The organism is Pirellulales bacterium (assembly GCA_036267355.1).
Classification (GTDB): Bacteria; Planctomycetota; Planctomycetia; order Pirellulales; family DATAWG01; genus DATAWG01.
The window spans coordinates 1-57,671 of record DATAWG010000036.1 but is presented as its reverse complement, the minus strand read 5'-3'; the positions used below and the strand labels follow the sequence as shown (position 1 = coordinate 57,671).

General features: G+C 61.2%; 42 protein-coding genes and 2 tRNA genes (1 of these 44 running past the window's edge). 24 read left to right on the top strand and 20 right to left on the bottom strand.

Annotated elements, in window-relative coordinates; genetic code table 11:
- On the bottom strand, positions 1-201 hold the start of the coding sequence (locus VHX65_05995) for a ThuA domain-containing protein (protein ID HEX3998083.1). Its footprint begins 708 nt before the window's first position; only the first 201 of its 909 coding nucleotides appear in the window; the start codon lies at positions 199-201; the stop codon falls past the left edge of the window.
- Between the two features lie 395 nt (positions 202-596).
- Between VHX65_05995 and VHX65_05990 the strand changes: the two genes are divergently transcribed.
- Together VHX65_05990 and VHX65_05985 are read left to right on the top strand one after the other, a co-directional pair.
- Complete coding sequence (locus VHX65_05990; GenBank protein HEX3998082.1) at positions 597-1,664, top strand: glycosyltransferase family 2 protein; 1,068 nt, start codon at positions 597-599, stop codon at positions 1,662-1,664.
- A gap of 616 nt (positions 1,665-2,280) precedes the next feature.
- Complete coding sequence (locus VHX65_05985; protein ID HEX3998081.1) at positions 2,281-3,843, top strand: hypothetical protein; 1,563 nt, start codon at positions 2,281-2,283, stop codon at positions 3,841-3,843.
- A 196-nt stretch (positions 3,844-4,039) separates the two neighbouring features.
- Here VHX65_05985 and VHX65_05980 read toward each other — a convergent pair whose 3' ends face one another.
- Complete coding sequence (locus VHX65_05980) at positions 4,040-5,734, bottom strand: tetratricopeptide repeat protein (protein HEX3998080.1); 1,695 nt, start codon at positions 5,732-5,734, stop codon at positions 4,040-4,042.
- Between the two features lie 746 nt (positions 5,735-6,480).
- Here VHX65_05980 and VHX65_05975 point away from each other — a divergent pair.
- The 11 genes from VHX65_05975 to VHX65_05925 all read left to right on the top strand — a co-directional run bounded on the left by VHX65_05975 (position 6,481) and on the right by VHX65_05925 (position 26,723).
- Positions 6,481-7,371, top strand: a complete 891-nt coding sequence (locus tag VHX65_05975) for a deoxyribonuclease IV (GenBank protein ID HEX3998079.1) — start codon at positions 6,481-6,483, stop codon at positions 7,369-7,371.
- 463 nt (positions 7,372-7,834) lie between these two features.
- Positions 7,835-15,058, top strand: a complete 7,224-nt coding sequence (locus VHX65_05970; protein HEX3998078.1) for a choice-of-anchor D domain-containing protein — start codon at positions 7,835-7,837, stop codon at positions 15,056-15,058.
- Positions 15,059-15,228: 170 nt separating this feature from the next.
- Complete coding sequence (locus VHX65_05965; protein HEX3998077.1) at positions 15,229-16,158, top strand: thiamine-phosphate kinase; 930 nt, start codon at positions 15,229-15,231, stop codon at positions 16,156-16,158.
- Positions 16,159-16,511: 353 nt separating this feature from the next.
- Positions 16,512-17,483, top strand: a complete 972-nt coding sequence (locus VHX65_05960; GenBank protein ID HEX3998076.1) for an AAA family ATPase — start codon at positions 16,512-16,514, stop codon at positions 17,481-17,483.
- A 155-nt stretch (positions 17,484-17,638) separates the two neighbouring features.
- The gene (locus tag VHX65_05955) at positions 17,639-20,047 is read left to right on the top strand and encodes a UvrD-helicase domain-containing protein (protein ID HEX3998075.1); all 2,409 of its coding nucleotides are present in this window, start codon (positions 17,639-17,641) and stop codon (positions 20,045-20,047) included.
- A 304-nt stretch (positions 20,048-20,351) separates the two neighbouring features.
- Positions 20,352-21,152 carry a hypothetical protein gene (locus VHX65_05950; protein ID HEX3998074.1) on the top strand — a complete coding sequence of 267 codons (801 nt, stop codon included), beginning with the start codon at positions 20,352-20,354 and terminating at the stop codon, positions 21,150-21,152.
- 11 nt (positions 21,153-21,163) lie between these two features.
- Positions 21,164-21,571: a hypothetical protein gene (locus VHX65_05945; protein HEX3998073.1), complete on the top strand. Its 408-nt coding sequence runs from the start codon at positions 21,164-21,166 to the stop codon at positions 21,569-21,571.
- Positions 21,568-21,873 carry a PEP-CTERM sorting domain-containing protein gene (locus tag VHX65_05940; GenBank protein HEX3998072.1) on the top strand — a complete coding sequence of 102 codons (306 nt, stop codon included), beginning with the start codon at positions 21,568-21,570 and terminating at the stop codon, positions 21,871-21,873. The genes VHX65_05945 and VHX65_05940 overlap by 4 nt, the downstream gene beginning before the upstream one ends.
- A 726-nt stretch (positions 21,874-22,599) precedes the next feature.
- Entirely contained in the window at positions 22,600-23,589 is a 990-nt protein-coding gene (locus VHX65_05935; protein HEX3998071.1) for a diacylglycerol kinase family protein, read from the top strand.
- A 310-nt stretch (positions 23,590-23,899) separates the two neighbouring features.
- Positions 23,900-24,733 carry a 3-deoxy-8-phosphooctulonate synthase gene (gene kdsA, locus VHX65_05930; protein ID HEX3998070.1) on the top strand — a complete coding sequence of 278 codons (834 nt, stop codon included), beginning with the start codon at positions 23,900-23,902 and terminating at the stop codon, positions 24,731-24,733.
- Positions 24,734-24,758: 25 nt separating this feature from the next.
- On the top strand, positions 24,759-26,723 hold the full coding sequence (locus VHX65_05925) for a hypothetical protein (protein ID HEX3998069.1): 1,965 nt from the start codon (positions 24,759-24,761) through the stop codon (positions 26,721-26,723).
- 80 nt (positions 26,724-26,803) lie between these two features.
- Here the strand turns inward: VHX65_05925 and VHX65_05920 are convergent, their stop codons facing one another.
- The 5 genes from VHX65_05920 to VHX65_05900 form a co-directional block, all read right to left on the bottom strand.
- Positions 26,804-26,926 (bottom strand): hypothetical protein, encoded by a 123-nt coding sequence (locus VHX65_05920; GenBank protein HEX3998068.1) that lies wholly within the window; start codon positions 26,924-26,926, stop codon positions 26,804-26,806.
- Positions 26,927-26,993: 67 nt separating this feature from the next.
- Positions 26,994-27,176: a CsbD family protein gene (locus VHX65_05915; GenBank protein HEX3998067.1), complete on the bottom strand. Its 183-nt coding sequence runs from the start codon at positions 27,174-27,176 to the stop codon at positions 26,994-26,996.
- Positions 27,177-27,920: 744 nt separating this feature from the next.
- Positions 27,921-28,631: a methyltransferase domain-containing protein gene (locus VHX65_05910; protein ID HEX3998066.1), complete on the bottom strand. Its 711-nt coding sequence runs from the start codon at positions 28,629-28,631 to the stop codon at positions 27,921-27,923.
- A complete protein-coding gene (locus tag VHX65_05905) occupies positions 28,628-29,395 on the bottom strand; it encodes an SDR family oxidoreductase (GenBank protein ID HEX3998065.1) in 768 nt (255 codons plus the stop codon). Before VHX65_05905 ends, VHX65_05910 begins: the two co-directional genes overlap by 4 nt.
- A gap of 105 nt (positions 29,396-29,500) precedes the next feature.
- Positions 29,501-29,941 (bottom strand): SprT-like domain-containing protein, encoded by a 441-nt coding sequence (locus tag VHX65_05900; protein HEX3998064.1) that lies wholly within the window; start codon positions 29,939-29,941, stop codon positions 29,501-29,503.
- Between the two features lie 411 nt (positions 29,942-30,352).
- Here VHX65_05900 and VHX65_05895 point away from each other — a divergent pair, with 411 nt between their 5' ends.
- Together VHX65_05895 and VHX65_05890 are read left to right on the top strand one after the other, a co-directional pair.
- Complete coding sequence (locus VHX65_05895) at positions 30,353-31,072, top strand: Bax inhibitor-1 family protein (protein HEX3998063.1); 720 nt, start codon at positions 30,353-30,355, stop codon at positions 31,070-31,072.
- Positions 31,073-31,108: 36 nt separating this feature from the next.
- Positions 31,109-32,428, top strand: coding sequence for a DUF6807 family protein (locus tag VHX65_05890; protein ID HEX3998062.1), 1,320 nt, complete (start codon positions 31,109-31,111; stop codon positions 32,426-32,428).
- Between the two features lie 106 nt (positions 32,429-32,534).
- Here the strand turns inward: VHX65_05890 and purN are convergent, their stop codons facing one another.
- Entirely contained in the window at positions 32,535-33,179 is a 645-nt protein-coding gene (gene purN, locus VHX65_05885) for a phosphoribosylglycinamide formyltransferase (protein HEX3998061.1), read from the bottom strand.
- Positions 33,180-33,436: 257 nt separating this feature from the next.
- Positions 33,437-37,000 carry a class I tRNA ligase family protein gene (locus tag VHX65_05880; protein HEX3998060.1) on the bottom strand — a complete coding sequence of 1,188 codons (3,564 nt, stop codon included), beginning with the start codon at positions 36,998-37,000 and terminating at the stop codon, positions 33,437-33,439.
- Positions 37,001-37,296: 296 nt separating this feature from the next.
- On the opposite strand from VHX65_05880, the gene VHX65_05875 reads away from it, so the two are divergent.
- Positions 37,297-39,690 (top strand): FlgD immunoglobulin-like domain containing protein, encoded by a 2,394-nt coding sequence (locus tag VHX65_05875; GenBank protein HEX3998059.1) that lies wholly within the window; start codon positions 37,297-37,299, stop codon positions 39,688-39,690.
- Positions 39,691-39,764: 74 nt separating this feature from the next.
- On the opposite strand, the gene VHX65_05870 is transcribed toward VHX65_05875, so the two are convergent.
- From VHX65_05870 to VHX65_05850, 5 genes are all read right to left on the bottom strand, one after another.
- Positions 39,765-40,520, bottom strand: coding sequence for an NAD(P)H-hydrate epimerase (locus VHX65_05870; protein HEX3998058.1), 756 nt, complete (start codon positions 40,518-40,520; stop codon positions 39,765-39,767).
- Between the two features lie 89 nt (positions 40,521-40,609).
- Positions 40,610-41,848, bottom strand: coding sequence for a hypothetical protein (locus VHX65_05865; protein ID HEX3998057.1), 1,239 nt, complete (start codon positions 41,846-41,848; stop codon positions 40,610-40,612).
- Positions 41,817-43,292, bottom strand: a complete 1,476-nt coding sequence (gene guaB / locus VHX65_05860) for an IMP dehydrogenase (protein HEX3998056.1) — start codon at positions 43,290-43,292, stop codon at positions 41,817-41,819. The genes VHX65_05865 and guaB overlap by 32 nt, the downstream gene beginning before the upstream one ends.
- A gap of 214 nt (positions 43,293-43,506) precedes the next feature.
- Complete coding sequence (locus tag VHX65_05855) at positions 43,507-44,355, bottom strand: hypothetical protein (GenBank protein ID HEX3998055.1); 849 nt, start codon at positions 44,353-44,355, stop codon at positions 43,507-43,509.
- Entirely contained in the window at positions 44,352-44,594 is a 243-nt protein-coding gene (locus VHX65_05850) for a helix-turn-helix transcriptional regulator (protein HEX3998054.1), read from the bottom strand. Before VHX65_05850 ends, VHX65_05855 begins: the two co-directional genes overlap by 4 nt.
- A 96-nt stretch (positions 44,595-44,690) precedes the next feature.
- Between VHX65_05850 and VHX65_05845 the strand changes: the two genes are divergently transcribed.
- Positions 44,691-45,623, top strand: coding sequence for a Dam family site-specific DNA-(adenine-N6)-methyltransferase (locus VHX65_05845; GenBank protein HEX3998053.1), 933 nt, complete (start codon positions 44,691-44,693; stop codon positions 45,621-45,623).
- A 47-nt stretch (positions 45,624-45,670) separates the two neighbouring features.
- Here the strand turns inward: VHX65_05845 and VHX65_05840 are convergent, their stop codons facing one another.
- Together VHX65_05840 and VHX65_05835 are read right to left on the bottom strand one after the other, a co-directional pair.
- The gene (locus VHX65_05840) at positions 45,671-46,573 is read right to left on the bottom strand and encodes a hypothetical protein (GenBank protein HEX3998052.1); all 903 of its coding nucleotides are present in this window, start codon (positions 46,571-46,573) and stop codon (positions 45,671-45,673) included.
- Between the two features lie 373 nt (positions 46,574-46,946).
- Positions 46,947-47,462 carry a hypothetical protein gene (locus VHX65_05835; GenBank protein HEX3998051.1) on the bottom strand — a complete coding sequence of 172 codons (516 nt, stop codon included), beginning with the start codon at positions 47,460-47,462 and terminating at the stop codon, positions 46,947-46,949.
- Positions 47,463-48,161: 699 nt separating this feature from the next.
- Between VHX65_05835 and proC the strand changes: the two genes are divergently transcribed.
- The 3 genes from proC (at position 48,162) to VHX65_05820 (ending at position 50,036) form a co-directional block, all read left to right on the top strand.
- Complete coding sequence (proC, locus tag VHX65_05830; GenBank protein ID HEX3998050.1) at positions 48,162-48,971, top strand: pyrroline-5-carboxylate reductase; 810 nt, start codon at positions 48,162-48,164, stop codon at positions 48,969-48,971.
- Between the two features lie 188 nt (positions 48,972-49,159).
- Complete coding sequence (locus tag VHX65_05825) at positions 49,160-49,396, top strand: hypothetical protein (protein ID HEX3998049.1); 237 nt, start codon at positions 49,160-49,162, stop codon at positions 49,394-49,396.
- Positions 49,397-49,535: 139 nt separating this feature from the next.
- Positions 49,536-50,036, top strand: a complete 501-nt coding sequence (locus VHX65_05820; GenBank protein HEX3998048.1) for a hypothetical protein — start codon at positions 49,536-49,538, stop codon at positions 50,034-50,036.
- 258 nt (positions 50,037-50,294) lie between these two features.
- Here VHX65_05820 and VHX65_05815 read toward each other — a convergent pair whose 3' ends face one another.
- Positions 50,295-52,235 carry a redoxin domain-containing protein gene (locus VHX65_05815; protein HEX3998047.1) on the bottom strand — a complete coding sequence of 647 codons (1,941 nt, stop codon included), beginning with the start codon at positions 52,233-52,235 and terminating at the stop codon, positions 50,295-50,297.
- A gap of 439 nt (positions 52,236-52,674) precedes the next feature.
- On the opposite strand from VHX65_05815, the gene VHX65_05810 reads away from it, so the two are divergent.
- Both VHX65_05810 and VHX65_05805 read left to right on the top strand, forming a co-directional pair.
- A tRNA-Ile gene (locus tag VHX65_05810) sits at positions 52,675-52,749 on the top strand.
- A 121-nt stretch (positions 52,750-52,870) separates the two neighbouring features.
- A tRNA-Ala gene (locus VHX65_05805) sits at positions 52,871-52,943 on the top strand.
- Positions 52,944-53,209: 266 nt separating this feature from the next.
- Here VHX65_05805 and VHX65_05800 read toward each other — a convergent pair.
- Positions 53,210-53,422 carry a cold shock domain-containing protein gene (locus tag VHX65_05800; GenBank protein ID HEX3998046.1) on the bottom strand — a complete coding sequence of 71 codons (213 nt, stop codon included), beginning with the start codon at positions 53,420-53,422 and terminating at the stop codon, positions 53,210-53,212.
- A 269-nt stretch (positions 53,423-53,691) separates the two neighbouring features.
- On the opposite strand from VHX65_05800, the gene VHX65_05795 reads away from it, so the two are divergent.
- Positions 53,692-54,528: an alpha/beta hydrolase gene (locus VHX65_05795; GenBank protein HEX3998045.1), complete on the top strand. Its 837-nt coding sequence runs from the start codon at positions 53,692-53,694 to the stop codon at positions 54,526-54,528.
- A 151-nt stretch (positions 54,529-54,679) separates the two neighbouring features.
- Here VHX65_05795 and VHX65_05790 read toward each other — a convergent pair whose 3' ends face one another.
- Positions 54,680-54,913, bottom strand: coding sequence for a hypothetical protein (locus VHX65_05790; GenBank protein HEX3998044.1), 234 nt, complete (start codon positions 54,911-54,913; stop codon positions 54,680-54,682).
- 79 nt (positions 54,914-54,992) lie between these two features.
- Complete coding sequence (locus tag VHX65_05785; protein ID HEX3998043.1) at positions 54,993-55,232, bottom strand: hypothetical protein; 240 nt, start codon at positions 55,230-55,232, stop codon at positions 54,993-54,995.
- Positions 55,233-55,426: 194 nt separating this feature from the next.
- Between VHX65_05785 and VHX65_05780 the strand changes: the two genes are divergently transcribed.
- Positions 55,427-57,358, top strand: a complete 1,932-nt coding sequence (locus tag VHX65_05780) for a choice-of-anchor C family protein (GenBank protein ID HEX3998042.1) — start codon at positions 55,427-55,429, stop codon at positions 57,356-57,358.
- Positions 57,359-57,671 lie beyond the last annotated feature (313 nt).

Here is a 57,671-nt window from a genome sequence, read left to right as displayed (position 1 = left end):
GACCGTAAACCGCCCGCAGCTTTCGAGGGCCGCTTTGAGCACGGGCGTGGTGTGCTTCCAATCGTGGTTGTTCTGCCCATCGACGATCAGGGCGGCAATTTTGCCGGACGGCTCCGCGCCGGCGGCCGCGGCCGGGCGCGATGCGTCGATGGAAATCATCAAGGAAAGGGGCACGACGATGGCGACGAAAAGTCGGCGCATGGCGGAAACTCCAGGAGGGGGCGTAGCGAAGCGGGTGGGACTGGGAGGCAGGAACACCACTTATAACCCCGCCCATTGCCGCTCGCAAGTCGCAGCCGCGCGGCGAAGTGTTACGAAATCCTGGCAAGTGAATTGCCGCGGATGGGGCGCCGCTGCCGGCGTTTCCGGGGCAAGCCGGCAGTGGGCCCCGCACGGGGCCAGAACCGCAATTCCAGAAAAAAAACTTGGCCCACGCGGAGCGCGCTGACCGTCGAATTCCGCCCCGCCATGATCTAAGATGAGAGGTTCATCTTCCAGCGCTTGCCCCACCACCGCTTGCCAATTGCCGCATCGCCAATTGCCTCACCGCCGCTTGCCGCCCCTTGACCCCCGGCCCCTGACCCTGCTCCCCGCCCATGCTCTCCATTGTCGTGCCGCTGTGTAACGAAGATGAAAGCCTCGCCACGCTTTACGCCGAATTGGCGGAAATGGCCGCACGGCAGAGCTACGACCTCGAGATCCTGTTCATCGACGACGGTTCGACCGATCGATCGTGGCAAGAGATTCACAAGTTGGCCGAGCGTGATCCGCGCGTGCGCGGAATTCGCTTTCGCCGCAATTTCGGCAAGGCGGCGGCGCTCAGTGCCGGCTTTGCGGCGGCGCGCGGCGAACAGGTCGTCACGATCGATGCCGACCTGCAAGACGACCCACGCGAGATTCCGCAACTGCTGGCCGTCATGAACGAGGGATACGACGTCGTCAGCGGTTGGAAAAAGAAACGGCACGATCCATGGCACAAAGTGTTTCCCTCGCGCGTGTTCAACGGCATGGTCAGTTGGCTGACGGGTGTGCGGTTGCACGACCACAACTGCGGGCTGAAGGCCTATCGCCGCGAAGTGTTCGGGGAAGTGCGGCTCTACGGCGAATTGCACCGCTTCGTGCCGGTGCTCGCCCATGCGCGGGGATTCAAAGTGGGCGAGGCAGTGGTGCAGCACCGGCCGCGGCGATACGGCCATTCGAAATATGGCGTGCGGCGGTTCATGAAAGGATTTTTGGACCTCCTCACCGTCAAGTTTCTCACCGGCTTCAGCCAACGGCCGCAACATTTCCTCGGCGCGATCGGCCTGCTATGCTGGTTGCTCGGCGGGGCCGGCCTGGTCTACCTGGGCGGCTATTGGATCGTGGAAGAGCTGCAGCATGTGGATCCCAAAATTCACGAACGCGCGCTATTGCTCTATTCGCTCGGGGCGATGGTGTTCGGGGCCCAACTGATGTCGATCGGGTTTTTGGCCGAACTCATCATCGCCTACCAAGGCCGCGACGCGGAAACATATTCGATTTCCGAGCTGGTGGGCCAAGTGCCGCCGCAAACACCAGCGGCTTCCATTGCCACGCCGCCGCCGACTCAGCACCACACCTCCAACACAACGATCCCTTCGTCAGAAACGACGGCCCCCGCTCCGTTTGCGGCAACCGAAAAATAACTTCCTCCGGCAGTTTACCCTCGCTTGCGCTTCGGGCTTGTGTGCTTCCTCGCTTACGCTTCGGGTTTGTATGCTTCCTCGCTTACGCTTCGGGCTTGTATGCTTGCTCGCTTACGCTTCGGGCTTGTGTGCGTGAACCGTTGTAGCCCGAGGCGTTAGCCCAGATTATTTATGGTGCCAGGAGTTCGCGATACGCCGCGAAATAATAGCCCGAAGCGTTAGCGAGGATATGCCTCGGTGGCTTCCTCGCTTACGCTTCGGGTTTGTATGCTTCCTCGCTTACGCTTCGGGCTTGTGTGCGTGAAACATTGTAGTTCGACGCGTTAGCCCAGATTATTTATGGTGCCAGGAGTTCGCGATACGCCGCGAAATAGTAGCCCGAAGCGTTAGCGAGGATATGCCTCGGTGGCTTCCTCGCTTACGCTTCGGGCTTGTGTGCTTCCTCGCTTACGCTTCGGGTTTGTGTGCTTCCTCGCTTACGCTTCGGGTTTGTGTGCTTCCTCGCTTGCGCTTCGGGCTTGTGTGGCACCATGAATAAGCGGGGTTAGCGAAGTGCGCGACCAACCGCGCCGTCAATCAATCAATCAACCGTCCGCCGTCCCGTCTCGAACTGTCGATGACCGATCCTCGCCGCAACATCGCACGCCCGCTCGATTCCCCGGCCGCTCCCCGCGCTCTTGATCCGCAGGCGGCGCTGCGCCGCGGCATCTATGGAATATTGATCGCGCTCTCGATCGGGGCGATGATCGGACGAATTTTTGCGGTCAATTCGGTCGACAAGATCGGGCAAGAAAACGAGATCGTTGGCCGGGCGGTCGCTCAACGCATCGCCGACGCGAAGGCCGCCGGACATCCGCCCGACGCCGCCGAATTGCAAAAGTGGCAACAGGAAGCCCGAGCCAAAAGCGTCTTGCAGCGGCCGTTTCTGAGCGCCAACGACCGCAGCCGCTGGGACACGATCCGCGCCTTGGTCGAACACGGCACCTACGCCATCGACGACATTGTCTCGCAGCCGAGTTGGGACACGATCGACATGGTCGAGCACCCGGGCCGCGACGGCAAGCCGCATCTCTATTCCAGCAAGCCGCCGCTCCTGGCTACGCTTTTGGCGGGCGAATATTGGCTGATCTATCACATCAGCGGCGCATCGCTCGGCCAGCATCCCTATGAAATCGGCCGGGCCATGTTGATCACGATCAACGTCGTTCCGCTGTGGATTTTGTTTTGGCTGTTGTCGCGGTTGATCGAGCGTTGGGGGCGCACCGATTGGGGGCGGATCTATGTGATGGCGGCCGCGGTGCTGGGAACATTTCTGACCACGTTCGCGGTCGTGCTCAATAACCACGTCACCGCCGCCGTCACGACCATGGTCGCCATCTATGCCGCCATGCGGATTTGGTACGGCGGGCGGCGCGAGCTACGCTATTTCATTCTGGCCGGCCTATTTGCCGCGCTCACGGCGACTGACGAATTGCCGGCGCTGTCGCTGTTTGGGCTGCTCTCGCTGGCGCTCGTGTGGAAGGCGCCGCGGCAAACGCTCGTCGGATATGTTCCGGCGGCACTGGTGGTCGCGGCGGCTTTTTTCGGCACCAACTATATCGCCCACGACAGCCTGCGGCCCCCTTACATGCACCGCAGCGCGACCAATCCGGCCGACAATTGGTACGACTTTCAATACATGCGCAAAAGTGACGGTCGCGTGATCGACAGTTATTGGAAGAACCCCGCCGGCATCGACAAGGGGCAGCCGTCAGTGCCGTGGTATGCCTTCAACGTGCTCATCGGGCATCACGGCATCTTTTCGCTCACGCCCGTGTGGCTGCTGGCGCTCCCGGGCATTTGGCTCTTGGGGCGGCGCTACGGGCTGCGCGATTTGGCGCTGTTGATCGGAGTCGTGTCGGTGGTGTGCGTGACGTTTTATATTTGTTTCGTCAGGCCCTTGGATCGCAACTACGGCGGCATGACGAGCGGCTTCCGCTGGGTGTTTTGGTTTGCGCCGCTATGGCTGCTGGCCGTGCTGCCGGCAGCCGACTGGCTTTCGGCACAGCGCTGGCGCCGCGGCCTCGGCTATGTTCTGCTGGCGATCTCCGTCGTCTCGGCCAGCTACCCGATCTGGAATCCGTGGACCTATCCCTGGCTGACGAACTTCTTCCTCCACATGGGCTGGGAGAAGTTTTGAATTCGGGAACCGCGCAAAGCGAAGGATTCCTGACCCGATTGGGTCATCGAAATTCTGGCGAGTCGGGGGCCGCTCTGGCCGAGCGGCACGCGGCAGCGTGAACTCCAACTGCGCGCCGGCCTCGCGCCGCTTGGCGGCCGGTGTTTCGCGGCCGGTGTTTCGCGGCCAGTGGCTCGCGGCCAGTGTGGCAAAAGGGCTATTTTGTTTGCGTGTCGGCGGCCGGCGCTTCGGGCTTTTGGGCGGTGTTTGCGTCCGCGTTCGCCGGGGCCTTGCCCTCTTTTAGCTTGGCGTTTTCAGCGTCTTCATCGTGCTGTTCGCGCCACGGCTTCTTGTTCTTGTAGCTGTTGAGCTCCTGTTCGAGCTCTTCCTTATCCTTCGGATCGCCGACTTCCACCGCTTTCGTCGACCATTTGATGGCCGTGTCGAAATCGCCCGTCTCGGCATAGGCCGCGGCGAGCGTGCTGAGAATATAGGCTTCTTTGTATTCGCTCGCTTCGGCGGCCTGCTTGGCCAGTTCGACCGCGCGCTTGCCATCGCGAAGCTTTGCGTCGGGCGACGTGCAAAGCACCCAGGCGAAATTGTTCTGCAATTCCGAATCGTCGGGCTTGAGCTTGAGCGCCTGCTCGTAGTCGTGGATCGCTTCGGCATGTTTGCCGAGGTTGAGATAGGCGCTGCCGCGTTCGGCGTAGGTGGTTTCGTTTTTGCTATCGGCCGCCAAGGCGATGTTGAACTTCTCGATCGCTTTATGCGATTGCTTGTCGGCCATGTAGAACAGCCCGAGCTGCAAGTTCAGTTCCGGATTGTTCGGCGCGATCTTGGTCAGCTCTTCGAGGTCTTTGATGGCGTCGCCATATTTCTTTTCCTTGGCGAAAAGAGCGGCGCGAAGCTCGAGGGCCTCGACGTCGCCGGGCCGATTCTTGAGCGCGGAATCGATATCCTCTTTGGCGTGCTTCAGGTCGCCCGATTCTTGATAGACACGGGCCCGAGTAAGCAGAGCCCAGAGGTTGTCGGGCTCGAGTTGCAAGGCGGTGTTGAGGTCTTCGATGGCCCCCTTGTTGTCTTTCAATTCGGCGCGAATCCTTGCCCGCTGCACGTACGGATCCGCCGAGCCCGGTTCCAAGCGAATCGCCTGATCGAAGCTGTGCATGGCCTCGTCGTTGCGCTTCAGTTCGAACAATAGCGCGCCGCGCGCGATGTGCAACTGCGGCCGCTTGGCCTGGGTGCCGATTTTCAGTAGTGTGTCGACATCCGCTAGGGCCGCTTCATATTTCTTCGCATCGCCGAGGAAAACAGCTCGGCTCCAAAGGGCATCGGGATCCGAAGGCGTGAGCTTGATGGCCGCGTCGTAGTCGGCTTCCTTCTTTTTCGCGTCGGCCTCGAGATTGCCGCGGATCACGAGGGCCGCGGCCTGAAGATTGGCATCGTCTTTGGTCAATTCAACGGCCTTTTCCGCGGCCTTGAGGGCCCGATCGTGGTCGCCGCCGCGAATTTGCTGCAATTTGGCGATCATCAGATCGGCCGCACCCGCCTTCGGATCTTTGCCGATCACTTTTTCCAGGTCCGCGAGCGCCGCCGCTCTAGCTTTGACCACCAGCGGGTCGCCTTCGGCGCTATGTTCGGTGACGTATTGCGTGAAGATGGTCGCCCGCTGCATGAGCGTGCTGGTGTAGAGATCGTCGGCGAACTGGGTGTTGGAAGTGTCGAGCCCCTTTTTCATCGCGGTTTCGCAGAGCGCGATCACGTCGCTTAGATCTTCGATCGAGATGGCCGAAAGCTTCTTTTCGGTGGCTTTATCGAGATCGGCTTGGCCGTCGTTGCCGGCGGCAAAGGCTCGAGGGGAGAACGAACCAATCGCCGCAATCATCAAACTCAGCGTCAGCAAGCGTTTCATAGCGCTGCCCTCCGGCAGAAAGAGTTTCCTAAAGCGTGTATTATGACAAATCCGGCAGGACGACGCCATGCGAGTATTGATGGGTGCGGGCAGCCTAGGGCGGAGCCGCGTGAGCGGCGTAGCCCCGGGCACGCAGTCAACGCCTCGTCCGGCCCTAAAGCGGCCGTTCCGAAATTCGCGTTGTCCTATTGAACGGCCCCGTCAGGGCCGACGGGCCATGCGCGGCCATTGACCCAGGCCTCCACCGCTCGCGCGGCTCCGGCCTGGGCCGGTAGAATCGGCCTTTCAGGCCGACGCGTTTCAGGCCGACGCGTTTCAGGCCGACGCGTTTGATGGTGCCCCGAGTGGATATTGTGGGTAATTCTAAGTCAGGGCAGTGGGGGCCGTGGGCCTGGCACCCCTATTTTTGGATGCGATGGATGCTCCGCCGAAAGCCGATGCTCCGCCGAAAGCCGAGAAGCTCGATCGCCGCCGGGTTATGTAGTCGATCGTTTCGAAGCCGGCGTTTGCCGCGGCGTGCATGTTTCTGCCGGCGGGCACCTGGCGCTGGCACCGCGGTTGGCTATATATAGTGATGTTCGTGACGTTGATCGGGGTGAGTGGCTGCGCGGTCTGGCGATTCAATCCGCAGCTTTTTCCGGCGCGAACTAATTCGCACGCAGGCACGAGGCCTTGGGACGTGCGAACGAGTTTTAGATGGGCGGCCGCGGTCGTTTTTCCAGCCATCCTCCGAACCTTTGGTTCTCATGCCCATTTTCGGCGCTCATCAATCGATTGCGGGGGGCTATTACAAAGCGGTCGAAGCGGCGGCCCGGTGTGGGTGCCAATGCGTGCAGTTGTTTACGAAGAACAACAATCAATGGCGGGCCAAGCCGATTGTTGATGACGATGTCGCGCGATTTCGCTCTGCGCTGGCCGAACACAAGATTGCGCATCCGCTTTCCCATAATTCTTATCTGATCAATATGGCGGCGGCGGATGGGCCGCTGTGGAAGCAATCGGTCGACGCCTTTGTCGTCGAGCTCTTGCGGGCCGAGCAGTTGGGCATTCCTTATGTCGTCGCCCATCCCGGGGCGTACACGAGCACCAGTGAGGCAGCCGGCCTCGCCCAGATCGTGCGGGCGCTGGATGAAGTACACCGGCAAACGCCCGCGCTGAAAGTGCAGACGCTGCTGGAGAACACGGCCGGGCAGGGTTCGTCGCTCGGTTGCCGCTTCGAGCATTTGGCGGCGATCATCGGCGGTGTGGGCGAGCCCGAACGATTGGGCGTTTGCATCGACACGTGCCATGTGTTTGCCGCCGGCTATCCGCTCGCGCCGCGGAAGGAATATCTGGCCACGATGCGCGAGATCGACCGATTGGTCGGTTTGGATCGCATTCGAGCGTTTCATCTCAACGACAGCAAGAAGCCGCTGGGTTCGCGCGTCGACCGGCATGCGCACATCGGGCACGGCGCGATGGGGCTGGAGCCGTTTCGGCTGCTGGTGAACGACCGGCGGTTCGGCAAGATTCCGATGTATCTGGAAACGCCGAAAGAGGCCGACGGCGAATTTCGCGGCGAGGAGTTGGATCGGATGAATCTGGCGACGTTGCGAGGGCTGATTAGGGGCGAGGGGCGAGGGGCGAGGGGCGAGTGAGGCGTGGTTCGGGGTTCGGGGCTGGAATACGGCCGAGTTTGCCGCTGCTGGCTTGTCCAGCAGTGAGAGCCGCTCGACAACCGAGCGCTGCTGGACAAGCCGGCAGCGGCACCCGGCATTGCCTCGCCCCTCGCCCCTCGTCCCTCGCCCCTCGTCCCTCGTCCCTCGTCCCTCGCCCCTCGCCCCTCGCCCCTGCCGTTGTCCGAGGCCGTGCCGACGGAAGCGATTGCGCGAGCTTTGGTGCGAATGCCGGACCGGAAACTTGCGTTAAATCTTCATCGTGAGTAGGCTGGAACGTCGCACCGAAATGCCCTTCGGCAAGGGGGGGCGGGACTAACATCTTGGAGTTTGTGTTATGCGTTCATGGCGGAAGTGGTGGTCGGGTGGGGGTGAACATTCGCGACGGCCCAAACGATCCGGGCGGAAGCTCCGCCTCGAACGCTGGAGCGGCGCATCGCGCAGCTTGAGTCTCGAATCGCTGGAAACGCGGGCGATGCTCACCACGCCCGGCACCTGGACGCTCGTCACAGGCTCGAATCCCACGGCGGCCCCGACCGGCACGCAGGCCGTTGCGCTATTGTCCAACGGCAGCGTCTTGGTCCAGCAAGGGAGCGATGCGGCGACCAACACGTGGTTCGAGTTGACGCCCGATGCGACGGGCAGCTATGTCAACGGCACGTGGTCGACGGTTTCGAGTTCGAACGTCGCCCGGCTCTTCTTTCCTTCCGCGCTGTTGCAGAATGGCAATCTATTTGTCGTTGGCGGAGAGTATTCCGACCCGAATAGCGACAACAATGACACGAATACGGCGGAGATCTTCAATCCGTATGTCGGCACTGGGGGCACGTGGACCAATATACCGAGTGATCCGACTCCGGACAGCTCGCTCGGCGACGATCCGATCGAAGTGCTTCCCGACGGAAACGTGCTGACCGGATGGCTAAACGGTCCGCAAACTTACATCTATAATCCAACGACGAATACATGGTCCAGCGGCGGCACGAAGCTCTACGACGACCCGAGCGCCGAAGAAACCTGGGTTAAGCTGCCCGACGGAAGCATTCTGTCGTACGACATCACGTCGACGATCAACGGCGGCGTATTTCAGGCCCAGCGGTACATCCCCGCGACGAACACCTGGGTCGACGCCAGTTCGATGAACCCGGCCGACCCGGCGACCATTCTCAGCTCGACGAATGTCGGCTACGAGCTCGGTCCGGGGTTCTTGATGACCAACGGGAATGTGATTCTGTTCGGAGCGACCGGCACGACGGACATTTACGATCCCACGACAAACCAATGGTCGGCCGGACCCAACGAGCCGACCGTATCGATCAACGGCCAGCAAACGCAACTCGTCGCCACCGACGATCCCGGAGCGGAGATGGTCAATGGCGACATCCTTATTTCGCTGTCGCCCCTGGGGAATTCGACCGGCGGAGAATACAGCTTCCCGAACGGGACGTACATCTTCGAATTCAATCCCACCACGAACACGTATACCGACGTCACTCCGGCGTCGGTTGCGTTTGCCAACCTATTTGGCAACCCTCCCGGTGAAAACGCCTACCAGTTGAACATGCTCGACTTGCCGAACGGGCAAGTGCTGCTGGCGAATGAACTCGGTCCGATGGAAGTCTACACGCCGGTCGGCAGCCCGCAGACTTCGTGGCAACCGGTGATCACCGGCATCGGCTTCAACGGCGGAAACACCTACACGCTGACCGGCACACAGCTAAATGGCCTCGACGAAGGGGCCGTCTATGGCGACGACAACGCCATGGACACCAACTATCCGATCGTGCAGCTCACCAGCCCGACCGGCACGATTATTTACGCCGAGACCTACGACTGGAGCAGCACGGGCGTGGCGACGGGCGGCCTCGAAGAGAGCGTCAAATTCACCGTGCCCACAACGCTGACGGCCGGCATTTATACGGTCACGGAGAGCGCCAACGGCATTTCCTCGACCAACACCGTGGATCTGCCGCCGGGCATGGAAGTGTTCGGCAACGGCCATTCGATTCCCTACAACGAAACGACCACCAGCACCACCAACGACACCAATTTCGGCAGCATTTACGCCTCCGGCGGCACCGCCTTCGAAACCTACACGATCACCAACTACAGCACCATCGCCACGCTCGATATCTCGTCGATCAGCGTCGTGCCGGTGGGCACTTTGACCGGCTTTAGCGTTTCGACGCCGCCGGCCAGCGACACCTTGGCTCCGGGCCAATCGACGACATTTACGGTCGAATTCGCACCCACCTTGGCCGGCGCGGTCACCGGGAAAGTGGAAATCTTCTCCAACGACGGCGCCGATCCCGAGCCGTTCGTCTTCAACGTGTCGGGCACGGCCCTGGCCCCATTCGCCGCAATGGCAGTGGAAGGCGATGGCCAGACGATCAGCTACAACGAATCCTCGCCATCCACGACCAACGCCACCAGCTTCGGCAGCGCGCTCGACAACGGCGGCACCGTTATCGAAACCTACACGATCCTGAGCAACGGCGGGGCCCTGCCGTTGACGATCGCCGGCGTGACAATCGTGCCGGTGAGCGGCAGCGGTGGGTTCACGGTGTCGGCGCAGCCCGCTAGCCTCGACGTTCCCACAGGACAATCGACGACGTTTACGGTTCAATTCGCGCCGATCGGGCCGGGGCCGGTCGTGGCCGATGTGGAGATCGCCAGCGACGACTCATCGCATCCAGACCCATTCGTGTTCGAGGTGAGCGGCACGGGCGTGAATCCACCGCCGGCGATCGTCGCGTCGATCGACAACAGCAATCCGACCGGCTTCAGCACGACCGGAAGCTGGAGCACCTATTCGGCCGGCGTCAACGGCAGCGAACTGTATGCCCTTCCCGGAAACGGCTCTTCGCAAGCCGATTACACGTTCACCGGCCTCGCGCCCGGGCAATACGAAATCCTCGGCACCTGGGCGCCGCTCCAGAATGCGGCCAGCAACACATCGTTCACGTTCTACGATTCCGGCAAACCGGTCGGGGCCACGATCGCCAATCAAAGCGTCGCGCCCAATGGAGCGTCGGTTGCGGGTTGGCAGATCCTCGGCATCGTGGACATCACGTCGAGCACGCTCCGCGTCGCGATCACCAACAATGCCGGCGGCGATGTGATTGCGGATTCGATTGAAATCGGCCCGTTGCCGGGCGTCGTCGTGAAATATCCGGAATTGGGCGTCAGCGACAATCTAACTGGAGTCGCGACGAATGCCACGCCGGAAACCGCCAACGGCACCGACTTCGGCTCGACGCCCGTCGGATTCGGCGACGTCGTCCACACATTTACGCTCACCAACTACGGCCTCGCCACGCTCACCTTCGGAAGCACGCCGGTGCGGGCGGTCGGCTCGAGCTTTACGATCGTCAGCCAGCCGGCGGTTACTTCGCTGGCGCCGGGCGCATCGACGACTTTCCAAGTTGCCTTCTCGCCGACCGCCACGGGCCTGCAAACCGGCTCGGTGGCCATCGTCACCAACGATCCCGATTATCCCAGCGCCTTCGAGCTCTTCCTGCAAGGCACGGGCACGACGCCGACGGCGGTTCAAGACACGGCCGCAGCGCTGGTGGGAACGTGGACGCAGAATTCCACCGGCTTCGGCGGCACGGATCACGCCGCCCCCGCCGGCACCGGCACATCCACCGCGACCTTCAGCTTTAGCGGTCTCACGGCGGGCAGTTACCTGGTGTATACGACCTGGCCAGCTTCATCCAGTCTGGCCAGCAACGCGCCCTTCACGCTCTACAACGGCAGCACCGCCGTCGGCACGATTGCGGTGAATGAAAAGGTCGCCCCCAACGGCCCGACCTATTCCGGCACGACGTTCCAATTGCTCGGCACCGTCAACGTCACCGGCACTTCGCTCAAGGTGGTGCTCAGCAACAAGGCCAACGGCACCGTGGCCGCCGATGCGGTGGTGATCGTGCCCATCGTCGCGACCTCGACTCAATCGATCGCGCTGACGGGCGACGGAGTAGCCATCGCCAACAACAACGGCGCCGAATCGGCGTCCAACGGCACCAACTTCGGCGAAACGATCGCTCCGGGCGGAAGCATCACCGAAACCTACACGATCAGCAACTCGGGGGGCCAGACGCTCACCCTAACGGGCGCCGCGCCGGTGACGGTGAGCGGCACGGGCTTCTCGCTCGTGAGCCAGCCTGCGGTGGATTCTCTGGCGCCCGGCGCTTCGGTCACGTTCCAGGTAAAGTTCGCTCCGACGACTCCGGGCGTGGTCAACGGGGCGATAACAATCGCCAGCAACGATCCGGTCGCGCCGAGTTTCAAGATCAATATCACGGGCGATGGCATCACGGCCGGCGAGATCGGCGTCAGCGGCAATTCGGTGGCAATCGCCCCGGGCGGAACTCCCCAAATCGCCAACGGCACGAATTTCGGCTCGGTAACCGAAAACACTCCCGCCGCCGCGGTCACCGAAACCTATACGATCACCAACAATGGCCAATCCACCTTGACGCTGACCGGCGTCACTCCGGTTTCCATAACCGGCGCCGGCTTCAGCGTCGTGAGCCAACCGGCGAGCGACTCGCTGGCCCCCGGCGCGAGCACGACGTTCCAAATCAAGTTCGCGCCCACGAGTGTCGGCCTGCAAACCGGCACGGTGACCATTCTCAGCAGCGATCCGCAACTCGGCACGTTCACGTTCAATATCCAAGGCACCGGGCTGACATCGACCACCGCGACGCCGACGATCATCGACGACAGCGGAAGCGGCTTCTCGCTCGCCGGCACCTGGAGCACGACGAAATTCGGCTTCGACAGCGGCGAACATTACGCCAAGGCGGCGCCGGGCGTCGGCGGTTCGCAAGCCACGTGGTCGTTTGCCGGCCTGACGACGGGCGTCTACATGATTTACGCCACTTGGTCGACCGTGAACGCGCCGGCGACGATCGCCACCAATAGCCCCTTCACGCTTTACAACGGCAACACGTCGGTCGGCACCGTTTCGGTCGATCAGCAGTTATTGCCGAGCGGCAGCTCGTTCTCCAACACGGCCTTCCAATACCTCGGCACCGTTACGGTCACCGGCACGCTGCTTCGCGTCACGCTCAACAACAATGCCAACGGCATCGTGTTGGCCGACGCGATTGCGATCGTCAAAGCTCCCAGCGGCGATCTCTCGATCACCAAGACCGACAACGACGGCGGCTCGAGCATCACCGCCGCTGTCGGCTCGGCGATTCCCGGCGATACCATCACCTATACGATCAAGGTCGCCAATTCGGGCCCCAGCGCCGCGAACGGCGCCACGGTCGCCGATACATTCCCCGCCGGCATTTTGTCGGACACCTATACCGTCGCCACCACCGGTGGCGCGGTCGATCTGACTCACGCCGCCAGCGGCAGCGGCAACATCGCCGACACGGTGGATCTCCCTTCGGGCGCCACGATCACCTACACCGTCACCGCCACCGTCAACCCGTCCGCAACCGGTTCGCTGGCGAACACGGCCACCGTCACTGATCCCGCGGGCTTCGTCGACGCGAACCCGGCGAACAACACCGCCACCGACACCGACACCCTCACGCCCAACGTCGATCTGACGATTGCCAAGACCGACAACGACGGCGGCTCGAGCGTCACGCCGACGACCGGCACCGCCGCCCCCGGCGCCGCGATCACCTACACGATCACGGTCACGAACACCGGGCCGAGCAACGCCGTCGGCGCGACCGTCGCCGACGCGATTTTGACGAACCCCGATTTCGCAAGCGACACGTTTACCGCCGTCGGCACAACCGGCGCTAGCGGCTTTACGGCCAGCGGCAGCGGCAATATCGACGATACGGCGAGTCTCGCCGCCGGCAGCAGCATCACCTACACCGTCGTCGCCGATATCAGTTCGAGCGCCACCGGCACGCTTTCCAATATGGCCACGGTGGCTGCGGGCAGCGGCGAAACCGCCGTTCCCGCCTCGGTCTTGAGCGCCACCGATACCGACAATCTCGTGCCCACCGTTGTGCTGACGATCACCAAGACCGACAACGACGGCGGCTCGAGCGTCACCGACGCGATCGGCAACGCCTCGGCCGGCGGAACAATCACCTACACGATCACCGTGACCAACTCCGGTCCGAGCAATGCCGTCGGTATGATCGTCGCCGATCCGCTGACCACGAATGCCGACTTCACGAGCGTCTCATACACCGCCGTCGGCACGGCCGGCGCCGCCGGCTTCACCGCCAGCGGCAGCGGCAATATCGACGACACCGTGAATCTCGCCGCCGGCAGCAGCATCACCTACACCGTGATGGCCGATATCAGCGCCACCGCCACCGGAACGATCAGCAACTTCGCCACGATCGCGGCAGGCGCCGGCGAAACGCTCGGCGCCGGTTCTATCACCACCGCGACCGACAACGACGTCATCCCGACGACCGTCACGCTGACGATCACCAAGACCGACGACGACGGCGGTTCGAGCGTCACGCCCGCCACCGGTGCAGCCGCGCCCGGCTCGGTGATCACCTACACGATCACCGTTAGCAACACGGGCGCGAGCAATGCCGTGGGCGCCGTTGTCGCCGATACGTTGACCACGAACACCGATCTGACGAGCGACACCTTCACCGCCGTCGGCACGGCCGGCGCCACGGGCTTTACCGCCTCTAGCAGCGGCGACATCGACGACACGGTGAATCTCGCCGCCGGCAGCACCATTACCTACACCGTCGTCGCCGACATCAGCTCGAGCGCAAGCGGAACGCTCAGCAACACCGCTACGGTTGCCGCCGGCACGGGCGATGTGCTGAGCAACACGTCCGTCCCATCGGCGATCGACACCGACACGCTTTCGCCCACGGTCGATCTCGTAATCACCAAAACCGACAGCGACGGTGGATCGAGCGTCACCAACGCCACCGGAAGCGCATCGCCCGGCACGGTAATCACCTACACGATCACGGTCACCAATACGGGCACGACGGCAGTGACCGGTGCGACGGTGGCGGATCTGCTGGCCACGAACACCGACATTTCGACCGACACCTACACCGCCGTCGGCACGACGGGAGCCACGGGCTTCACGGCCAGCGGAACTGGCAGCATCAACGACACCGTGGCGCTTGCCGCCGGCAGCACGATCACTTACACCGTCGCGGCCGACATCGCGGCCAGCGCCACCGGCACGCTCACCAACTCCGCCACCGTCGCTCCGCCCGCCGGCGAATCGCTCGGCGCCGGCTCGGTCGGCACGGCCGCGGTCAACGACACGCTCACGCCAACCGTCATTCTGACGATCGCCAAGTCCGACAACGACGGCGGCTCGAGCACGACCAACACCACCGGTGCGGCGACTCCGGGCACGCAGATCACCTACACGGTCACGGTCACCAACTTCGGCCCCAGCAACGCCGTGGGTGCTCTGATCAGCGACCCGCTGACCTCGAACCTCGACTTCACGGCTGAAACGTACGCGGCCGTCGGCACGGCCGGGGCAACCGGCTTCACGGCCAGCGGCACCGGCAATATCAGCGACACCGTCGATCTGGCGGCCGGCAGCAGCATCACCTACACCGTCACCGCAACGATCAGCGACACAGCCACCGGCACCCTCAGCAACACAACCACCGTAGCCGCAGGTTCCGGCGAGACGCTCGGCTCCGGCTCGCTCGTCAGCGCCACCGACAGCGACACCCTGTAGCGAGGAGGCTTCAGGCTGTAGGCTACAGCCTGTAGGACGCGTTCGCACGAGCCCGCAGCGCCAGCAAGGAAGTGGCTATGCCCGCGCTGCGAACAGGCCGCACGCGATCCATCCTTGCTAGCGCTGCGGGCTCCTCGGCGCGTCCTATAGCCTCAAGCCTCTAGCCTTCCATGGAATCCGATTTCATCGCTTGGCTTCGCCAGCGCGTCGCGCGGCATCCGCAGTTGCTGCTCGGGCCCGGCGACGATGCGGCCATTCTGCATTTGGCCGATCGAGCCGATTGCGTCGTGACGGTCGATCTGCTCACCGAGGGAATCGATTTTAAGTTGCCGGATGTTTCCGCGCACCGAGTGGGCCGCAAGGCGCTGGCCGTCAGCTTGAGCGATCTGGCGGCCATGGCGGCCCGGCCGGTGGGAATGGTCGTGGCCGTGGCGCTGCCGCGGCGCGGGGGCAGGCAGTTGGCGGTCGATTTGTTCGAGGGGCTGGCCGAACTTGCTGAGCGCTACGGAGTGGCGGTGGCCGGCGGAGACACGAATAGTTGGGATGGCCCGCTGGTGATCAGCACCACGGCCATTGGCCAGACGACTTCGGCCGGCCCACTGTTGCGCAGCGGGGCGAAGCCCGGCGATCGGATTCTGGTGACCGGCTCGTTCGGCGGCAGCATCTTGGGCAAGCATTTGGATTTCGAGCCCAGAGTCGACGAAGCGCTGGTGCTGGCCGATCGTTGCCGGCTGCACGCCGGAATCGACGCCAGCGACGGCCTGTCGCTCGATCTATCGCGCATGGCGGCGGAAAGCCGTTGCGGGGCCGTGATCGACTTGGCCCATGTGCCAATCGCCCCGGCGGCGCACGAGTTGTCTCGCCGGCAAGTCGAAGGCAGAACGCCATTGGAGCATGCTCTTTCCGACGGCGAGGATTTCGAATTGATTCTAGCCCTCGCTCCGGACGACGCGGCCAGGCTCGTTGCCGAGCAGCCGCTTGCCCCGCTTGAGTTGACCGACATCGGCCATTTCATCTCCGAGCCGGGCCTGTGGCAGATGGCTGCCGATGGCGCCCGTTCGCCGCTTGCCCCCCGCGGCTGGGAACACGAATTCGATTGAGCCGCGTCGCGGCTAACCACACAGCCACAGCGAACACCGAGAAGAGCAGAAAGCGTCCGAATGGACGAGCAAAACGCTGACGGGGCGGTGAAACGCATCATCCCTTCGGCTCGGCTTTTTCATCTCGGTGTTCGCGGTGACTCGGTGGTGAGAAAAGAAGCCGGCGCGGCGTGTTTCATAAATGCTCGCTATGTCGCAGATACTACGCTAGCGTCAGCGATGTGCGGATCCAGCGCATGAAGCGGATGGACTAGGACGTTTGCGTTCGCGGGGCCTATAATCCGCTCGCTTCGAGTTCGGTCAGCGTCTCTCCGTTTCGAGAAACACCGTGTGCGATGAAAAGGATTTCCGCCATGCGCTCGATCGCCGTGTTGAATCAGAAAGGGGGCGTCGGCAAGACGACGACGGCCGTCAATCTCAGCGCCGCCCTTGCAGCGCAGGGCCATCGCGTGATGCTCATGGACCTCGATCCGCAAGCCCACGCCACGCTGCATCTCGGCCTGCCGCCCGATCCGGCGGTGCCGTCGATCTACGATGTGCTCACCGGCAACGCCTCGATCGCCGAAGCGCGGCGCAAGGTGAGCGACAACCTGTGGGTCGTCGGCTCGCATATCGATCTGGCGGCCGCGGAAGTGGAATTGGTCGGCGTCGTGGGGCGCGAAGTGGTCTTGCGCGATAAGCTGCTGGAAGACGCCCAATCCACCGAAGTAAAAGAATGGGGACAGGCGCCTCCCGACGAGCTGCGGCCGCGGGGCCAACCGCCGCTTGCTCGGAGCCAGTCCCCATTCTTTCACGACATCCCGCCGCTCGATTTTTTGCTCATCGACTGCCCGCCTTCGCTGGGCATTCTCACGTTGAACGCACTGGCCGCGGTGGAAGAAGTTTTCTTGCCGCTTCAGCCGCATTTCCTCGCCCTGCACGGATTGAGCAAACTCTTGGAAACGATCGATCTCGTAGCCCGGCGAATCAACGATCGGTTGCGGCTGAGCGGGATCGTGTTCTGCCTGTACGAATCGGGCACTCGCCTGGCGGGCGAAGTGGGCCGCGACGTGGAAGCGTTTTTTGAAGCTCAGCGCGGCAAGCGGGCGCCATGGGCCGACGTGCGCCTGTTTTCAACCCGTATCCGCCGCAACATCCGCCTCGCCGAAGCCCCCAGCTTCGGCCAATCAATCTTCCAATACGCCCCCGATTCGCACGGCGCTGAAGACTACGCGGCGCTGGCCGAGGAAGTGCAAAGGGGCGAGGTGCGAGGGACGAGAGGCGAGGAAGGAAAAGACGCTCGCGCCGAACGTCGCGGCGGCCATGCTTCGGCTCCGGTAACCTGATCTTTGAGGCCTGACCCTCGGGACGGCAGCTCCGTATAATTCATGGTTTCACGCATCGCTGGATTCGTGAAAATCTAGCCGCTGCCGCCGTCCATTGGAATTCACCGAATTCCGCGGCAACATGCCCGCGCGACCGCACGGAGGAGCCGAACGCCTTGGATCATCTATTGGAAAATCTGAATCCGCCGCAGCGGGAGGCGGTGGTGCATGTCGAGGGGCCGCTGTTGATTCTCGCCGGGCCGGGGAGCGGGAAGACGCGCGTCATCACGCATCGGATCGCGCATCTGCTGGCCCAAGGCGTGCCGGATTATCAGATTCTCGCCCTCACGTTCACCAACAAAGCGGCCGACGAAATGCGCCGCCGCCTGACCGAACTCGCGCCGCATGCGAAGGTGTGGATGAGCACCTTCCACCGCTTCTGCGCCCGGCTCTTGCGGCAATATGCTCCTTCGGTCGGCCTGGGCGAGAATTTCACGATCTACGACACCGACGATAGCCGCAAAGTGTTGCGCGATGTCGTGGAAGAACTTGGCGTCGATCTGACGCACGTCACGCCGGAGCGGCTGCAGGCAGCCATCAGTTGGGCCAAGAACCATCTGATCCCCCCCGATCGCTACGAGCCGCAAGCCGGCAGCGCGATCGGCAAGATCGTGGCCCGGGTTTATCCGGCCTATCAGGCCCGCTTGATGGCCGATTCGGCCGTTGATTTCGACGACTTGCTGCTGCACGTCGTGACGCTGTTGACCGAGAATCCCGAGCTCCGCCGCACGCTCGATGGCCGCTACCGCTTCATCATGGTCGACGAATATCAAGACACGAATTTGGCGCAGTATGCGATCGTTCGGGCATTGTCGGTCGATCAACCGAATCTGGCCGTGACGGGCGATCCGGATCAATCGATTTACGGCTGGCGCGGGGCGAATTTGAACAATATCATGGAGTTCGAGAAAGATTTTCCGAGCGTGCAGGTGGTGCGGCTGGAGCAGAACTATCGCAGCACGCAGCGGATCCTGCGCGTGGCCGATCAACTGATCTGCCACAATCGCCGCCGCAAGCCAAAGAGCCTGTTCACGGAGAACGAAGAGGGTTCGCAGGTCCGGCTGGTGAAGTATTTGAACAACCGCGTCGAGGCCGATTCGATCGCCGCTCGGATTGCCACCGAGGTGCAAGCCGGCCGGCGGCGGCCGCGTGATTTCGCGATCTTCTACCGCACCAACGCCCTGTCGCGCAATCTCGAATTCGCCCTGCGCGAATATGCGGTTCCGTATCAGATGGTCAACGGGCTCGAGTTCTACCAACGCAAAGAAATCAAGGATGTGTTGGCGTATTTGCATTTGCTCAACAATCCGCGCGATCGCGTGGCCCTGACGCGGATCATCAACACCCCGGCCCGCGGCATCGGCAAATCCACGGTGGGCCGCATCGCCGAATACGGCTCGCGGCGCGGCAAGAGCATGCTCGACGCGGCCCGGGAGGCTGGGCTGATCGAAGGGCTGACGAAGCGGGCGGCAGTGGCCGTGGCAAAATTCGTCGCCATCGTCGATCGCCTGTCGCTCGCCCGCTCCGGGCCGGTGGAAGAGATCATCGCCGCCGTGCTCGATGAAACCGGCTATCGCGCGATGCTCAGCGAATCCGACGATGCCGACGATCAGGAACGGCTGGCGAATGTCGAAGAACTTTTGACCGCCGCCCGCGAATTCGACGAGCGCAATCCGGGGCTCGATCAGCTCGAAAGCTTTTTGGAGCAAGCCTGCCTGGTGAACGACACCGACGCCTGGGAGGTGGACGACGACCGCGTGACGCTGATGACAATGCACGCGGCGAAGGGGCTCGAATTTCCGGTCGTGTTCGTGATCGCGGTCGAAGAGGGCCTGTTGCCCCACGAACGCAGCAAGGAAGACGGAGCAGCCTTGGAAGAGGAGCGGCGGCTATTGTTCGTCGCCATCACCCGAGCCCGGGAGGAACTGCAGCTCAGCTTGGCTCGGCAGCGGGAGTTTCGCGGCCAGAGCCGCTATGCGGTTCCGAGCCAGTTTCTGATGGAACTGCCGCACGAGGAATTGGAAATGACGGAGCGGCTATTCGCCGAACACGTTCGCCCGCAACTAAGCCCGGAAGGACTGGAGCGGCTAGCGGCGATGCAAGAGGCGGCGATACGCGAGTCAATCGATTTCGATCCTGTCGAGTTGGAGCGGTTGAGCCGATCGATGAGCAATTCGACGACGCGCGAAACCGCACGCGAGTTGCATCCTCGAGCGGACGAACGGGGCGAACCGGCACGGGATGCCGCGACGGTCGATCCGCCGCGTCCGAAGCTCACGACGGCCGCGGCGCTGGCCGAGCCGCAGAGCGCGGCCGGCGCGGGGCAAGCCGCCGTGCGCCGGCAGACGGCTCCCGACGAATTTGTCGCCGGCCTGCTTGTCCAGCATCCCGAATACGGCCTGGGGAAAATCCTTGTGGCCAGCGGAACCGGGCCGCGGCGCAGCGTGACGGTGGCGTTTGCAGCCGGCGCGGGCCAAAAAAATTTCTTGGTCATCCACAGCCCGCTGATGCTGGCGAAGCCTTAGGTCGCGAATTGCCGCCAGCGTTCGTCGGGCGGGGGGTGAAGAAATCTGCACTGCGCCCCCCACCTCTTTTCGCGTTGAGAACGCTCAGATCTCGCGAAAAAATCGATCTTGAAATAATCGTTGCGATCTTCCTACGCGATTGTTAGGCTGACGGTCGCTAGCCACCGGTTCTGGGGGGAACCCCAGGCCCCATTGCTGAATCGTCCGCTGCGTTCGCGCGGACTCATCGAGGTCGCAGGAGTCGCTAATGAATCAAAGGATATCGAAGCCGCCAGCCGAGTTGTCTCACTGTTCTTTTCGAGCTTTGGGCCGATTTCGCGTCGCGCTGGCGATGGTCTCGCTCCTGATCGGCGGCGTCGCGCCCTCGGTGACATTGGCCGATTTGGCTCAAACGTGGGTCGGGCTGGGCGCGAACAGCAACTTCTCGACGGCCGCAAACTGGTCCACCGCCGTCGTTCCGGCGAACAACGGCACGGCCGATCTCACCTTCTCGGGCTCGACGCAGCTTTCGCCGAACGTCGACACGCCGTGGAGCGTGGATTCAATCAGCTTTGCCAATTCCACGCCGTCGTTCACGGTCGGCGGGAATCAGCTTACCGTGGGCACCGGGGGGATTTCGGTCGGCCCGACGAACCTCAACGTGCAAACCGTCGCGACGCCGATCGTGCTGGGGGCATCGCAAACGTGGACATCCTCGAACGAATCGGAAATTGGCGGCCTCGAAATTACCAACACCGTCAATCTAAATGGCTTCAATCTTCCCGTGGGCGGAATCTCGGGCGGAGCGCTCGAGGGTAATCTCAGCGGAAACGGCAATATTACGATCACTTCCGGTGCGTTCGGCCTGTACGGCAACAACTCATACATGGGCTCGACCAATGCCGACGGCGGCTTGATCGGTATAACCGGCGCCGCGTCCCTCAGTTCCGCGTCGACCCCGCTCAATTTCAATAACGGCGTCCTTTCCGTGAATCCGACGCCATCGGGCAGTATTACGATCCCGCAAGAAGCACGATATCTTCAGGCGGGGCGACGTTCATTTCAGAGGCGGCCGAATATGACGTTGTCACCTTCTCCGGCAGTTTCAGCGGGCCCGGAGGCCTAACCGCTTCGGGATTGATCGAACTTTCGGGCTCGAACTCATACTCCGGCGGGACGACGCTCGATAGCTACGCCACGATCATCGGCAATACGAATTCGCTGCAAGGCAATATTAATTTGACAAGCATCTCTTCTGGGGTCGATTTCCAGCAGTCATCAAATGGAACCTACTCGGGAGCGGTCACGGGAGAGGGAGCGCTCAGTAAAGATGGGACCGGCACACTCTTCTTCAGCGGCACCTTCAGGGAATCCGTCGCAGCGCTCGGAGACGGGCTGCTGATTAACGCCGGAACGGTCGTGATGCAAGCGGCAGCAATGTGCAAACCGATCCGTTCGCGCTGCAACTGCGGTATAGCACGGCCACCTTGGGTGGAAATGAGAGCCAGTTGGCTGCCGAAGGTCGGATTTATCTTGCTTGGTTGAACCCTAGCAACGGATTGTGGCAAAATTCCACGACCGGTGATTTCGGCGCCGGCCTGCCCGGCGACGTGTATTTAGACGTGCAGAGTTCTTGGGCAACCTTTGCTTCCGAGCACGATATTACCGACGCCAACATCGGAAATTTTCTCGGCAGCTACGGTGTCGATGTCTACGACCACGACGTTTGGGCCGTCGTCAACCATAACAGTCAATTCGCGGTTGTGCCCGAGCCTTCCGGCTTGGTTCTTGCGGCTTGCGGCGCTTTGGCCTTGTGCGGCGCAGCGATTCACCGGCGCCGGGCATAGAATTTTTGCCCGAGCGACCGCAAAGAAATTCCATCTTCATCGATAGACAAGCTCGCTTGCGGTTTCGCGCGTTCGCGCAAAAAAAAATCGGGGTCCCTGACGTGCCAACTCCACGTTGGCTTTGCGGGATGGCCAGGGGCAAGGCTACCATCCTGCGAAAGTTGTCGTCAGAGACCCCGCGGGCCAGCGAACTAAATCTGCTATCCGCAATCGCAACAGCAGAATCCGCCCATCGAAACCTATCCATTGGGCCGGCCACGAATGCGGTCGGCCGAAAAGTTGCATCGTCGCTATTGCAACGACCGTGCCGAATCGATTCAGCTTCAAACAAAGACAAATAACTTCGTTCAAAGATGATTGTCATGAAACGACTTATGGCATAGGATTGCACCGCTGCATTGCCCGAAATCGACCTTTCCGTCGCAGCCTCAGTTCGCTACAGATTGGCGAATTCTGCATTGCAGAATCGAGCAACCGGAGTTTCCAGGGGGACGCGCTTCCGATGCCATCAATTTCGTCTCAAAATGGGGCGAAAGGAAAAGGCGGACGGTGTACGCTCGCGTGCCACCGGCTCTGCCCGTGCGAACTGCGTTTTTGACATGTTCCTCAACAAAGACACTGGCAGAGCCAGTGGCACACGCGCAGGATTTTAAAACGTCGCGACATTTTGCAGAAAAATCGAACTGTAAGACGCTAACCCGATCGACTCAGAAGGATCCGAGCGAGATGAATTCCGGCCAGCCAACCCGTTTTCCGCCCGACGCCGATCAGGTGCTGATCCTCACCAATCCCAAAGCCGGCGCCGGGCCGGCCCATCATCGGCTCGACCGATTGGTGGCGGCGCTCGCCCGCTGGCGGCTGAAGGGCCGGCTGGTTACCGACCGCTCGGAAATCGGTCAGCACGCCGACGAATTGCAGCAGGCGGGCCGGTTGCGGGCCGTGGTTTCCGCCGGGGGCGACGGCACGGCCGCCGAAACTCTCAACCGCACCGCGTCGGGCATTCCCATCGCCCTGTTCCCGCTGGGCACTGAAAATCTGCTGGCTCGCTACCTCGATATGCCCCGGGAGCCGGAAGAACTAGCCGAGGTGATCGCCGCCGGCACGACCATCCAACACGATGTGGGCAATGCCTCGGGCCGCCTGTTTGCGATCATGATCGGCTGCGGGTTCGATGCCGAAGTCGTCCGCCGCGTGCATCTGGAACGCGACGGCCACATCACCCGGCTGAATTATTTAAAACCCATCTGGGAATCGATCCGTAGTTATGAATATCCCGAGATGCGGATCAGCTACGAATTGGCTAATCCCGGCGGGGCCGGATCGGCGGCCGTTGGCAACTGGACGACGATCGATGCCCGTTTTGCCTTTATCGTGAATGTTCCGCGCTATGCTCTGGGGCTGCGGTTTGTTCCCGAAGCGCAGGCCGACGATGGACAATTGGATCTGTGCACATTTCGGCGGGGTTCGTTGTTTCATGGACTTTGGTATTTAGGGAATTTGCTGTTGCAGCAGCATCGCCAATTGCCCGACTGCACGGTCCGCCGGGTGCGGCGGCTGCGGATCGAATCGGATGGCGTGGTGCCCTACGAACTCGATGGCGACGCCAGCGGGTTTTTGCCGCTCGACGTGCAGATCGAACCGAACCGGCTGACGCTGGTCGTGCCCCCAAGCTGGCCCGCGAAAAACGCCCGTCCCCACTCCACCGACGCCGCATGACAACAGCGCACAACGCCGAAGCGCCGGCGAGGCAATGACACGAGCCCGACGCGCTAGCAAGGGAGCGATACTAGCCCGAAGCGCCAGCGATGCAGCGCACCATGGCGGTTCGTCCCTCGCTAACGCTTCGGGCTAGTATGCTTTCCTGACCCCTCACCCTCACCCCCACCCTCACCCTCACCCTCAACCTCAACCTCAACCTCACCCTCAACCTTACCCTCAACCTTACCCTCAACCTTACCCTTTCCGTCCTCGCTAACGCTTCGGGCTAGTATGCTTTCCTGACCCCTCACCCTCACCCTTCCTCCCCTTGCCCAACAATCCTGCTACGATCGGCCCTTATCGATGCGGCCGCGGCGAACCGCTGTTGCTGATCGCCGGTCCGTGTGTGATCGAAAGCGAATCGCTGACGCTTTCGATCGCGCGGCGGCTGAAAGAAATCACTGCCGGCAAGCCTGTGCGGCTTGTGTTCAAGGCCTCGTTCGACAAGGCCAACCGCACGAGCACGGCCTCGTTTCGCGGTCAGGGGCTGGAGCCGGGCCTGGCCGTTCTGCGGCATGTGAAAGAGGAAACCGGCTTGCCGGTCGTCACCGACATTCACGAATCGTATCAAGCGGCCCCGGTGGCGGAAGTTTGCGACCTGTTGCAAATCCCGGCCTTTTTGTGCCGGCAAACCGATCTGCTCGTCGCCGCGGCGCGCACCGGCCGGGCCGTGCATGTGAAGAAGGCCCAGTTTCTGGCGCCTGGCGACATGCGGCACGTTGTCGACAAACTGGCTTCTGCCGGCTGTGAGAATGTGTTGCTTTGCGAACGGGGAACGTTTTTCGGCTACGGCCGACTGGTAAACGACATGCGGGCCATCCCGCAGATGCAAGCCCTCGGCGTGCCCGTGGTGTTCGACGCCACGCATAGCGTGCAAGAGCCGGGCGGGCTTGGCAATGCCACCGGCGGCAATCGGGCGATGATCGAACCGCTCGCCCGAGCCGCGGCCGCTATCGGCATCGACGGCCTGTTTTGTGAAACTCATCCCGATCCCGATCGCTCGCCGAGCGACGGGCCGAATATGATTCCGCTCGATCGCTTCGAGCAGTTTCTGGAAAACGTGCTGCGCGTTCGGGCGGCTGCTTCAGCCGGAACGCTATAGGCTTGAGCCACGAGGAGTTATTTTCGTGACAACGTCTACTTTACCCATTCGGCGTCTCTTTTACGCCATCGGAATCGTCGGATTGGTGATCGTCTCGATTGCCGTTTTAAAGCTGATCGCGGTCAAAGCGACGGTCGATTCGGCGACCGATGCCAATGCGCCAGCCTCCGGCATGGTGAACTCGGCCGAATTTCGCGAACCGGTGTTGCGCAACGCGATCCACATCCTCGGCAATCTCGAGGAGTTCGACCAGCAGGTTGCCCTCGATCAGGTGGTCGATCGTCTGAATCAGTGGGTGCATTTGCAAAAGTTCAACGTGGATTGGAAGCCCGATCCCTTCATGGACACCACGCTGCCGAAGCGCTATGCCGATAGCCCGTGGGTGGCCCAATTGCCCGACGACTTGTTCAACCATGAGATGGACGGCGATTTCTTGAAGGAGGCCACGTGGCTCCGCGATATCTCGAATGCCAACCGCGGCGACAAGCTCGACGATCTTTCGACGGCCGAGAAGCTGTTCGATTGGACGGTGCGCAATATCCAACTCGTCGAGCCCCAGCCGCATGCCGCCGAGAAAAAGCAAGTCGACATCACGCCGCTGGTGCTCGGCCGCCATTCGGTCGGCGATATTTTGATGCTCGGCTATGGCACCGGCTTGCAACGCTCCTGGATTTTCACGCTGCTGGCTCGCCAGCAGGGGCTCGACGTCGTGCTGCTGGCGGTGCCGGATCCCGATCATCCGGATCAATTCCGCCCTTGGCTGCCGGCCCTGTTGCATAAGAATGGCGACGGAGAAGAACTCTATCTTTTCGATTCGTCTTTGGGGTTGCCGATTCCCGGGCCCGGCGGCAAAGGGATCGCCACTCTCGCCGAGGCCTGCGACAAACCGGCGGTGCTCGATCACTTGGACTTGGACGAATCGCACCATTATCCGGTCAAAGCGGCGGAGGCGAAGCAAGCCGTCGCGCTCATCGAAGCCTCGCCCGACTATTTGGCCCGGCGGATGAAAATTCTCGAAATGCAATTGGCCGGCTCGGAACGGTTGGTGTTGAGCAGTTCGCCGGTGGAAACGGCGGCCCGGCTCAAGAAGGTATCGCGGTTAAAGTCGGAACCGAAGCTTTGGACTTGGCCCTACGAAGTGCTCGCGCTGCGATCGGCCGACGCGCAGGCGCCGCAGGGAGTGAAGGATGTTTTCGTGATGGAGGAGTCGCCGTTCTTGCTGCCGGCATATCATGGCGACCGGCGCGTGCAGGATCCCGGCGCGCAAGAGGAAGCCTTCAACGAAGCCATGAAAGAAGGCGATACGGAAATGGCTGCCGACGAAGCCAAGCGGCCCGACAAGGAAACGAAAGAGGAACGAGACCAACGGCGGGCCGCGCGTTCGAAGCGGCCGTTGAAAGTGTTCTTTCCGCTATGGGTCGGCCGGCTGTTGCAATTCCGCGGCGAATATGGCGGCGAGCGGGGCGCGAAGCACTTTTATATCGAATGCCGCCCCGGCGACGATCAGATCGGCGAATGGGTGCAAGAACTCGTCAACGATTTTCGCGAGCCGAACCAACGGCCGCCGGTGCAACGCTATGCCGCGGCCATGCTCCGCCGCAAGCAGGATGCAACCTATTGGCTCGGCCTGATCAGTTTCGACGAGCACGAATACGAAACGGCCGAAGAGTATTTCAAAAACCTGACGCTCGACGTTTGGCCGCACGGGGGGCCCTGGAACGACGGCGCTCGCTATAATTTGGCCCGCAGCTACGAAGCCGCCGGCCGCCTCGGCGACGCGATCAAGCTTTATGCGGCCGACGATTCGCCGCAGCGCCACGGCAATCATCTCCGGGCCCGCTGGCTCCAAGAGACTGCCGCGACCAAAAAGGCTACAGCGAAAGCCGCCGGAACTGCCGGGGAAACCAAAATGCCGGATTCAAAGACAACGGAAAACGTGCAGAGCAATCCAGCAAGATCCGGCGCCAAGAAGGACGAAGAGAAAAATTAGCTTATGACGGCCGCCGGCCGATCGCCCCAGCGCCGAGGCGATCGATCCGGCTACCGTCTTGTGTAAGCGAGGATTTGCCCCTATCGGCCCATCATCTTGGCGATGATGAAGATCACAAAAGCTCCGAACAATCCGCCGCCACCCAGAAGATAAATCAGCGAGTAGCCTGCGGCGGCGACAGGTAGAATTGCAACGAATGGCATGATTGATCTCCTGAAAGTTTGCGGTTTCGCGATCGGTCCAGCGTGAAAGCTTGAGCCGCGCGCCGCGTTATTTGCGGTTGGTCGCCTTGTCGATTGCTTCGTTGGTTTTGTCGGCCACCTTGTCGACGGCTTGCTTGGTCTTGCCGACCGCCTGATCGGTTTTGCCTTCTTTCCGCAAGCGATCATCATCCGTCATGGCGCCAGCGGCCTCTTTCACACGCCCCTTCATTTCATCGGTTTTACCTGACATGATAAAATCTCCTTTGCAATCATCTCGTGGATGGGATTCATTATTTCACGATGATATGGGAGTGGAGCAAAAGGCGCGCCACACAGCGACAAGCCCGTTTTTCCCTAAAAAATGACGAAAAGCCTGCGTCATTCGCGCGGTATGCGCGGCAAACGATCGCTTCTGAGACCGTTCGGCAATTGCGCCTTCCGACGTAGCAGGCACACTCCGTGTGCCTGCTACGTTGACGAAGCTATTGTTTCGGCGCGATCGCTTTGCCCACCAACGCGCCGCTTCTTTTATACGCGATCCAAGTTAGTTTCCCCGGAAGCGGGGCTGCGGATTTACGGTCGATCGCGTTCCGCAATTGCGCCTTCCAACGTAGCAGGCACACTCCGTGTGCCGTCTGCCCTGCTCTACGCGCAACGCACCGCGGAGCGCAGACGGCACACGGAGTGGCTGTGATTTTTCGATTTCGTCCATTTTTTTGAAACGACCTTTTTGTCATGCAACCGCTTCGGAGTCGACCCTGAGCGAATTTACGAGATCGTTTTTCACCGTCGGCGCCTGCGGCTTGTCAAAACCTGAAAAGAATCGCATTCACTCCGTATGCCGCTGCTCTATGCGCAACGCACCGCGGAGCGCAGACGGCACACGGAGTGTGCCTGCTACGTTGACGAAGCTATTGTTTCTTGCGTGCTGGACGCAGTTTGATTCGCGAATATCTCAGGAGTGCGTTATGCCTGTGCGCTTGCAAAATTCTTGCTAAGCATCCGCGGATGACTGCGGCAACGCCAATTCGTGGAAGTCGATCATCTGCCGCGCCGCGGGCCTTTCGGAATTGCCGGGCTTCACCACTGGGAGTTGGCGCTTCGCAACGATTCGCAACCCCTGAGAATTGCATTCGGCCGCAAAGGCTGCCGCGGGCGGACGCCCCGGATCGGTGAGCCAGCCTTCTCCACCGGGAAGAATCGACCGCAGGAATGCCGCCACCACCAACGGGATATTCGGCTTCTCGAACAACACATCCGATGCGACGACCAAATCGAACCGGCCCAGGCCGGCGGGAAATCGCCGCCAATCCACTAGCCGTGTCGCCGGCGTTGCGAGTCCGTTGCGAAGCGCATTCGCTTCGGTAAACGCCAGCGCCTCGTCGTAATAATCCGTGGCCACGACCTCAAACCCAGCCCGAATTGCCGCCAGCGTTACCAGGCCCAGCCCGCAACCAAGCTCCAACAGCCGGCGGCCGCGTCCCTTTTCAGCGGCAATTCGTTCGGCCATCGCCGTCGCGCTCGGCCAAAGCTCCGCCCAATAGGGCAATCGTCCGTCGCGATCGAAATCAGGCTCGGAAATCAGGTCGTCGGGATTGGCCGGCCGCGATAATTCAAACTGCCAATCGGCGATCTGTACGCGGCTCGTGGCGAGCGGGAATCGCTGCTGCAAGGCTGCCAGCGCGGGATGCATGAGGGCGATCATTCGTCGTCGGAAAATAAGGTGCGGCCGCCGTCGACCGGCAGGCATGCGCCGGTCACGAAGTCGTTGTCGATAAAATGCAGCACGGCCTGCACGATGTTTGCCGGCCGGCCTTCCCGCTTCACAAGCGTTCCGTAGATCGCCCGCCGTCGGTCGGCCTCGGGCAAGTCGGCGGGGAGAAGCACCGGCCCGGGCAGGATACAATTCACCCGCACGCGCGGATTACGCGACGCCAGCTCGACCGCCAGCGACCGCGTGATGCCGACGATCGCTCCTTTTGACGCAAAGTAGGCTGAGTAATTGCGATAAGGTCGCGCTTCGGCCCAATCGCCAAATGTAACGATCGAGCCCCCCTCGTCCTGTCGAACCATCGCCAAACCGACATGCTGGCAGCAGAGAAACGTACCCAGCGCGTTGATTTCGAAATGCCGGCGAACGTCGGCTGCGGTCGTCTGTTCGAGCGGCTTCCGCTCCCAGATGGCCGCACAATTCACGAGCGCATCGACGCGGCCGAACCGATCGAGTGTTTGCTCGACGAGCCCGGCGACGGCCTGTTCGTCGCTAAGGTCGGCCCGCACGGCAATTGCCGTCTTGCCACTGGCATTCATTGCCGCGACGGCCGCTTCCGTCTCAGTCGCGGCACTTAAATAGTGCACGGTGAGTGAATAGCCCCGTTCGGCGAGCGCATCGACGACAAACGAGCCGAGCCGCTTCCGCCCGCCGCCGGTGACGATGGCTACTCTTTTCTCGTCGCTTTTTTCCATCATGCATGGCTCGGCGGCGCGGATCGATCTCGGAACTCATCGAGCATACCTGGATGGCCGAGGCAGCCGCAATGACGGCGGGGCCGAGGTCAGGCCGGAAAGCCTGACCTACGGATTTGTTCGAAACGACAGCTTGCCGTTTGCCGGGCCGCACTTGGGGCAGGAGTAGACTCGATTTCGCATGGGGCGGCGGAAGCGACTGAATTCGTCGCTGCACGCCGGACACGTCGCTCGCCAGCGGCCCGGCGGCATGCGAGCAACGCTGCAGCGCTCGGGCCGGGCTCCGATGGTCTGGCAAATCGATTTCCACCGTGGGCCATGGGCGGCGGCATGGCCCGCCAAGGCATGCGCGATTTCGTGCAGGATCACGTCGCGCACTTCCACTTCGTCGTGAGCGAGCGCGAAATGGCTCGACAGTTCGATCCGCCGCAAGGTATAGCGACATAGCCCGAGGCTGCGCTTGCGGCGATTGAAGGCGAACTGCCAACGTTCGAGGCCGTGCTGCCGCATGAGGCCGATTGCCAACGCTTCCACTTCGCTCCGTCGCACCGTTTGCATCTCCTTGCAGGCCACGGCTGGCCAGACCGGCCGGTGAATCTCCCGAAACCGCAGAGGATTGCGAATCGGCGCGGCAATGTCAAACCCCCTGGCGTTTGGTGGCTCGTGGCTCCGGGGCACGGAAGGGAGAGGGGGGAGGCAGAGGGGACGGTCCCCTTTTGCTCCGAGGCAGAGGGGGACAGTCCCCGACTCCGCAAAAGGGGACAGTCCCGCAAAAGGCGACAGCCGCCGCACCTCGCCCCCATATGGTACACTTGATCCATCCGCAAATGGTTGACGCACTAGCGGTGCCTTCCTACGCTAAATGCTGTAGCAATCGGCCGTTTATCGCGATTTTGCCCAGTAACAATAACGTCGCCAAACAAACTCTTTGCCATCCGCTCTATTCGAAAGGTTTTCGCCATGAGTTCCGCCGACAATCCGTATCGTTCGCCGTGGGGAACGCTTGCCTGGCAGGCGGCCGCCGACGAGCGCGCCGATTTCATCCGCAAGACCTACTTGCATCTCGCCGGGGCCGTGGCTGCATTCATCGGCCTGGAAGCGATTCTGATCCGGGCACCGTTTGCTCCCGACCTCGTGCAACTGATGTTTTCCAGCCGGTACAGTTGGCTGATCGTGCTCGGAGCGTTCATGGGCATCAGCTACGTCGCCAACAGTTGGGCCCAATCGAGCACCTCCGTGCCGAGGCAATACGCGGGGCTGGTGCTATATGTCGTCGGCGAAGCGGTTATATTCCTGCCGCTGTTGATGGTGGCCGAGCATTATTCGCCGAACCTGATTTTCACGGCCGGCTGGATCACCGCGCTCTTGGTCGGAGCATTGACGGCAATCGTGTTTATCTCGGGCCACGATTTTTCTTATCTGCGCGGCATTTTGATGATCGGCGGAATCGCGGCCATGGTGATTATCGGCTGGGCGTGCCTGAGCGGCCATAATATCGGAATCCCGTTCACCGTGGCGATGATCGCGTTTGCCTGCGGCTACATTCTCTACGACACGTCGAACGTGATGCACCACTACCGCATCGGGCAGCACGTCGCGGCCTCGCTGGCGCTGTTTGCCGCCGTCGCGCTGCTGTTCTGGTATGTGCTGCAATTGCTGATGCAATTGAATCGCCGCTAATTTCCGCCGATTTAACATCAAACCGGATCGACTTCGATGAAGCGGATTATTTGTTTCGCCGCCGCGGCAATTTTTGTGCTGGCAATCGCTCGCCATGCGATGGCCGACTCGCCGCGCAGTGCGAAATTCGATCTGACGGTCGAGGCCGGCAAACATGACCGGACGGACACCCCGGTGGCGGTCTTGCTTGCGGTTCCGGCCGAATTCCAAACGTCGACGGTCGTAAAACTCGTCGGTAGCGATCAGAAAGAGATCCCAGCGCAGCTTGGCCCGCCACGGTTGAACGCTTCGGAACACGCCGCGGCACACGGGGCCACGCAGCGGGAACTGGATTTCATTCTGCCGCAACTCAAAGCCGGCGCATCGGCCCGCTTCGTTGCCGAGATCTTTCCCGCCGGTGCGACCCCATTCACGGCCGGCCTGATGCCTTCAGACCAAGGTTTTCATTGGAAAGACACGCCCGGCGCTCACATGCTGCTCACGCTCGCTGGCCGGCCCGTGATGCAGTACATGTATCACGCCCTCGACGATTCGACGAAGGCGAGCCATCAGCGAACGTACAAACCCTATCACCACGTTTTCGATTCCACGGGAAAGATTCTGCTCACCAAGGGTCCGGGCGGACAGGACACGCACCATCGCGGCCTGTTCTACGGTTTCAATCGGATCACCTACGGCGAACCGGACGACCTGAAGCATGCCGACACGTGGCAATGCCTTGGCGACAGTTATGAATCGCATGAAGGGTTTTTGGACACCGAGGCCGGCCCCGTTCTCGGCCGGCAACTGCTGGCCATCGATTGGCATGGCGAGAAGAAAGAAGTGTTCGCCCACGAGCGCCGGGAGATGACGGTGTACAACGTTCCCGGTGGAACGCTGATCGATTTCGCTTCGACGCTCACGACGGCCGACGGCCCTGTGAAGCTCGACGGCGATCCGCAGCATGCGGGCTTTCATTTCCGCGCTCCGAACGAAGTTGCCGCGAAAACCTCGAAGCAGACCTATTTCGTGCGGCCCGACGGCGTCGGCAAGTTGGATGAAAACCGCAACTGGAGCGGCCGCAACGATCCGAAAACGACGAATTTGCCCTGGAAGGGGATGTGCTTCGTGCTCGGCGAAAAGCGCTACACGGCCGCCCTCATCGACCGCCCGAGCAATCCGAAAGACGCTCGATATAGCGAACGCTCTTATGGCCGCTTCGGTTCGTATTTCGTCTACACGATGACGAAAGACAAGCCGCTTCGCGTGGCCTATCGCTTCTGGATTCAAGACGGCGAAATGCAGCCCGACCAGATCGCCCGATTGGCCGACGACTTCGTCGAGCCACCGGCGGTGACGGTGAAGCCGGTCGAATAGCGATGGGTGACGCGCGAAACCGCAAGCGAGCATCCATGTCCAACGGCGGCCGGCTTCCCGCTCGCGGTTTCGCGATTTGAGGATCACCGGCCCCGCGCTTTCGCGCTCACGGCCGCAGGCGGACCATTCGCCCGTCGATCTCGACGCGGCCTTCACCGATAAGCCGCAGCGCCTCGGGATACGCGTCGCATTCGGCTTCGAACACCCGGGCCGCCAGCGTTTGGGGTGAATCGTCGTCGAGCACGGGCACCGCGCGCTGCAATAGGATCGGTCCGTGATCGTAGCGATTGTCGACAAAATGGACCGTGCAGCCGCTCAGTTTTGCACCATACGCCAATACCGCCTCGTGCACGCGATGGCCGTAAAAGCCTTTGCCGCAAAACGCGGGAATCAGCGCCGGATGGATATTCAGCACGCGGTTTTCGAAATCGGGCGGGATCACGAGCAGCTTCAAGAATCCGCCCATCACCACAAGATCGGGATCGGCCGCGCGGCAGGCGTCGAACACCACTGCGCTGTATGCTTCGATCGACACAAAACTGCTCCGCTGGATCACATCGGCCGGAACGCGGGCCTCCTCGGCGAAACGCAATCCTCCAGCGCTGCCGTTGCTCGAAATCACGTGCAGGATTTCCGCATCTAGCTCGCCGGCGGTGATCTTCTCGAGCAGGTTGCGCAGCGTCGTCCCGCCGCCGGAGATCAACACCACCAAACGCAATGGTCGGCGAGGCTGGAAGCGGAACAGGGACATGACGTGCCGTGGGTTAATTGGCTCTTCCAAATTCACCGGTGTGCCACTGGCCAGCGCAGTCGGCCAGTGGGCGCGCAGTCGCGGGTTGAATTGGTTAGGTAATCTTGTCCGTGAAGTCCAAGGCGTACGTAGTCTTCCAATTCGCATCAAGCAAGCGCCGCCCGAACTCGCCAAACGCACTGGCAGACTGCGCTTGCCAGTGGCACACGACGACGCGACGTTTCGCAATTCCCTTGCTAGCGCTGCGGGCTTCGGTGTTATACGATTTTGACGAACAGCCGGGCGCGGTATTCGCCGATTGCCAGTTCGCTGGCATCGGCGCCCGGCGGAATTGTTTCGCTCGAGCTCACGGCCAGCGTTTCGCCGCAAATGTAGTCGCGGAATTGCTCGATCGCGCCAGTCAATTCGGCCGAGTCGGTTTCGATGAACACTTCGATGCGGCCGGTGTATTCGCAGTTCAATTCGCGGCGGCGGGTTTGAATCGCGTGCACCAGTTCGCGGGCCAAGCCTTCGAGAACCAATTCCGGCGCCAGTTCGGTCGAAAGCACGACGACGCACGCACGCCCTTGCGCCGCAGCCCAGCCAGGCTTGGCCTGCAAGCGGACTTGCAGATCGTCGCCATCGAGCTCGACCGGCCCGTCGGCCAATTCCAGCGACACTTTTTTGTCGCGCTCGAGCCGGGCCAGAAGCTCCGCGGCGTCGGCCTTTGCGAGGGCCGCTTTCAACGCCGGCAATCGCTTGCCCAGCCGCGGGCCGAGCCGTTTGAGATCGGGCAGCACCGAGTAGGTGATGTATTGCTCGGCCTGCTCGGTGAATTCGACCTGCTTGACGTTCAATTCCTCGCGAAGCAATTCCGCGTGATCGGCAAGCCACGCTTGCTCGGAACGGTCGGCCAAGATTACTTCGACGCGCTCCAGCGGCTGCCGCACTTTCAACTTCGCCCCCATCCGGGCGGAGCGGCCGAGCGAGGCGATTTCGCGCACCAGGCTCATCCGCCGCGACAGCGCGGCGTCGATGGCGCGCGTGTCGCCGGTGGGAAAATCGCAGAGATGCACGCTCTCGACCGTCCGTGTGCCGAATGCCTCCACCGCCAAATTCTGCCATAACGCCTCGGCCAGAAACGGCACGAACGGCGCAATCAGCTTTGCCGTGGATAGCAGGCATTCGTAGAGCGTCCAATACGCGTCGCGCTTCGAAGCGGCCGTCTTGTCGTTCGTCCAGAATCGGTCGCGGCTGCGGCGGACATACCAATTCGAGAGGGCATCGACGAATTCGGTGATGTATCGGCAAGCGGAATAGTTGTCGTAGGCATCCATTGCCGCGGTGGCCGTTTCGGCGGTGCGGTTGAGTTCGCTGAGGATCCAGCGATCGAGTTCGCCCCGTTCCTTGAGTGGCCGAAATCCTTTGGCCCGCGCCAACACAGCCGGCTCCAGTTCCCCAGCATCGCCGGCCAGGGCGGTGCGTTCGTCGGCCGGGTCGAATCCGTCGATCCGGGCGTAGATCACGAAAAAACTATACACGTTCCACAGCCGCAGCAGAAATTCGGGAATGCTTTCCTTGATGGCCCGTTCGCTGTAGCGGATCGTGGTCCAAGGCGGTTGATTGGCGAAGAAATACCACCGCAGCGCGTCGGCGCCGTAGCGGTCGAAGATTTCTTGCGGCGGCAAGTAATTCCGCTTCTGTTTCGACATTTTTTGGCCGTCTTCGCCGAGCATCAATCCGAGCACGATGCAATTGCGAAACGGGATCGGCAGTTGCTTGGCGGGCCAATTGGCAGAGCCGGTTTTTTTCCGCTCCGCCTCGGACGTCAACTCGGAAAAACTCCGATTCGCCGCGCCGGCCGATGGTTCGCTGCTCGGCAGGTCGCGGAACAACAGCGTGCCGATCGCCAGCAGGCTGTAGAACCAGCCGCGCGTTTGATCGATGGCCTCGCTGATGAAATCGGCGGGAAACTGCTCGCGAAATTTTTCGCGGTTGCGGTGCGGATAGCCCCACTGCGCAAACGGCATCGCGCCGGAATCGTACCAACAGTCGATCACATCGGGCACGCGCCGCATCCGCGTTCCCGGCGCAGCGCCCGGCTGCGTCGAGTCGTAGGTAATCGCGTCGATATAGGGCTTGTGAACTTTCAGATCATCGACCAGCTCGGGATTCTTTTTTTTCGCTTCATCCCACACCTCCGTGCCGCGAACGCCCGGCTTCGCGAGAAGTTCTTCATAACTGCCGACCGCCTCGGCGAATCCGGTTTGCTCGCAAACCCAGATCGGCAGCGGCGTGCCCCAATAGCGCTCGCGCGACAGGGCCCAATCGACGTTGGATTCCAAGAAGTTGCCGAATCGGCCGTCGCGGATATGCTCGGGCAACCAGTTGATTTGCCGGTTGTTTTTGAGCATTTCGTCGCGCATCGCGGTCGTGCGGATGAACCAGCTTTGCCGCGGATACTGGATTAGCGGATCCTGCTCGGCCCGCCAGCAGAATGGATATTCGTGCAGGTATTGCTCTTGATGATAGAGCAGCCCGCGATGGCGCAGCTCGCGCGAAATATCTTTATCCGCATCTTTCACCCAGCGGCCTTCGTAGCCGAGGGCTTCGGCGGTGAATTTTCCATCCGGGCCGACGGCGCAGATCAGTCGCGGCTCGTCCCCCTCGCGGAACCTCTGCTGCTCGGCGATGAGCACTTGAAAATCGACTTCGCCAAACGCGGGCGCTTGATGCACGACGCCGGTGCCGCTCTCGGTGGTGACAAAATCAGCAGCGACCACGCGCCATTGCCCGTATTCTTTTTCGCCGGTTTTCAATGTGCCTTGCTCATCGCCACGGCGCGCCGGCTTGCCACCGATCTGCAAATCGGGCTGTTCGTCGTAGTAGTATCGGAACGGCGGCAAATAGCGCTGGCCGATCAGTTCGCTTCCCTTGAACGTCCGCTCGACGCGCAATTCCCGTTTCACTTTTGCCGCAATTGTTTCCACGAGCGCGGCGGCGATGATCAAGCGACGGTCGGCGATTTCCGGATCGCTGACCACTGCGTAGTCCAAGTCTGGATGCACGGCGGCGAATTGGTTGCTCGGCAGCGTCCAGGGAGTGGTGGTCCAGACCAATAGGTCTTCGCCGGGCGATTGTGGGTCGCCAGATGCGATTGCTTCCCCCTCACCCCTAGCCCCTCTCCCGCCAGGGGAGAGGGGAAGAAGCGGAAAGCGGACATAGACACTGGGATCGGCGACTTCGCGGTAGCCGAGGCCAACTTCGCCGGCCGATAGGGCCGTGCCCCCTTGGGCCCACCACCAGACGATCTTGTGGCCCTGATACAGCAGCCCGCGGTTGAACAGTTCGGCGAGCGAGGCCCAAACGCTTTCGATATAGCTCTGGTGATACGTGACATACGCTTCGTCCAAGCGGATCCAGAAGCCGAGCCGCTCGGTGAGCCGCTCCCATTCCTTCATGTATCGCCAGACGCTTTGCTGGCATTTCTGGATAAACGGCTCCACGCCGTAGGCTTCGATCTGCTCTTTCGAATGGATGCCGAGTTCCTTGCAAACCTCGACTTCGACGGGCAAGCCGTGCGTATCCCAGCCGGCCTTCCGCTCGCACAGATAGCCGCGCATGGTGCGATAGCGCGGGAAGAGGTCTTTGATGGCCCGGGTGAGGCAATGGCCCGGATGGGGCAGGCCATTGGCGGTCGGCGGCCCTTCATAGAAGACGAATTTCGGCGCCCCGGCCCGCTGCGCCAGCGATTTCTGATAGATGCCCGCCTCGCTCCAGAACCGCAGCACCTCGGCTTCCAAGGCCGGAAAATTCACATTGCTTTGGACCGCACGAAACATGCAAAACCCGCTCTCGATCGCCGCTCGATTTGAGCCAAAACTGGAAACGAGCAGTTTAACAACCGCCGGGTGCCATGCCCACTGCCCTGGGTGCGCATGTGGCGAAATGAATGGTCCGGCCGAAACATGTCCGCGCAAAGCCGTGGGCATGGCACCCGCGGACCTGGATGCCTTGTTCGGCCGAAATCTGCTAGGCGAGCCTGATTCAAAGGGGCTCCCGCTCAGGTTACGATGTGGCTAGGTTGGCCCGTCCAGCCGTGTGTTCCCGCCGAGTCGATCCCACCTGGAGTTATATGATGCGATTCAAAGCGATCCGTTTTACTCGACGGCATTGGATTGCCACGGCCATTTTGACCGCCTGCGGCTTGCTGGCCGCGAGGCACGCTGATGCGGCGGAAAGCGAATTCAGCTATGAATTGCCCGCGGCCGCAACGACCAGTGCGGGCGTCTACGATGCGCAGGGTCGGTTGGTGCGCGTTTTGTGGACGGTCGAAAAAAGGCCGGCGGGCAAGGCGACCGCACAGTGGGATGGCCAAGATCAGTTCGGCAAGCCGGCGCCGAGCGGCACGTACGAATTCCGCGTCGTCGTCGATCGCGCGACTTACGAGAACGTGGGGGCGATCGGCAATAGCGGCCGGACGCCGGCTCCGGCCGATCACACTCCGACTGGAATGAGCTCCGTCGCCGTCGATGCCGAGGGGGCCATTTACACGGCAAACGGCTGGGATGAAGCCGGAGCCGATTTCACGAAGTGGGATGCCAATGGCAACGTCGTCTACGATGGCCGCTATCAAATGCGCAACGGCCAGCCCAACGGCGCACCGTATTCGATCGCCGTCGATCGTTCGACGATTTATTGCGGCATGGAAGGCTGGGCCTCGAAGCCGTGGAATCACAAGCAGCAAGTGCAACGGTTCGCATTGGCCGACGGCAAGCTCGAAAAATTCACCGATGTGTCCGATAAGTTTGGTCATATCGAGCTGTATGAATGGCCGGAGCGGCAGGTTCCCGCCGGCACACTCGAAGCCGATGCCGAGTTGATGCGAATGCCGCTGCGGTCGCTGGCCGTGGCGGGCAATTCGCTGCTGGTGGCGGATGCGCTCTCCGGAAAAATTCGCCGGTTCGATAAGGCGACCGGGCGGGCGGAGGGAGAATTCCAAGTGCGGTTGCCGCAGGCCCTGGCGGTGGATCGCGAAGGCCGGATCTGGGTGGGGCACGAACATAGCCGACTCAGCGTTTTTTCGCCGGAAGGAAAGCGGATCGCCGAACCGCTCGGCCAGCTCGGCGAAATCGTAGCGCTTGCCTTCGGTCCCGATTCGCGGCTCTATGTGGCCGATCGGAAGGCCGGGCAGGTGTTGATTTACAAAGTGACTGAGAATCACGCGGCAAGCGGCGGCAACACGATCGCCGTCGACGACCGTGTCGAGCGATTCGGACAACCGGCCAAGCCGGGCGATCGCGCGGCCGACCATTTCTTCGAGCTCCGCGGCGTTGCCGTCGATCCGCACGGATTCATGGCCACGATCCAAACCGAGCCGGCCGGCGGCGCTCGCGTCGCGCGCTGGTCGCCCGACAAAAAGCTCGTCTGGGAGCAATTTGGCTGCGAATTCGTGTCGCTTGGGAAATACGGCGCCGACGATCCGGCGACACTGTATTCGATGACATTCCACCGCTACCACTTGGCCGACCATAAGCTCGGCCACTGGCAATACACGGGCTGCATGATCGACCAGAAGCCAGCATACAAAAGCGATGTGCACGGCGTACCGCGGCTCTTGAAATTCGGCGAGCACAAATTCTGGTTCATGCCCACCGGCGACGGCGTGCAAGTGTATCGCATCGACGAAACGGGCGGCATGCGGCTGGCGGCAATTCTCGGTTCGAGCTCGCCGGATGTCGAAGGCAATCCGCGCGGGTCGGGCGGCGGGCAGTGGAGTTGGTCTGACACGAAGGGAGACGGGAAGCTTTTGCCGGCCGAAGTACAATGGTTCAAGAAACCGGGGCAGCAGCGGCATGCCGTGTTCGGCGTCGATGTCGATTCGCACGGCGATGCGTGGTTCGGCGAATTGAACACGCACGCCATTTGGACCGTGGCGATGGCGGGCCTCAACGCGGCCGGCAATCCGACCTACGATTGGTCGAAGGGGCGCGAAGCAGTGCCGAAAGACACTTCGCCGCTTGAATTTCAGGCCAATATGGCCCAACGGGCCGATGACGGTTCGATCTATGCCCTCGGCTGGTCGAAGCCCTGGCCCTCGCCGAAGGGGAATCCGTTTTGGATGGGCGGCACCACGCTCGTGCGATTCGACAAGCACGGCGAGCGGCTGTGGGCCGTACCGCTCCCCGAGGTGTCGGTCGGGATGGATACGATTCCCGGCGGCGGGAAAACGCACCACGGCGAGGCAGCCGCGGGTAATTCGGGCGGCGGCTGCATTGTCGGCACGGGAAAGAATGCCGCCTTGTTGCACTACAACGCCGATGGATTGCTGATCGGCCGCGTTTCGCCAGGCACGGCGATGGCAAAGCAAAGCGGCTGGTTCGACAATCACGCCTGCGTCGCGGTGAATCGCGACCGCCGCGACGGAATTCTCGACGTGTTCACCGAAGATGATTTCGCGCTTCGCATCGGCTGGTATCGGATTGACGATCGCAACATCGACGTGTTGAGCGGTGCGATTTTACGGAAGTGATGGCTTGGGACGGAGCGGCCGGGATCGAGTCGCGGGGGTACATAAGGCGCCGCTGCGCGACGGTTATTCCCTTGCTAGCGCTGCGGGCTCGGGGGTTCGGCGAGGATTTCACCGAGGATTTCGCCGAGGATTTCATCGACGAGTTTGCGCGGGGCGCCGATATCGGCGATGTGAACCTGGCCGGTGTATTCGTCAGCGGCGGGGGCGGAGAAGCCGCGCTTGGCAGCGACGAATGTGCAGGTGTATGGGGCGCGGACTGTCGGATGCCCCGCCTGGCCCGTGTCGCAATCCAGGCCGCTGGGTAGATCGACCGCGAGGATCGGTTTGCCGGCGGCGTTGATGGCGCCGATGATCTGGTCGAGCGGCGGGCGTGGGTCGCCATGGCTGCCCGTGCCGAGCAAGGCGTCGACAATCCAATCGCCATTCGCAAGCGCCACCGCCAGCTCTGCCATTACGGGCTGTCCAGCAAAGACACGGATCGGCACGCCGCACTTTTCCAACACGCGAAAGTTCACTGCCGCGTCGCCGGTCAGACTTGCCGGCTCGGCGAACAGCAAGACTTCGACCGGAAGGCGCCGCAAGTCGAGGTGGCGGGCGGCGACGAAGCCGTCGCCGCCATTATTGCCGCGTCCGCAGCAGATTACGCTCGGACCGCCTGGCTCAGGCCCGCTGTCCTGAATAAGCCGGCAGAGCAAATCCGCCACGCCGCGGCCGGCATTTTCCATCAGCACCAAGCTGCTCAGGCCGTAGTCCGAAACGCAACGAGCATCGAGCCTGCGGACCTGTTCGCGGCTGGCCGAAAATCCGGCGGAGTTGTCGGAATTATTCACGGAATGAACCCGCCCTCTCACGCTCCCTCGCTCACGCTCCCTCGCTCACGCTCCCTCGCTCACGCTTCGGGCTAGTGTGGCAAGGTTTTTCACGGGATGACGGCAGTCACGCCGACCACGGCTCCTGCTTCCAGCGCCGCGCCGCGGAGGCTGAGCGGGAACGGATCGAACATATAGGGGGCACAATCGCCGGGCCGATAGTAGCCCAAGGTGTACTGGCACTCCAACGGCGGATCGACGCCCATGTAGTAGGGCAACAGCGGCACGGTGATGAAGAAATGGGCTGCCGAAAGGAGCGGCTCGACGATCGGGCCTGCCGAATGTCCATATCGCTCCAACTGCACTTCTTCGAAATACAGCGGCTTGTGGCACAGCGCCGAGGCCTTCCAGGTATAGGTGATCAACGGCCATTGCCGCTGCTGGAACACCACGCCGGCGCCCAACGAGCATTCGCACGGCACCGCGTCTCCCTGCTTGCCGTATTCGTCGATATCGAGGCCGATCTTGCTGATCGTGTTTTTCATCAACGCGGCTTCATCCTCGTTGCAATGGCGTTGGTGCGTAGCGCAGCTCAAATCTTGCATGTCCGACGGACTCGGATTCGGAGTCATTCCCGGCACGGATTGCGAGGGGCTAACGGGAAACGGAGTGGTCGGGGTCGTGTCGAATTGCTCCGTCGGGTTCAGCCGAGCCGGGGCACGGCCCGGCCGTGTGGCTCGCGGCCGCTGCGAAAAGGGGGTGATGCCGGAATCGCTCGGCGCCGATTCGGTGGCCGGAGGCGCTAAGCCGCCGGGCGTCGGGCTCGGAAGAATTGGATTCGCGCCAGGCACCGGTTGCGCGTTCGGCTGAGTTTGGTCGTCGCCAAACGCGTTCGACGACGGATTGGGCGATTGAAGGGCTTGCGTTCGCACGACCGCCGGATCGTGAATCACCCGCGAGCGGGTCTCGCTGCTCGGCAGCGGCGACGGCTCGAAAACAGCGGGGCGATCGTCGTCGGTGGCCACGGTTTCGGCCGGAGCCGGTTCGCTCGATTTTGTCTCGGCCGAATCGACATCGCTCGCTTGGGCCGGATGCGGTCGATACGGCCGCCATTTCAAATGCGTCGTGTGCTCGCCGGAGTCTTGGTCGGCGGTGGGCAACGCAGCGGTTGAATCGTCGTCGGAAACGTCGCTGCGACTGATTTTCGCCGACGGCGATGCCGAATCGTCGCTGCCTTTTGCCGCCGTGCTGCCGGCCAGCCATGCGGCCAGCGCGGCGCAGGCCAGAGGGGCAAGCGGAAGCCAACGGCGGCTGCGATCAGCCGTTTTCGACCCCCGTGTATTCGGCACTGTAGTTCGGTGCTTCCTGCGTAATGGCGATGTCATGTGGATGACTCTCCCTGACGCTCGCTGGCGAGACCTGGATGAAGCGCGCTTCCTTGCGTAGCTGGTCGATCGTCCGCGCGCCGCAATAGCCCATTCCGGCTCGAAGTCCCCCGACGAGTTGATAAATGAACGGGCTGAGCGGGCCTTTGAACGGCACCCGCCCTTCCACCCCTTCGGGAACCAATTTGTCCGCAACGCGAGATCCGCTTTGTCGGTAGCGTTCGCTCGAGCCCTTGACCATCGCCCCCAGCGAACCCATGCCGCGATAAACCTTGAATGTTCGTCCTTGATACAGGATTTGTTGGCCCGGGCTTTCCGCTACGCCGGCCAGCAATCCGCCGAGCATCACCGTATGCGCGCCCGCGGCGATAGCCTTGGTCACGTCGCCCGAATACCGAATTCCTCCATCGGCCACCAGCGGGATGCCCTCGGATTTCGTCGCCTCCGCAGCTTGCAAAATAGCGCTGATCTGCGGAACGCCGACCCCGGAAATCACCCGCGTGGTGCAAATCGAACCCGGGCCGATGCCGATTTTTATCGCGTCGGCCCCGGCGGCGATCAGGTCGCGGCAACCAGCGGCGGTCGCCACGTTTCCCGCCACCACGTCGATATCCCACTGACTCTTGATCTTCTTGACCGTCTCGATGACGTTGGCCGAATGGCCGTGGGCACTATCGACGATCAGCACATCGACATCTTTGGCGATGAGGCTTTCGGCACGTTCGAAATCGAACACCCCGACCGCCGCACCGACCCGCAGCCTGCCTTGCCTATCTTTGCAGGCTTGCGGAAACCGCTTCATCATGTCGATGTCTTTGATCGTTATTAAGCCCGTCAGTGTGTTATTTTCGTCAACCAGCAAGAGTTTCTCGACCTTATTTACCATCAAAATCTTCTCAGCCTCTTCAAGCGTTACGGTCCCCGTCGCAGTCACCAGCTTATCGCGGGTCATGATGTCGGAGATTTTCGGCTCGCTGGTTTCGAGAAACCGCAGATCGCGGCGGGTGATAATTCCCACCAGCCGGCGGCCTTGCGTGATCGGCACCCCGGAGACGTTGTATTGCTGCATCACTTCGCGGGCCCGGCCAATGGTGGCGTCGGGCGGCAGGGTCACGGGATCGAAGATGATGCCGTTGGCGCTGCGCTTGACCTTGTCGACCTCCTCGGTTTGCCGTTCGACCGACATATTCTTGTGGATGACGCTCAGGCCGCCTTCCTGGGCCAGCGCGATGGCCATTTCGCTTTCCGTGACCGTGTCCATGGGCGAGCTAAGCACGGGGATATTGAGCCGGATTCGCTTGGTCAATTGGCTGGCGACGTTCACTTCGGCCGGCACAACGTCGGAATAGCGCGGTTCGAGCAGAACGTCGTCGAACGTGAAGGCCTGATAGGCGAGCTTGTCGCTCATGGCGGGCGCCCTCGGGAAGGAGATGAAGTCAATTCCCGATTATCGCGGCCCATTCGCGATTTGGCCAGTGGCGACGCGCTCGCCGATTAGAAACGGCAAACGGGCCAAACCGCAAGCGAATTTCGCGCCGCCTAGATAGCTAGATAGGGAGACTCGCTTGCGGTTTCGCGCATTTGCGTCGGCTCGACCGGGAAGCGGCGGCGGCATCAAGCTGTCACTGCGTTTTGGCGATGCTCACCCACTGTCTTACGATCGACGGCAATCGTTCTTCAATTTCGCTTCCAAATAGGACTTCATCGACGTAGCCCATGTGCAGCATGTCGAGGATCCGGCAAAGATACGAGCGGCCACATTTCCACCACGTGGAGTGGGAATCGACCATTAAGTAATGCTTGACGTCGATTTTTTCTTCGTGGCGCAGCTCGTCAAGCTCCATTCCGTCCAACAGGCTTTCGTAGACGCCATCGGCAACTCGGCTTCCGAAGGTAGTCGTGTAGTAATACTCCTTGATTTCCCAAACAGCGATCGGGTTCACTGGCGCAGGAAAAGCGCCGCCGACGCGACGCGCGAGGGTGCGGAGGGGAGCGTTGTTGAACGTAACGGTGGTCAGCTCGCGCGGGTCATAATCGCACGGCAATCCTTCAGCGTTCGCTTCGATAAGCATGTTAATGCAGTTGGTGAAGTACGCCGGCGCTTTCTTCTCGCCCTTCTGCTTGTTCATGGGCGGGACTCGCTTGGTGGAATATTGCTTTTGCAGCTTCTCGAACATTGCTTTGGCTCGTTCCACGTCCATCAGACGCGGCTCAACGAACAAATTAAGTACAGCCGCCCGATGCTTGAAGTAATCGTGAATCAGTCTGCCAAGCTTTGTGGGACTCCCTCTTTCACCCACCAAATGCGACGCCGAAAGGCCCAATTCGACCATTGAATCGCCCATTTTCTCGACGGTCGGAATTGCGATCTGGCCAGTGCCACGGGCGGTGTACCCGAGGTGTTGGCTGATGGTGCGAATGTTTGCCCAAAAATGCTTGGGGAGATCTACAAATCGTCGGTCCGGAATCATTGCAAAGATTTCTCCAGACGCTCGACGAATGACTGGAGGGAAATCCCTAGTGCGTCGCAAATTTCTCGGAGTTCGAGCAGGTCGAGACCGCGTTCCCCGGATTCGTATTTGCTGACAAAGGATTGCGGCCGTTCGAGCCTTTTGGCGAGGTCATCTTGGCGCAGCCCGGCCCCAAGGCGAACCTGCCGAAGCAGGTCCGTCAGCTTGCGTTGGTCCGCGCTAAAGATGCTCCTTTCCATGGGGATCATTAAACGAATCTTGACAATACATCCCAAAACAGGATATTCCGCCGATGTCCCGAAGTCGGCCGCGGCGACTTGACGCCTACTGTACGTATGAATAGAATCAAAAGCCAGATAGCCCTGACTCGCGAGGATGGCCAAATGCAACGGATGCTGTTTGAGGACAATCTGCCGGTTGCACCTCGGGTTGCGCCATTCAAGTCCCAATTGTTGAAATGGGTGGGCAGCAAACAGCGCTCGGCACACCAAATCATTTCCTACTTCCCAGACGAGTTCGGCACGTATATCGAGCCGTTTCTTGGAAGCGCTGGCGTGCTCGCCACGCTCGCTCCCAAGCGAGCCCTGGCTTCCGACGTTTTCCGCCCGTTGATCGAAATCTGGCAAGCGCTGCACGATGCGCCGCAAACGTTGAAGGACTGGTACGCGTCGCGTCGTCGCCGCATGATGGCGGGAGACAAAGTTGAAGAGTACGAAACGATAAAGGCCGCGTACAACGCAAGACCTAACGGGGCGGATTTGCTGTTTCTCTGCCGATCTTGCTATGGCGGGGTGGTCCGCTTTCGAAAAGCCGACGGATTCATGTCTACGCCGTGCGGCGTTCATACACCGATCGATGCGAAATCATTCGCAGCACGGGTCGACGAGTGGAAACGACGAACGACCGGCGCAAGTTTCAAAGTAATGGACTACGTCGAAGCCATGCGCAAGGCTACAAAGGGGGATCTGGTTTACTGCGACCCGCCATACAAAGACACCCAGAAAATCCTGTACGGCGCGCAAGCGTTCGATCTTCGCCAGCTTTTTGAGACAGTCCGCGAGTGCAAGAACCGGGGCGTGTACGTCGCATTGAGCATTGATGGGACCAAACGGTCCGGCGACTTCGTTTGCGATATCGCGATGCCCGACGGACTTTTCGAACGAGAAGTGTTTGTCGGCTGCGGCCGTTCGATGCTGCGCCGGTTTCAAATGGTCGGCAAGACGCTTGAAGGAGAAATCGTCGCCGACCGTCTACTTCTTACGTATTAGCGATCTGCCGGCAAATGCCTTGCTGGGAACGTCGGCGGTTCCTCGCATCATGGCGGGGGCGGGCTGGCGATGGGGTCGGTGGTCACGTCGACGTGATCCAACACAATGCGGCGCGAGCGGCGGCGGCGATAACGGCGACGACCGGCGTCGGGCGCTTGCTCCTCCACCGCCCCATAATCGACGAGTTCGACGGTCGTGCGCCGCGTCACGTGCCCGTCGGCGTCTAATTGCTTCGAAGTGCGTTTGACGATTCCGCCTGGCACGTCAACGCTCGTCACATCGACCGTGACCGTCGTTCCGTGAGTGTCTTTCTGCACGACACGCTCAAACGACACCGGCTTGACCTCCGATTGCACGCGATACGGCTTATCGACCGCGATCACCTCCGATGTTTCGTCATGGTTGGCGGCCGGATCGGCGGAATCGGTGAAATGGGTTTCGCGGCGGAGCAAATACGGCTCCATGGCGCCCGTCTCGAAAAACTTGTTGACCGTTTTTTGCTTGCCCGACTGGATGGAAGCTTCGCGGGTTTGAACCGGGATCTCGCGGCCGTCGATCACCACGGAGGCTTTGCCGAGGTCGCGGACCTGGGCGGGCTGATCGGTCGTTTCGCCGAAATAGCCGCGATCGATCACTTGCGGAGCGGTGTCGAACCGCCGGCCACCGGCATCGAGCGTGACGGCGACGCGAAGCGTGATTCGCCGGCCATCGACGCGCGTCAGCGTTGTACGAACGTCGGAGGCGGTGCTGGAAACGACATGCCCGGCGGAATCGAGCACTTCGGTGACGACGTGCGTCTGCTTCCAACTGCCCGCAGCGAAACGGCCCCAGACATCCAGTTCTCGTAGCGTGGGTGCGTCGTCGGTTTGCGCGTGCGCGGCCCCTACACAGACTGCCCAACCACAGGCAGCCGCGCACAATCCCAACACAAGCCGTCGCCACGTCGCCATCGCGATTCCTGCTGCGACCTAAATGGACAGACCGCCCTGTGTGCTATCATACCCCCTTGGCCTACTGCTGAAAGCCTCAAATGGCCAGAAAACCAGCGAAAATCGCTGGCTCGGCCGGCCTTGGGCCATGCAGATAAAACCACCCACGAGAGCGGCTTTCTTGAGGCGCGAATGCGCCGGATCAGGGTGCTGGCCGCGGTTGCGACAAAAATTGCGTTGTCGTTTGCGGGCGAGGATCTTGCGCCGGCGGCGTGGCCGCGCAACCGCTCATGATCGTCGTAAGTCCAAGCAGGACAGCGATCAAGAGCATGGCCCGCATGAGCCGGCAATGCAGGGTTCGGTCAAATAGTCGGTGCAACTGCGCATCCTTCCGTTAGAATCCCGGCCGGGGCCGAGCGATGAACTGCGAAGTGCTGCTCGACTGCCTCGTAGCCGCCGAACCGCTGTGCGTAAATTGCGAACCCCCCGATGGCTTACCCAACATGAATCTTTTTTGCGCCGGCTGCGCGGGAGTGGATTTACTGAACAAGCCCTTCGTTTTTGCAAACAAGTTAGCTGGGGCCGAACCGATGCGGCTCAATAGCGACGGCCCGCTCGGACTGGCCGGCGTAACCGAGTTGACCGGGTGAATCGGCTTGCCGTTCAGTTCTGGGACGATCGTGGCCCCGCCCGAGCCGGAAGGCAGCTTGCTGTTGAATTTCGAGGAGCCAAGCGCGGTCGATAGCGATGCGGAGGACCCGGGCTGGGAGAGGTTCTTCTCCGTGCCTGAGTCGTCGCTCGAGCTCGTTTTGGAAGCGAATGGATTCAAATTGCTCAACCATCCGGCCTGGGCCGGTGAGGCCGCCACGAGCACTCCCAAGCCGAGAAACAGTTTCCCGATGGTTTTCACGATTGGGCTCCAGCGATTGCAAGCCACAAGGCCGCTGACTCGATACGCCGATGTTCTCGGTGTCAAAGGAAATACGTGATCGACGATACCCAAGCCGAACGGCCAGTAGACACAGATGAGACGCGGCGGGAGTTTCGCAAAACCTTATCCACCGGTCCAGGGCAGTTGTTGCCAAAAGTTGCGAGGACGCTATCAGGCCGAAGCGGCATCGGCCGACGAAACGCGGTCATTGCAGCGGGCACGTTCCGAGGATGTGAAAGAAGGGGGACAGGCACCTCACGCCGACCCGTTTTGCCGGTGTTTCATCAAGCCGAGTTCGGAGCCAGCCTCCATTACTTCACAAGCTCTCCGTGTGCCGTTCGCGCTCCGCGGAGCGTTGCGAACATCGTAGCGCAAAGGGACCACGACGTGTGCCGTACTACGTTGGTCGCGGCCGACGGCCGCGCGATGCGGTACCATCGCCGGTCGTGGCGGCTGTTTCTGCCGCTGCTGCGGATTGTCTATTGATTGCGCTTGGCATAACATGAGCCCTAACCCGCTCGCCCCCGGCCCCTCTCCGGCGACGGGGCGAGGGAGAAATGGCGGGCCGCGAAGCGGGCCGTTTCCCCTCGCCCCTTCGTGGGAGTGGGGTTATGGGCGAAGGGGCGGCGCGCAACCAGACGCTTTATTCCTCCCCACCACACCGACCTGATCCACCTGATGTTTTCGCAATCCCTTGGGTTCATCGGCGCCGGACAAATGGCGCGCGCTTTGGCAAAAGGATTTGCAAGTGCAAACCTAGTCGAACCCGATCGCATCTCGGCCTACGATCCGCTTCCCGCGGCACTGCAGGATTTTTGTGGACTGGTGAACGGCGCCATTTCCGGCGGTTCGAATGCCGAGGTCGTGGAGCGCTCGAGCGTCGTCGTCTTGGCGGTCAAACCGCAAATGATTCCCGCCGTGGCGGCTGAATTGCACGGCCGGCTTGCCGAGAAGCTGTTGATCTCGATCGCGGCCGGGGTGCGCTTGAAATCGCTTGCCGAATTGTTTGGCACGACGCGTGTCATCCGCGTCATGCCGAACATGCCAGCACTCGTCGGTTCGAGCGCTAGCGGCTATAGTTTGGCCTCCGGCGCGACGGCCGACGACGCACGCTTGGTCGAGCGGCTGTTTAGCGCCGTCGGTCGAGTCGTGGTCGTGGATGAAAAGCTGCTCGACGCGGTGACCGGCTTGAGCGGCTCCGGTCCGGCGTTTGTTTTCGTGATGATCGAAGCGTTGGCGGATGGCGGCGTGAGGATGGGGTTGCCGCGGGCAGTGGCGCTGACATTGGCCGCCCAAACTTGCAAGGGTGCGGCGGAAATGGTGTTGGCGACCGGCGACCATCCGGCCACGTTGAAAGACCGCGTGGCGAGCCCCGGCGGCACGACGATCGCCGGGTTACAGGCATTGGAAACCGGGGCGGTGCGTGCGGCGCTGATGGCGGCCGTCGAAGCCGCGACGCGCCGGGCAACCGAACTCGGCGGCGATTAGCGTCGGGGTCTGGCTCATTTTTCGGCCCATGGCGGCAATGAATGCCATTGAACCGCGACGCTGAAAAATGTGCCTGACCCCCTCGGCGATGGCAAAGCGTTATAATTCAACCGCAACGATGCACTGACAGGAATTTCCGAACCAATTTCAATTTAGCGAGCCTCGAAAGAGCCGCACGTTTTTCCATCATGTCCATCTTTTGTGTCATCGACGATAAGAACATCCCTTTGTATCGCGTCATGTGGGTGGCGGCGACGCCCCATTTTTGCGGCAACGACGACTGCCAGCGCGAAGGGCAATACGAAATCCGGCTCGAACAAGGCGAATCGGTTTGGGCCAATGTCAAGGAGCGCGACTCGATTCTCGATGCCATCGAAAATTGGCAAGGCAGCATCGGACCGGAAGAGGAAGAAGACCTGCCGTGATGCGACTGTCCACGATTCGGGGTCTGGCTCGTTTTTCGGCCCGTTTCGCTGCGAAGCTTAGCTCAGTGCACTGCCGAAAAATGTGCCTGATCCCCTTAAAGCGCTCGCGACGCTTGAACCGCTCCCAGGGATAACGCTGATGTCCACCTTCGAAAACGACAACTACAAATGGCGCGAGACGTATTTCGTCTTGTTCAATGCCGCCAAACGGCCGAGTTTGGAAAAAATGACCGAAGCGTTGCAATCGCTGAATCGCCGTTTCGAGCTTAGCAACACTCTGGCCGACGACGACGGCGGCTTCGAATCGCTCACGCTCCGCTCGCCACAGGATTATTCGGCGCTCGATATCAGCTACGTCTCGGGCGAGGAAGTGCAAACCCAGGGCGTCGAGTTGGCCGAGGAAATGCGCCCCAATGCTGCGGATCCCGACGAGCGCGCAAAGCTCGCCCGGCTTCCTAAGTGTGACGCTCGGCTGGACATCTTGCACTTCGAAGAAATCGTCGGCGGCGGCGGCAGCGGCGGCAGCGAAGATGAAGGGGAAGAAACGCTCGATCCCAGCACGCTGCTCAACGTGCTCGACGCGCTGGTGCGCATGACCGGCGGCGTCGGCGTCGATCCGCAATCGGGGTCGGTGATGTGAGATCGCATGAGGCGCCCAAGCCCAGGGAAGGCCTGGAGAGCGATCTCCATTTGGCAAACGCTCTCCTGGCCTTCCCTGGGCTTCCCTGGGCTTCGCTGGACGTCCCTGGACTTCCCTCTGGCCTTCGCTGGACGTCCCTGGACTTCCCACTGGCCTTCCCTCTGGCCTTCGCTGGGCGTCCTTGGACTTCCCTCTGGCCTTCCCTGGGCGTCCCTGGCCTTCGCTCCGCGAACAGACGAGCCTTCGAGCGATCGCCGTTCACTTCAACCGATTGTGCAGTTCGGTATCCAGTTCGCTGATGTGAATGCCGCGGTTAGCAACTTTGCCGTCAGCGTCGATCAGGATCATTGTCGGCAGCGTCAGAATGCCCATCTCATTGGCGTAGCGGCTATCGAGACCGCCCGGTTCGAAAAGTTGCGGCCAAGGAAGATGGTTCTTCGACAGATAATCGTCGAGCGATTGCCGGTTCGTGTCGAGGCTTACGCCGATGATCGCCAAGCCGCTGGCGGCATATTTCGCTTGCAGTTCCTTTAGCTCCGCCAGATCGACTTTGCACGGCTCGCACCAGGTGGCCCAATAGTGGATCAAGACAAACTTGCCTTTCAAGCTGGCCAGATCGATCTGCTCGCCGTCGGTGCTTTTGCCTGTTAGCTCAATTGGCTTGCCGACCGAATCCAATCGCCGGATGGCGCCGGCAGCTTTTTTTGCCGCGGCGGCCGCATCGAAATTGTCGACGATCTGGTGATACCACTCTTTGGCTTTTTCTTCGCGGCCGGCGAATTCTTCGGCAATGCCCAACTGCAGCAGGGCATCGGCAGTGTCGGGGCTTTTCGGATGCCGCCCGACGAACGTTTGCAGATTCTGCAACCATGTCGCTTGAATCTTCGCAAACTCAGGGTTCGGGCTTTGTAGCGCCAACGCGTATTCGGCCGACAGTTCGCGGAACTCGACATACGCGGCCAGGTCAGCGTCTTGCGGATTTTTTTCGAGCTTGGTGTAGAGTGTCTTCAAACGTTCCGCCCCGCCGGGATAGGTCGCTGATTGCACGGCGGCACTGATCGTGTCGGTCATTTGGCGAACCCATTGAGCACGGTCGGCCGGGCCAACGTCGGCGATCACTTGCTCGAAAAAGTCGGCTCGCTTTTCGTTGAGCTTCGCTTGCTCAGCCGGCGCGGCGGCAGAAATCTGCTGGTCGAGCTTTTGCAGCTCATCCATGATCTTTTGCATCTTTTCGTTGCCCCCACTCCCGGCCGTTTCCTGCGATCCTGTCGTATTGCGAGCCGAAGCCGCCACGAAGAAAATTCCCGGCTGTGAATCCGCGAGCTTCCCATGCTCGGGCACGCCCGGCACATCGACAATGCGCCAGCAATCGCCGGCCTTGATCATCGTACCGATTTGGATTTGCGTATCGCTACCGTCGGTGTCGACCACCGCCACGACGTTTTCATAAACTTCGATATCGGCCGGCGATCCGAAAGTGCCGGTGGGAACGACGCCCGGCCGGTTGCCACCGAAATGCACCCAATTGGATTTTGCCGTGATCGTCGTTTGCCGGTCGGCCAGTTCGGCAAACGCAGCCGGGGCAGCGGCAATCTTTTCGGCAAGCTCTTTCGCCTTGGCCGCGTTCAGACCGAGCGAACGCAGTTCGGTCGAGGTGAGCAACAGTCGATTGAAGCGTGCCGGATCGCGGTCTCGAAGGGCGCCGACCACCTCGGACGAAGCCTCTTCGGCCGAGATCATTTTCCAATACTCGAGCGGCGAAGCACCCCCTTTCGACACACCCCAACGGATGCCGGCCGTATTGAGCCAACGATGTTCGGTGGCCTTGCCGACGAATTTCGGATCGATATCGCGATAAACTTCGACGCCGTCTTTGAAATAGCTCCAGCGATCGACGACGTTGTCGCCATTAGTGTCGACGAACTCGCGCAACGTCTTTCCATCGCCATCGCGGACCACCCAGCCCGTCTGGCCTTTTTGCTTTTCGGCTTTCATCGTGCAGCGCGCCGCTTCTTCAGGCGTCGGCCGATCATAGTCGACATCTTTCTGCATCGGCAGCAGTTTGAGAGCTTGCTCGGCCGTCGGGCTCGCGGAGTGGGCCGCCGGCGCCGCCAGGGCAAACACCAGCCCGGTGAGAACCAATTTCACGACCGCCGCCACCGCGAACCACCGCCATTTGTTGCCAAAGATCGCAGCCATGGGAGAAATCCGTTTGGTGAAGGGCGAAAAAAACGAAGGCGGGGTGATGCCGGGTTTTGATGCCGGTTCGGCGTTTGCCGCTAGTACGCTCTGCTGGCCGACCTCCGTCGCCTTTGTTTTTCGACCAAAGCGGTTGGCAAACATGATCCGACAGCGCAGATTTTTCCGGTCAGGCCATCTCTGCGGGCGAACCACGCAAGCTGGCGAAGCCAGCATATTCGCGCGGTGACTAAACCGAGCGTGCAGCTGTCATGGCTCTTCGCCTCCCTTCCCTCTCCCCTCGCCCTCGCCCCCTCGCCCCTAATTCGACATTCGTCATTCGTCATTTGCGCGCCTCCCCCTTTGACAGCGAAATGCGGCGACCTAAAATAGCCTGTTCTTGCCGACGGGCTCGACGGCGCGGACAAGTGTGGATGCCGGGCCCGGCGGCGTATGGACCGCGCGCATAGCTCAGTTGGTTTAGAGCGCGTCCCTGATAAGGACGAGGTCCCAAGTTCGAATCTTGGTGCGCGCATTCGCTTTAATTCCGGCGCTACCTACGGCGTACTTCCAGCACTGCCGGACAGCCCCGAAGTGGCACCCAAGCCGCCACCGAAAATATCGACGTGCCACGAGCGTTCGAAGGTGCCTATATTGGGGTGTTAGCTCAATTGGGAGAGCGTCGGCTTTGCAAGCCGAAGGTTACGAGTTCGAGCCTCGTACACTCCACCTAACTCAACACGCTGGAGCGTGAACTCCAGTTGGCGTTCACGCTTCAGTGTGTTGGCTTAGGCTCGGCAAAAAATAGCTTCCGCTTTTCGAACCCCGCGCCCTGCCCTCTGCCGCAAGGGGAGAGAGGGCTGTGGAAAAGTTAATTTTTTGGCCGAGCCTTACGTGGGGCGCGTTCAGCACAGCGCATGGAAAAGCCCCCGGCTGCAAGGCAGCCGAGGGCTTTCGATGAATTTGTTTGTATTGGCGGTCGACCGGCGCGGTCTTTAGACCGGCGTGACTGAAGCGGCTCGAGGTCCTTTGCCCTTTTGGCCCCCGCCTTGCTCGACGGTGTATTCCACCGACTGGCCTTCTCTCAGATTGTCGAACTGACTGTTTTGGACAGTCGAATGATGGAAGAAAATATCTCCACCGTCGCCCGTCTGAATGAACCCGAATCCTTTGTCGCTAACCAACTTCTTGATCGTACCTGACGCCATAAACACGAACTCCTCACTAAGAAAGACCTGCGACAGGAACACTAGCTCCCATCTCAACATGGCCACCTATCCTATTGCACGGAACCGCACTGCGATAGTCCAAATGGCGCAAAAAGCACTGTCGAGCCAAAACCGCCGCAAATCGCGCGTTTTTTTGGGCCTTTTAGCGTCTCCAGTGCCCGGCGGCAGGCAGTAGAATGGCGTGTTCGGTTTATCCCCGTTGAGCGTCGGCCCCAGCCGGCGTTCAATAAATCTACAAGGAATATCCGATGCACTGCATCCCCCTTTGCTTGCTGCTGCTCGCTTCCGCGGCAACGGCCGCCGAACCGGCTGCGCGCCGCGATGTGCCGTATGCGGGCACAACCGACGCCAAGCAAACTCTCGACATCGACGCGCCCCCGACCGGCAAAGATCATCCGATCGTCTTCTGGATTCACGGCGGAGGCTGGATGCAGGGCGACAAACGCGATGTGCAGAATAAGCCAAAGGCGTTCGTCGATAAGGGATTCGTCTTTGTTTCAACGAACTACCGCTTGTTTCCGAACACCACGATCAAGGCAATGGCCGGCGATGTAGCCAACGCAGTCCGCTGGACCCACGATCATGCCCGTGAATTCGGCGGCGATCCGAACCGGATCTTCGTGATGGGACATTCCGCTGGAGCGCAACTCGCTGCGCTGATTTGCACCGACGAAACGCTCTTGAAGGCCGAGGGCTTGCCGCTTTCGATCATCAAGGGTTGCGTGCCCGTCGATGGCGACACCTACGATCTTGCGATGCAAATCGCCACGGTGGAGAAGAAGCGAGCCGACCGCTACACGTGGAAATTCGGCGACGAGCAAAGCCGCAAAGAGCTTTCACCGATTGAGCACGTCGCAAAAGGGAAGGATATTCCGCCGTTCTTGCTGCTCTGCGTCGGCGGCCATCCCGAAACCGAACCGCAAGCTCGCCGGCTCGCCAAAGCGCTTCAAGAAGCCGGCGTCCCGGCAAAGACACTCTCGGCCCAAAACTCGGAACACGACAAGCTCAACAATGGTCTGGGACTGCCCGGCGACAAACCGACGCAAGCATTGTTCGAATTCGTTGATGGAGTGCTGAACAAGTAGCGATTTCCGGTCTCGGCGTCAGCAATTCGCTGGTTCACCGATAGAAGTTTCGAATCAAAAAACAGGGCGGAGCTATGCTGCGATGCCGAAATTGCCAGCACGTCGCCGAGCCGGGCCAGCAAATCTGCTTGGAATGCGGCGGCATCCTCGACTACCTGCCAGACGATCCGCCGCGATCGAGCGATAGGACGGAAGCGAAGCCGGCGCCCAACGCACACGCGAAGCCGGCCAAGGCGAATAGCCCATCGCCGATCGGGAACTCGTCCCTGGCCGGAGATTTCGACGGCAACAGCGACGGCGATGCCGGCATTCCTGAGCCCGACTGGAAATGCTCGAAATGCGGCGAGAGCGTGCCCGGCAATTTCGACATGTGTTGGAAATGCATGGCAACAAGGTCGGGCGAGCCGCTTCCCGCCGAAGGCCAAGAAATTTCTGACGCCGAACGGCCTGAAGAAGACGCGGATTCAACCGGCGCTCAATCCGACGATTTGGGCGACACTCGCCTGGCCCCAGAACTCAAATGCCGAGGCTGCGGATCGAGCAAAATCATTCACAACGTGGCCGTGGCCGACCGAGGCGAATATTGGGAAGGTAGGCTTCGGGCGGTGGTCTTCCGAAATCCACACGCTTTGATTTTCAGCGACCCAGTTTACGGGGAAATCAGAGCGGACATTTGCGGCGAGTGCGGATTCGTCGATCTTCACGTAGTCAATCCGGGCGAGCTTTACGAACAGGTTCGGAAGGCCGCAGCGTCACGCGAATAAGGTAAGCCCGTGGCAACGCACGACATGGGCATATGGGGAATTCTGCCGATATTCCGGCAGTGTTGTCGGACCAGCAGGCCATTTTGCAATTATCTTGCCGTGAGAACGACTGAGTCCTCGACCCAAGGCACGCCATGCGCCCGAAACTTCGCAACACCGCATCGCAGTTGGCGATCTTGATTTACGCCGGCGTTGGCCTGAGTTTTTCAACAGAACTGCGACCGGCGCACGGGCAGCAATTTGCCGCTCGGCCTACGCAGTATTTGCCCGCTGCGGTTGACCTGACCAAAGAGCAAACTCCAATCTTCGATCAGGGAGGCCGGTGGACCTGCATCTTTCAGCCCGAGGTCGCGGCTCTTGAAGCGGCCTACGGGCGCGCGGGCATTCATGTGCGGCTTTCGGTCGAGCATCTGATCTGGATGAGCCATTCCGTTGAGTTGACCGAGAACAAAATTATCGACTCGGATGTGAATGAAAATGGCCTGGCCGACGACGGCGGCGGGAGCATGGTCGCACGGTATCGCGTGCTGAGCAAATACGGCGTCAGCCGAGCGGAAGATATGGCCTATCGACCGGATTACGAGGATCCAAAGGCAGGCTACTTTCGCGGGTTCAATGTCGGCAATTATCGCTGGCAGGACCCATTTCCCCAAATAGCCCTCAATCGCTACAACCTTTCGCCGGTGCAATATCCGCAGGCGGCCCGGCAAAACGCCCGCTATGGCATCAAGCAGTTCGTCGTGCTTTCCGAGCGCGACCGCCGCGACCCGCGCAAGATCGAAGCGATTCTGGCCGCCGGCCATGAGGTTGGCGTCGTCATCCCCATCTATTTTCAAAAGGGAACCGCCGAAAAAGGACGCGGCAATATCCCGCCCGTCGTTTGGTATCGGGCCGCAGACGCCGTCCCGGAAGGAGCGCTCCATGGGCTGCTCATTGTCGGCTACGACCGGCCGCGACAATTCTTCATCGTCAAGAACAGTTGGGGCCCGAACAACGGCGGCTACGACCCGGCCAAGCTGCCCGACGGCTGGAAAGACATCGCCAAATATAAAGGCTTCACCCTGATCCACTACAACTATCTAAACGATTGCGACCAGGCGGCGTATATCACGCAAGTCGTCGATCCGAAGAGCAACGCCTTCTATCGGCAGCCGATGATCGGGCTGTGGAACGTCGAATTTCATCAGAAAAGCACCGGCCGCAAGATCACCTCGGCCGTGTTGGCGTGGCGGCGGCTGCCCGGCACCGATCCAAACATCAAAAACGATCGGCGAATCGGCGATTTCTATTGGCACGGCCGGCAATATCGAGTCAACGCCATGCTCGGAGCGGGCAATCCGATTCGGGCCACCTTGTTCATCGATTTCGACCATCCGCAAACCGGGTATTCCGAGACGCGCGGGGCCCAATTTCATGGCGTTGTCTCGATCCACGACGACAAGCCCTGCGCTTTCGAAAGCGAAAGCATCGACAACGCCGGCCAGGGTCAAAAGATGTTCAATGTCGACGTGGGCGATCTGGCCTGTTCCGCCGTCGAAGCGATCGACGAGAATCCGCTGCTGAAGATTCCAACTCCCAATCTGCTCGTCAACGGCAGCTTCGAAGATGGGCCGATGGCGAAGGATTTCGTGTCGCTCAATCCGGGCGCCACGGCGATCAAAGGCTGGACCGTGACGCGCGGCCAGATCGACTACATCCATGCGCACTGGAAAGCCGACGACGGCGAGCGAAGCCTCGATCTGCACGGCTCACCCGGTTATGGCGGAGTGGCGCAGACGTTCAAAACCTTGAAAGGCCGCCGATATCGTGTCACCTTTTCCTTGGCCGGCACTCCCGGAGCGAATCCGGCCACGAAACGGGTTGCCGTGGTCGCGGCCGGCAAGCAGCAAGCGTTCGAATTCGATTCGACGGGCAAGTCGCTCCAAGCGATGGGCTGGTCGACGAAAACGTGGGAATTCGTGGCAGTCGCGGATGAGACCACGTTGGAAATCTACACGCTGGAAACGACCGACCCGACCCGCGGCCCGGCGCTCGACAACGTCCGCGTCGTGCGCGTGATTCGATAGCTCCACAATTGATTGCGGGTCATCGCGCCGACGGCATACGGAGTATGCCTCCTACGCAGCAGGCACACTCCGTGTGCCGTCTGCGCTCCGCGGTGCGCTAGGCATACCTTATTTCGGCGAAACACGCTGCTCCCGAAGGCATTGGCAATTGCTTCCGCCAACGTCTCGCCGCTGTGTCCTTCCGGCAAGCGTGTATGAACCGTTTTGAGGCGTGTGCTACCGTGGGCTGTCCGCACACGACCTTCTGGAGTGACAGCCGATGAATGGCAGCAAGACACGTATCCTCTCCGCGGGACTGGAGGACGTTCGACAG

Excerpts from the sequence above, each read along its gene's own strand:
- VHX65_05845 (HEX3998053.1), top strand. The coding sequence starts at position 44,691 with ATGAATAGAATCAAAAGCCAGATAGCCCTGACTCGCGAGGATGGCCAA.
- VHX65_05795 (HEX3998045.1), top strand. The coding sequence starts at position 53,692 with ATGCACTGCATCCCCCTTTGCTTGCTGCTGCTCGCTTCCGCGGCAACG.
- VHX65_05820 (HEX3998048.1), top strand. The coding sequence starts at position 49,536 with ATGTCCACCTTCGAAAACGACAACTACAAATGGCGCGAGACGTATTTC.
- proC (HEX3998050.1), top strand. The coding sequence starts at position 48,162 with ATGTTTTCGCAATCCCTTGGGTTCATCGGCGCCGGACAAATGGCGCGC.
- VHX65_05875 (HEX3998059.1), top strand. The coding sequence starts at position 37,297 with ATGCGATTCAAAGCGATCCGTTTTACTCGACGGCATTGGATTGCCACG.
- VHX65_05815 (HEX3998047.1), bottom strand. The coding sequence starts at position 52,235 with ATGGCTGCGATCTTTGGCAACAAATGGCGGTGGTTCGCGGTGGCGGCG.
- VHX65_05965 (HEX3998077.1), top strand. The coding sequence starts at position 15,229 with ATGGAATCCGATTTCATCGCTTGGCTTCGCCAGCGCGTCGCGCGGCAT.
- VHX65_05985 (HEX3998081.1), top strand. The coding sequence starts at position 2,281 with ATGACCGATCCTCGCCGCAACATCGCACGCCCGCTCGATTCCCCGGCC.
- VHX65_05920 (HEX3998068.1), bottom strand. The coding sequence starts at position 26,926 with ATGCCATTCGTTGCAATTCTACCTGTCGCCGCCGCAGGCTACTCGCTG.
- VHX65_05850 (HEX3998054.1), bottom strand. The coding sequence starts at position 44,594 with ATGGAAAGGAGCATCTTTAGCGCGGACCAACGCAAGCTGACGGACCTG.
- guaB (HEX3998056.1), bottom strand. The coding sequence starts at position 43,292 with ATGAGCGACAAGCTCGCCTATCAGGCCTTCACGTTCGACGACGTTCTG.
- VHX65_05790 (HEX3998044.1), bottom strand. The coding sequence starts at position 54,913 with ATGCATTTCCAACACATGTCGAAATTGCCGGGCACGCTCTCGCCGCAT.
- VHX65_05855 (HEX3998055.1), bottom strand. The coding sequence starts at position 44,355 with ATGATTCCGGACCGACGATTTGTAGATCTCCCCAAGCATTTTTGGGCA.
- VHX65_05880 (HEX3998060.1), bottom strand. The coding sequence starts at position 37,000 with ATGTTTCGTGCGGTCCAAAGCAATGTGAATTTTCCGGCCTTGGAAGCC.
- VHX65_05840 (HEX3998052.1), bottom strand. The coding sequence starts at position 46,573 with ATGGCGACGTGGCGACGGCTTGTGTTGGGATTGTGCGCGGCTGCCTGT.
- VHX65_05890 (HEX3998062.1), top strand. The coding sequence starts at position 31,109 with ATGAAGCGGATTATTTGTTTCGCCGCCGCGGCAATTTTTGTGCTGGCA.
- VHX65_05905 (HEX3998065.1), bottom strand. The coding sequence starts at position 29,395 with ATGATGGAAAAAAGCGACGAGAAAAGAGTAGCCATCGTCACCGGCGGC.
- VHX65_05990 (HEX3998082.1), top strand. The coding sequence starts at position 597 with ATGCTCTCCATTGTCGTGCCGCTGTGTAACGAAGATGAAAGCCTCGCC.
- VHX65_05910 (HEX3998066.1), bottom strand. The coding sequence starts at position 28,631 with ATGATCGCCCTCATGCATCCCGCGCTGGCAGCCTTGCAGCAGCGATTC.
- purN (HEX3998061.1), bottom strand. The coding sequence starts at position 33,179 with ATGTCCCTGTTCCGCTTCCAGCCTCGCCGACCATTGCGTTTGGTGGTG.
- VHX65_05980 (HEX3998080.1), bottom strand. The coding sequence starts at position 5,734 with ATGAAACGCTTGCTGACGCTGAGTTTGATGATTGCGGCGATTGGTTCG.
- VHX65_05780 (HEX3998042.1), top strand. The coding sequence starts at position 55,427 with ATGCGCCCGAAACTTCGCAACACCGCATCGCAGTTGGCGATCTTGATT.
- VHX65_05960 (HEX3998076.1), top strand. The coding sequence starts at position 16,512 with ATGCGCTCGATCGCCGTGTTGAATCAGAAAGGGGGCGTCGGCAAGACG.
- VHX65_05895 (HEX3998063.1), top strand. The coding sequence starts at position 30,353 with ATGAGTTCCGCCGACAATCCGTATCGTTCGCCGTGGGGAACGCTTGCC.
- VHX65_05825 (HEX3998049.1), top strand. The coding sequence starts at position 49,160 with ATGTCCATCTTTTGTGTCATCGACGATAAGAACATCCCTTTGTATCGC.
- VHX65_05915 (HEX3998067.1), bottom strand. The coding sequence starts at position 27,176 with ATGTCAGGTAAAACCGATGAAATGAAGGGGCGTGTGAAAGAGGCCGCT.
- VHX65_05935 (HEX3998071.1), top strand. The coding sequence starts at position 22,600 with ATGAATTCCGGCCAGCCAACCCGTTTTCCGCCCGACGCCGATCAGGTG.
- VHX65_05975 (HEX3998079.1), top strand. The coding sequence starts at position 6,481 with ATGCCCATTTTCGGCGCTCATCAATCGATTGCGGGGGGCTATTACAAA.
- VHX65_05800 (HEX3998046.1), bottom strand. The coding sequence starts at position 53,422 with ATGGCGTCAGGTACGATCAAGAAGTTGGTTAGCGACAAAGGATTCGGG.